At 57.1% G+C, this 48085-nt stretch carries 45 protein-coding genes and 1 tRNA gene; 24 read left to right on the top strand and 22 right to left on the bottom strand.

Features of this window, described 5'->3' with window-relative positions:
- Positions 1–721 (top strand): Mbeg1-like protein (locus SCT_RS09310; RefSeq protein ID WP_237759648.1); only part of this gene is annotated, 721 nt, incomplete at its 5' end.
- A 232-nt stretch (positions 722–953) separates the two neighbouring features.
- Here SCT_RS09310 and SCT_RS09305 read toward each other — a convergent pair.
- On the bottom strand, positions 954–1283 hold the full coding sequence (locus tag SCT_RS09305; protein ID WP_059422051.1) for a BON domain-containing protein: 330 nt from the start codon (positions 1281–1283) through the stop codon (positions 954–956).
- 604 nt (positions 1284–1887) lie between these two features.
- On the opposite strand from SCT_RS09305, the gene SCT_RS09300 reads away from it, so the two are divergent.
- Complete coding sequence (locus SCT_RS09300; RefSeq protein ID WP_059422046.1) at positions 1888–2610, top strand: phosphatase PAP2 family protein; 723 nt, start codon at positions 1888–1890, stop codon at positions 2608–2610.
- Between the two features lie 116 nt (positions 2611–2726).
- Here SCT_RS09300 and SCT_RS09295 read toward each other — a convergent pair whose 3' ends face one another.
- The 8 genes from SCT_RS09295 to SCT_RS09260 form a co-directional block, all read right to left on the bottom strand.
- Positions 2727–3848 (bottom strand): hypothetical protein, encoded by a 1122-nt coding sequence (locus SCT_RS09295; protein WP_059422043.1) that lies wholly within the window; start codon positions 3846–3848, stop codon positions 2727–2729.
- 9 nt (positions 3849–3857) lie between these two features.
- A complete protein-coding gene (locus tag SCT_RS09290) occupies positions 3858–4118 on the bottom strand; it encodes a DUF2249 domain-containing protein (protein ID WP_059422042.1) in 261 nt (86 codons plus the stop codon).
- Positions 4119–4200: 82 nt separating this feature from the next.
- Positions 4201–5058, bottom strand: a complete 858-nt coding sequence (prmC, locus tag SCT_RS09285; protein ID WP_059422039.1) for a peptide chain release factor N(5)-glutamine methyltransferase — start codon at positions 5056–5058, stop codon at positions 4201–4203.
- Positions 5059–5073: 15 nt separating this feature from the next.
- Entirely contained in the window at positions 5074–6156 is a 1083-nt protein-coding gene (prfA, locus tag SCT_RS09280; RefSeq protein WP_059422034.1) for a peptide chain release factor 1, read from the bottom strand.
- 28 nt (positions 6157–6184) lie between these two features.
- The gene (gene hemA / locus SCT_RS09275) at positions 6185–7435 is read right to left on the bottom strand and encodes a glutamyl-tRNA reductase (protein ID WP_059422032.1); all 1251 of its coding nucleotides are present in this window, start codon (positions 7433–7435) and stop codon (positions 6185–6187) included.
- 120 nt (positions 7436–7555) lie between these two features.
- A tRNA-Phe gene (locus tag SCT_RS09270) sits at positions 7556–7631 on the bottom strand.
- A 139-nt stretch (positions 7632–7770) separates the two neighbouring features.
- Entirely contained in the window at positions 7771–9132 is a 1362-nt protein-coding gene (locus tag SCT_RS09265) for an ATP-binding protein (RefSeq protein WP_059422030.1), read from the bottom strand.
- Positions 9129–9788 (bottom strand): response regulator, encoded by a 660-nt coding sequence (locus SCT_RS09260; protein WP_059422029.1) that lies wholly within the window; start codon positions 9786–9788, stop codon positions 9129–9131. Before SCT_RS09260 ends, SCT_RS09265 begins: the two co-directional genes overlap by 4 nt.
- Positions 9789–9910: 122 nt before the next feature.
- Here SCT_RS09260 and SCT_RS09255 point away from each other — a divergent pair, with 122 nt between their 5' ends.
- From SCT_RS09255 to SCT_RS09240, 4 genes are all read left to right on the top strand, one after another.
- A complete protein-coding gene (locus SCT_RS09255; RefSeq protein WP_059422026.1) occupies positions 9911–10330 on the top strand; it encodes a DUF1924 domain-containing protein in 420 nt (139 codons plus the stop codon).
- A complete protein-coding gene (locus tag SCT_RS09250; RefSeq protein WP_059422024.1) occupies positions 10327–10788 on the top strand; it encodes a diheme cytochrome c in 462 nt (153 codons plus the stop codon). The genes SCT_RS09255 and SCT_RS09250 overlap by 4 nt, the downstream gene beginning before the upstream one ends.
- A gap of 12 nt (positions 10789–10800) precedes the next feature.
- Positions 10801–11409, top strand: coding sequence for a cytochrome b/b6 domain-containing protein (locus SCT_RS09245; RefSeq protein WP_059422023.1), 609 nt, complete (start codon positions 10801–10803; stop codon positions 11407–11409).
- Between the two features lie 189 nt (positions 11410–11598).
- Positions 11599–13278 (top strand): bifunctional diguanylate cyclase/phosphodiesterase, encoded by a 1680-nt coding sequence (locus SCT_RS09240; RefSeq protein ID WP_059422021.1) that lies wholly within the window; start codon positions 11599–11601, stop codon positions 13276–13278.
- A gap of 111 nt (positions 13279–13389) precedes the next feature.
- On the opposite strand, the gene SCT_RS09235 is transcribed toward SCT_RS09240, so the two are convergent.
- Positions 13390–13596: a hypothetical protein gene (locus SCT_RS09235; RefSeq protein WP_059422016.1), complete on the bottom strand. Its 207-nt coding sequence runs from the start codon at positions 13594–13596 to the stop codon at positions 13390–13392.
- A 101-nt stretch (positions 13597–13697) separates the two neighbouring features.
- Between SCT_RS09235 and SCT_RS09230 the strand changes: the two genes are divergently transcribed.
- The 4 genes from SCT_RS09230 (at position 13698) to SCT_RS09215 (ending at position 18967) form a co-directional block, all read left to right on the top strand.
- Positions 13698–14612 (top strand): TauD/TfdA family dioxygenase, encoded by a 915-nt coding sequence (locus tag SCT_RS09230; protein ID WP_059422014.1) that lies wholly within the window; start codon positions 13698–13700, stop codon positions 14610–14612.
- A gap of 232 nt (positions 14613–14844) precedes the next feature.
- Positions 14845–16371, top strand: coding sequence for a DUF4118 domain-containing protein (locus SCT_RS09225; RefSeq protein WP_082098268.1), 1527 nt, complete (start codon positions 14845–14847; stop codon positions 16369–16371).
- 2 nt (positions 16372–16373) lie between these two features.
- Positions 16374–17063 carry a two-component system response regulator KdpE gene (gene kdpE, locus SCT_RS09220; RefSeq protein ID WP_059422011.1) on the top strand — a complete coding sequence of 230 codons (690 nt, stop codon included), beginning with the start codon at positions 16374–16376 and terminating at the stop codon, positions 17061–17063.
- Positions 17064–17086: 23 nt separating this feature from the next.
- Positions 17087–18967, top strand: a complete 1881-nt coding sequence (locus SCT_RS09215) for a potassium transporter Kup (protein WP_059422009.1) — start codon at positions 17087–17089, stop codon at positions 18965–18967.
- Positions 18968–19043: 76 nt separating this feature from the next.
- On the opposite strand, the gene SCT_RS09210 is transcribed toward SCT_RS09215, so the two are convergent.
- The 7 genes from SCT_RS09210 to SCT_RS09180 all read right to left on the bottom strand — a co-directional run bounded on the left by SCT_RS09210 (position 19044) and on the right by SCT_RS09180 (position 29560).
- Positions 19044–21779 (bottom strand): cation-transporting P-type ATPase, encoded by a 2736-nt coding sequence (locus tag SCT_RS09210; protein ID WP_059422007.1) that lies wholly within the window; start codon positions 21777–21779, stop codon positions 19044–19046.
- 384 nt (positions 21780–22163) lie between these two features.
- Positions 22164–22868 carry a PolC-type DNA polymerase III gene (locus tag SCT_RS09205; RefSeq protein ID WP_059422005.1) on the bottom strand — a complete coding sequence of 235 codons (705 nt, stop codon included), beginning with the start codon at positions 22866–22868 and terminating at the stop codon, positions 22164–22166.
- A gap of 5 nt (positions 22869–22873) precedes the next feature.
- Positions 22874–24778, bottom strand: a complete 1905-nt coding sequence (locus tag SCT_RS09200; RefSeq protein WP_059422001.1) for a DUF294 nucleotidyltransferase-like domain-containing protein — start codon at positions 24776–24778, stop codon at positions 22874–22876.
- Positions 24779–24781: 3 nt separating this feature from the next.
- On the bottom strand, positions 24782–26833 hold the full coding sequence (locus SCT_RS09195) for a sodium:solute symporter family protein (RefSeq protein ID WP_059421999.1): 2052 nt from the start codon (positions 26831–26833) through the stop codon (positions 24782–24784).
- Positions 26814–27071: a DUF4212 domain-containing protein gene (locus tag SCT_RS09190; RefSeq protein WP_059421997.1), complete on the bottom strand. Its 258-nt coding sequence runs from the start codon at positions 27069–27071 to the stop codon at positions 26814–26816. Before SCT_RS09190 ends, SCT_RS09195 begins: the two co-directional genes overlap by 20 nt.
- Positions 27072–27200: 129 nt before the next feature.
- Complete coding sequence (locus SCT_RS09185) at positions 27201–29237, bottom strand: cation acetate symporter (protein WP_059421995.1); 2037 nt, start codon at positions 29235–29237, stop codon at positions 27201–27203.
- Positions 29238–29239: 2 nt separating this feature from the next.
- Positions 29240–29560, bottom strand: a complete 321-nt coding sequence (locus tag SCT_RS09180; protein ID WP_059421993.1) for a DUF485 domain-containing protein — start codon at positions 29558–29560, stop codon at positions 29240–29242.
- A gap of 119 nt (positions 29561–29679) precedes the next feature.
- Between SCT_RS09180 and SCT_RS09175 the strand changes: the two genes are divergently transcribed.
- Together SCT_RS09175 and SCT_RS09170 are read left to right on the top strand one after the other, a co-directional pair.
- The gene (locus tag SCT_RS09175; protein ID WP_059421991.1) at positions 29680–30345 is read left to right on the top strand and encodes a response regulator; all 666 of its coding nucleotides are present in this window, start codon (positions 29680–29682) and stop codon (positions 30343–30345) included.
- An 80-nt stretch (positions 30346–30425) separates the two neighbouring features.
- Positions 30426–31796 carry a sensor histidine kinase gene (locus SCT_RS09170; RefSeq protein ID WP_059421990.1) on the top strand — a complete coding sequence of 457 codons (1371 nt, stop codon included), beginning with the start codon at positions 30426–30428 and terminating at the stop codon, positions 31794–31796.
- A gap of 5 nt (positions 31797–31801) precedes the next feature.
- Here the strand turns inward: SCT_RS09170 and SCT_RS09165 are convergent, their stop codons facing one another.
- Entirely contained in the window at positions 31802–33712 is a 1911-nt protein-coding gene (locus SCT_RS09165; RefSeq protein ID WP_059421988.1) for a DUF294 nucleotidyltransferase-like domain-containing protein, read from the bottom strand.
- Between the two features lie 159 nt (positions 33713–33871).
- Between SCT_RS09165 and SCT_RS09160 the strand changes: the two genes are divergently transcribed.
- Genes SCT_RS09160 through SCT_RS09150 form a run of 3 tightly spaced genes read left to right on the top strand, consistent with a single transcriptional unit; the run spans position 33872 to position 36272 of the window.
- Entirely contained in the window at positions 33872–35581 is a 1710-nt protein-coding gene (locus tag SCT_RS09160) for a DUF1538 domain-containing protein (protein WP_059421986.1), read from the top strand.
- Positions 35578–35946 carry a P-II family nitrogen regulator gene (locus SCT_RS09155; RefSeq protein WP_059421984.1) on the top strand — a complete coding sequence of 123 codons (369 nt, stop codon included), beginning with the start codon at positions 35578–35580 and terminating at the stop codon, positions 35944–35946. Before SCT_RS09160 ends, SCT_RS09155 begins: the two co-directional genes overlap by 4 nt.
- Positions 35943–36272, top strand: a complete 330-nt coding sequence (locus SCT_RS09150) for a hypothetical protein (protein ID WP_059421982.1) — start codon at positions 35943–35945, stop codon at positions 36270–36272. The genes SCT_RS09155 and SCT_RS09150 overlap by 4 nt, the downstream gene beginning before the upstream one ends.
- A gap of 127 nt (positions 36273–36399) precedes the next feature.
- On the opposite strand, the gene SCT_RS17500 is transcribed toward SCT_RS09150, so the two are convergent.
- A complete protein-coding gene (locus tag SCT_RS17500; protein ID WP_059421981.1) occupies positions 36400–36738 on the bottom strand; it encodes a hypothetical protein in 339 nt (112 codons plus the stop codon).
- Here SCT_RS17500 and SCT_RS16775 point away from each other — a divergent pair.
- From SCT_RS16775 to SCT_RS09110, 7 genes are all read left to right on the top strand, one after another.
- Entirely contained in the window at positions 36727–37596 is an 870-nt protein-coding gene (locus SCT_RS16775; RefSeq protein ID WP_202812139.1) for a sodium:proton antiporter, read from the top strand. The two genes, SCT_RS17500 and SCT_RS16775, sit on opposite strands and share 12 nt — an antisense overlap.
- A gap of 14 nt (positions 37597–37610) precedes the next feature.
- Positions 37611–37955, top strand: coding sequence for a lipopolysaccharide assembly protein LapA domain-containing protein (locus tag SCT_RS09135; RefSeq protein ID WP_059421977.1), 345 nt, complete (start codon positions 37611–37613; stop codon positions 37953–37955).
- 275 nt (positions 37956–38230) lie between these two features.
- Positions 38231–38932, top strand: a complete 702-nt coding sequence (locus tag SCT_RS09130) for a tyrosine-type recombinase/integrase (protein ID WP_082098266.1) — start codon at positions 38231–38233, stop codon at positions 38930–38932.
- 44 nt (positions 38933–38976) lie between these two features.
- Complete coding sequence (locus SCT_RS09125) at positions 38977–39714, top strand: hypothetical protein (RefSeq protein ID WP_059421975.1); 738 nt, start codon at positions 38977–38979, stop codon at positions 39712–39714.
- A gap of 143 nt (positions 39715–39857) precedes the next feature.
- Positions 39858–40247, top strand: a complete 390-nt coding sequence (locus SCT_RS09120) for a hypothetical protein (RefSeq protein ID WP_059421973.1) — start codon at positions 39858–39860, stop codon at positions 40245–40247.
- A gap of 262 nt (positions 40248–40509) precedes the next feature.
- The gene (locus tag SCT_RS09115; RefSeq protein WP_059421972.1) at positions 40510–41349 is read left to right on the top strand and encodes a M48 family metallopeptidase; all 840 of its coding nucleotides are present in this window, start codon (positions 40510–40512) and stop codon (positions 41347–41349) included.
- 117 nt (positions 41350–41466) lie between these two features.
- Positions 41467–42006, top strand: coding sequence for a DUF4337 domain-containing protein (locus SCT_RS09110; RefSeq protein WP_059421969.1), 540 nt, complete (start codon positions 41467–41469; stop codon positions 42004–42006).
- Positions 42007–42163: 157 nt separating this feature from the next.
- On the opposite strand, the gene SCT_RS09105 is transcribed toward SCT_RS09110, so the two are convergent.
- The 3 genes from SCT_RS09105 to SCT_RS09095 form a co-directional block, all read right to left on the bottom strand.
- Positions 42164–42730 (bottom strand): YceI family protein, encoded by a 567-nt coding sequence (locus SCT_RS09105; RefSeq protein WP_059421964.1) that lies wholly within the window; start codon positions 42728–42730, stop codon positions 42164–42166.
- Between the two features lie 61 nt (positions 42731–42791).
- On the bottom strand, positions 42792–43433 hold the full coding sequence (locus tag SCT_RS09100) for a cytochrome c (RefSeq protein WP_059421959.1): 642 nt from the start codon (positions 43431–43433) through the stop codon (positions 42792–42794).
- A 77-nt stretch (positions 43434–43510) separates the two neighbouring features.
- Positions 43511–45007, bottom strand: a complete 1497-nt coding sequence (locus tag SCT_RS09095; protein ID WP_237759647.1) for a cytochrome C — start codon at positions 45005–45007, stop codon at positions 43511–43513.
- Between the two features lie 305 nt (positions 45008–45312).
- On the opposite strand from SCT_RS09095, the gene SCT_RS09090 reads away from it, so the two are divergent.
- Both SCT_RS09090 and SCT_RS09085 read left to right on the top strand, forming a co-directional pair.
- Complete coding sequence (locus SCT_RS09090) at positions 45313–46728, top strand: sensor histidine kinase (protein WP_059421956.1); 1416 nt, start codon at positions 45313–45315, stop codon at positions 46726–46728.
- Positions 46721–47371, top strand: a complete 651-nt coding sequence (locus tag SCT_RS09085; RefSeq protein WP_059421952.1) for a response regulator transcription factor — start codon at positions 46721–46723, stop codon at positions 47369–47371. Before SCT_RS09090 ends, SCT_RS09085 begins: the two co-directional genes overlap by 8 nt.
- Positions 47372–48085 lie beyond the last annotated feature (714 nt).

Here is a 48085-nt window from a genome sequence, read left to right as displayed (position 1 = left end):
CACTCGTTCCCGAGTAGGTCAGTGTATAAACGTGGGTCAAAATTCCATGCAAATCTCTATGGTTAGTGGGTCAGTTTTAAACGCAAATCAACAGAATCCGCCTCCACAGCCAACCCGAACCAGCATTCTGGAGAATATCGGGTTCAAGCAACGAAGATTCTTTGTTTCGCTGGAAACAGGTACTCAAGCCATGTTGGTCGAGTTTGGACGCACATCGCCATTCAGCGTGCTGGTATTTCGAGGCACCGAACAAAACATCAAGGACTACCTCACCGATCTTGAGATCGGTAAATTGTCGTTGGTTAAAAACCAAAAAGATGCGCACGCAGGATTTACGGAAGCGCTCGATTCGGTATGGAGCGAAATTGATGGAGTACTTGCCCAATATAATTGCCCGGTTTTCTATACAGGGCATAGTCTGGGTGCGGCTCTTGCCACGCTGGCAGCAGCACGTCATGCGCCAAGCGCGGTTTACACATTCGGCTCGCCACGGGTTGGCAACCAGGCGTTCATCGCTTCACTCTGCAACGTTCCCATCTATCGGATTGTTGATGATGAAGATGTCGTTACGACAGTCCCTTCAGAATCGCTGGGATTCCGGCATGTCGGGACAGAGTTACTATTGATCGGCCCCAGGCATGAGTTTTCCCTCAATCAAGTTTTCACCCCCCCGAAACCATTAGCCGATCACGCCCCAGTCAACTATGTGGACAGGATATGAAAACCCCTTGAGCGCAATCGATACCGAATCAGCGCCCAGTGCAGAAACGAATAAGTGTTGAACCCAGATAATCCACTGGGAGGCTCTCCAGGCCTACGTGAGCGCTTAGCACCGGGGTATTGCATTTGGAATCGGCAGACATGAAAGGCCAGAGGCACACATCGTCCTCTGGCCATTTTTTCGTAGCGCGAAGCACGCGCCGCGGTCCCTGCATTAGCGTCGATCCGGAACCTTATTTGTCCATCTTGATTTTGAGATCACTCCACACCGATTTCACACCTTCGGTGTTGCGGGCTGTTGCAATCGCCTGGTTAATTTCTTCCTGCGTATTGGCAGTGCCAGTCAACCACACAACACCATCTTTATCAGTATCAACCTGGATATGCTTCATGCTGCCCGGATGATCCGCGGCCAGCTTAGCCTTGATTTTGGCTGTAATTACCGAGTCTTTGACGTACGTCATGGGGTGTGAACGGTCTTTGTCAGAATCGGCGGAATAGGCCGCAATCGGGGCCAGCAAGGTGCCGATGACGAGACATGCTGTTACTAGTTTGGTTTTCATGGTCTGCCTTTTCATTTATTGAGGTGGAGCTACGGATGATCCTGCAATTTTCAGATCTAGTCCGTGCGTTAGCGCACAGAGCACTTTTTAAATAAAGCAGATTGTCGCCAGACGGTTGATATCCATCGATTGAAACTTGATGGGATTAATTGAATTTACATTGCAAGGCCAACTGTAATTCCAAGGAGGTTCATAATTTTACGATCAGTACTTGAGCTTGTTGCATCGCGCTGGCAATGCTCGTTAGGGAAAACCCACCCCACATAAAAACCTGGATCCTCAATATGAGACACAGTCAAAAATGATGGCGCCAAAAATAGGAAATGCATAAGGCGAAGTCTAAAGACAAATGAATATGAGGCATAATAAATTAGAGTAAATGGGATTGGCCACAATTCATCCAGTGGAATTTCCGGGTGAAATCCTTGAAGACAGCTTGCAAGTCGAGTTCACTCGCGTCCCGTTTAATAACTGTTTGGCATTTCACCGACTACCAGGAAGAACAAAAGCTTATGAGTTCCCATCAGTCGCGAGTTGCCCTGAGATTTGATCTTTCAGTTCCCCTGCTCGTTGCTTCATTTGGCAGATATCAAGCGGAGCGCCCATGATTTTCGAGCTGATCGAAGACATCGCGAAGCTGGCTCTTATTGTCGCCTGCCTTTATTTCGTCCTGGGTGCTTATGTGTGCCGCAAGCAACCTTCATGGTACGAACCGCTCGAGAAGCGCCGATTGACCACGATATTGGTGCTAGTCCTCGCGGCATTCGCAGTTAAAGTGAGCGAAGATGTGCTCGGTGGAGAATCAGGTCCGATCGACAAGATTATCTTGCTTTTCATCCATAATCACGTTCCGAGCACACTATCCAGATTCTTCGAAATGGTCACATTTACTGGATCATCATGGGTTCTGTTTCCGCTCGCGGTCGTGACGACAATCGCACTTTTGTGGGCAAGGCATCGCTTCGAAGCGCTACTTGTTGCAGCTTCGGTGATCAGCGCTACGATAGCGATTTACGTTATAAAAATGGTGGTTGGCAGAGCTCGGCCAGCGCTCTGGGACACGGATTGGTATTGGGGCTCCAGCTTTCCCAGCGGACATACCCTAGCCGTCGCCGCGTTCGCTACAGCCGCCGTTCTTTGCGTGAGTCGAATCAGGCCGGCGTCGCGCAACCTCGCGCTGTCACTAGCAATCTTATGGATATCTCTTGTCGCCATTTCGCGTCTGGTACTTGGTGTGCACTGGCCGACTGACGTATTGGTCGCCACGTGCATCGGAGCGTTTCTGCCTCTGGCAATAAGCGTTGTACTTGAGTTACGTTATGCCTGACGACACGCGCCAGAAGATCTTCTCCCACGGCAGTTGAACTTGGACATTGCTGGATTGATCTAAATTTGGCCTTGGTTGATAAGGTTACCTCATCATGAATGCGTGTAATGCTCCAATCAGTCGCCCCGGCTAAGCAGGGTTTTGGCCGCGCCGATCAGCTGTAGCAGGAACAGTGCGAGCGCTGCCACTGCCAGTATCATCCCGGCGCGCCAGCCGCAGGCAAGAATCAGGCCGCCGCCAATAAACATCAGGCCGCGTATCCCGCCGCCCCACTGCAGTCGTTGCCGTATTTGGCTGTGCCAGGCGGTTTGCGGGCCGGGTTTTAGCCATACCGGCAGCAACTGGCTGACTGCGCCGGTCACCAGCGGGAACAGGAAGGCGAGGATGAAGGCATGAGCGCTATCGCTGGGGAGGAGTACACCGGCAGAGTGCAGGATTCCAAACAGCAGGGCGGCGGCAAATCCGGTCAAGGCCGCGGCGAGCGAGGGCACTGCGCCATGCGCATGCAGAATTTCAGCGCGATACAGCGTGAGCCAGGCCATCCCCATCCGCAATACCGGCAGCACCCACAATAGCGTGCCTAGCCATGCCAGCGGCGCGAACCAGGCGGTCCCGACTGCGATCAGCAGGGTGCCGCCCAGCGCCCATTTCAAATCCTGCCGCAACCGGGTTGCGGCTTGCGGATCCAGTCGCCCGACCGCCGTGGGCAGCAGCACCTGCAGGGTGGCGATGGCGGTCAGCCCAATGAAACCCAGGGTGTTGAGATGAAGATGCAGCCGCTTCAGCGCCAGCCGCTGCTCCGGCCAGATTGCCATGGCGGCTACCGCCGCCAGCGCCAGCATCAGGCAGGCGATAGCGGCGAGGTACCAGTACAGGCAGGGATGGGGTTTGCCCAGGGCTGATCGGCCGCGACTGGCGATCCAGCCGGCAAACGCGGCAGCAGCGGCTAGCGCGAGCAGCGCGGCGAAGTAATAAGCCTGACTGGGTGCGATAAAGGAGAAAACGGCAAGCGCCCCTGCCGCCAGCGCCAGCAAGGGGATTGTGTGCACGCCGGCGGCGGGCGCGCCGCTGCGCGTCAGTACCGGCACGAAATGGCTCATTGCACCCAGGATCAGCGGCATGACGCCCGCAGCCAGGGCGAGATGGAGGTGTGCGGCTGGAGGCAGGGGCTGGAACCAGGCCAGGATGACGGCGCCGGCAAAGCTTGCCAGCGCCGTCAGTGCCAGCGTAACCAGCATGCCGGCTCTCTACTTACGGGAGAAATCGATCACGATCTGGCCGGGTTCGCGGGCGACGTACGCAATTTCGATGGCGTCACCGTAGCGCTCCATCAATTGAGCGAGCAGCGGCAGCGGGTCATGGTCGTTGACGAAGCGCATGGTCTCGCCCGGATGCAGCGAATCCAGCGCGCCGAAGATGGCGGCATGGCGGAAGCGCTTGGCAACGCCGCGGGCGTCGAACGGGTAGCGCATGTCAGGGGAAATGATGTTGGCGCAGTTGTGGGACATTTTTGGGTTCCTTATAAAACAGTTAATCGGAGGCTAATGTCCGACTATTTTAATAAGATGTATTAAAAATGCAAGTTACAAATCAAGGCGTCCATAGGCCATAACTCACGCGCTCGATGCCGGCCAGATCGGCGGCCGAGTCAACTCGCTCGAAGCCCGACTGGACCAGCAATTTGCGGCACGCCGCCGCCTGGTCGTAGCCGTGTTCGAACTGCAGCCAGCCGCCGGGCTTGAGGTGGGCGACGGCACCCCGGATGATGGTGCGGATGTCATCCAACCCATCCACGCCTGAGGCCAGCGCGGCGGGGGGTTCGAAGCGCACATCGCCCTGTGTCAGGTGAGGGTCGGCGGCGGCGATGTAAGGCGGGTTGGAAACGATCAAGTCGAATTTCTCTTCATCCAGGGCGCTGTACCAGTCGCTTTGGGTCAGGCGCAGGTTGCCGGCACCCAGTCGTTGCGCATTTTCGCGCGCGACTTCCAGCGCTGCGGCGGATTGATCCACCGCAACCACTTCAGCCTGGGGGCGGTGTCGTGCCAGCGTTACAGCCACCGCGCCACTGCCGGTGCCCAGATCCAGCACTCGGCAGGGGTGGTCGGCAGGCAGGCGTTCCAGTGCCAACTCCACCAGCAGCTCTGTTTCCGGGCGCGGGATCAGCACCGCCGGGGTGACCTTGAAATCAAGGCTGTAGAACTCACGTTCGCCGAGTATGTAAGCGATGGGCTCGCCGCCGAGGCGGCGATGCAGCAGGGCGGCGAAAGCCGCGGTCTGTTCCGGGGTGAGGGGGTCACGGTCATGAGCGACCAGCCAGGAGCGGGGTTGCTGGAGTATATGGCAGAGCAGAATTTGCGTTTCGAGCCGGGACTCGCGCTGGTCGAGATATAGCGCAGCACCAAGCGCATCGGCGCCTTGCCGCAGATTGGTGTCCAGAGTGGCGGGCATAGCGCTGGCGGGTTGCTATTCTTCCCCGCCCAAGGACGCCAGCAGCTCCGCCTGATGTTCAGACATCAGCGCACCGACCAGTTCATCCAGGTCGCCGTCCATGATCTGATCGATCTTGTACAGGGTAAGGTTGATGCGGTGATCGGTGATGCGCCCCTGCGGGAAGTTGTAGGTGCGGATGCGTTCGGAGCGGTCGCCGCTGCCGATCAGCGATTTGCGGGTGGCGGCTTCCTTGGACTGGCGTTCGCGCAGCTGCATATCCATGATGCGCGCCGCCAGCACCGACATCGCCTGCGACTTGTTCTTGTGCTGCGAGCGGTCGTCCTGGCACTCCACCACAATGCCGGTAGGCAGGTGAGTAATGCGTACCGCCGAATCGGTCTTGTTGATGTGCTGGCCGCCCGCGCCCGATGCGCGGTAGGTGTCGATCCTGAGGTCGGCGGGGTTGAGATTAACTTCCGCCAGTTCGTCCGCTTCCGGCATGATGGCGACGGTGCAGGCTGAAGTATGAATACGCCCCTGGGTTTCGGTCGCGGGTACGCGTTGCACGCGGTGGCCGCCGGACTCGAACTTGAGTTTGGAATAGGCGCCCTGGCCAATAATCTTGGCGATGATCTCCTTGTAGCCGCCCATCTCGCCTGGGCTTTCCGACAGGATTTCCACATTCCAGCGCTGCCTTTCGGCGTAGCGCGCATACATGCGGAACAGATCGCCGGAGAACAGGGCCGATTCGTCGCCGCCGGTGCCGGCGCGGATTTCCAGGAAAATATTGCGTTCGTCGTTGGGGTCCTTCGGCAGCAGGAGCTTTTGCAGGTCGATTTCAATCTGCGCGAGTTGCTCCCTGGCGCTATTGGCCTCGTCTTCGGCAAACGACTTCATCTCCGGGTCGGCAAGCATCTCCTGGGCGGTTTTCAGATCCAGTTCGGCTTGCTGGAAGCGCTGATAGAGTTCGACTACCGGCGTGATTTCAGCGTGCTCGCGGGTGAGGCGGCGATAGTTATCCAGGTCCGACGTGGCGTCGTTGCTGCTCAGTCGCTGGGTTAATTCAACCAGGCGCTCTGCAAGCTGATCGAGCTTGGATTGGATGGATGGTTTCAAGGGGAAGTCTTTGGGTTATTCGTGGGGATTATTCGGGGTGAATGTGATACAGACGGCGCAGCAGCGCTTCGAGCTGGGCGCGGTCTTCTCCGCTGGCATGGTTGAGAGCGTGGCTGGAGTCGTGCAGGAATTTGTTGGCGAGTGCACGGCTCATCTGTTCGAGCACTTCGCGCGGGTCTTCTCCCTTGTCGAGCAGGCGCTGGGCGCGTTCCAGCTCGTGGCGGCGCTGCCGTTCGGCGTGGTCGCGCAGGGCGCGGATGGTGGGCACGACGCTGCGCGTATCCATCCAGTGCATGAAATCTTCCACCTGAACCTCGATGATCGCCTCGGCTTCCTCGGCGGCCAGTTGACGATTGCCGAGACCGGCTTCGATCACTTGGGCGAGGTCGTCCACGGTGTAGAGGAACACGTCGTCCAGCTCGCCGACCTCGGCCTCGATGTCGCGCGGCACCGCCAGGTCCACCATGAATATCGGCCGGTGCTTGCGCTGCTTGATGACGCGCTCGACCAGGCCTTTGCCCAGAATCGGCAGGGGGCTGGCGGTGGAGGTGACGATGATGTCGTGGGTGGCGAGGTGATCCGGCAGTTCGTTCAGGGTAATGGCGCTGCCGCCCAGTCGCAGGGCCAGCGCGCTGGCGCGCTCCAGGGTGCGGTTGGCAACGGTGATGTGCTTGGGGTGCTGCGCCGCGAAATGGTTGGCGCACAGCTCAATCATCTCGCCCGCGCCGATGAACAGGACGCGCTGCTCGCTGATTGAGGGGAAGATGCGTTCCGCCAGCCGTACCGCGGCGGCGGCCATGGAAACGCTGTTGGCGCCGATCTCGGTCTGGGTGCGGACTTCCTTGGCAACCGAAAAGGTACGCTGGAACAGTTTGTGCAGCAGTGTGCCCAGGGTGCCGGCTCGTTCGGCGGTGTTCACCGCCTGCTTCAGCTGGCCGAGAATCTGGGTCTCGCCCAGCACCATCGAATCCAGCCCGCTGGCGACACGGAAAGCGTGTTTTACCGCCTCGCTTTGCGGCAGAGTGTAGAGGTGTGGCGCGATCGCCTGCGGCTTGATGTGGTGGTAATCCGCCAGCCATTCGATGGCTTGCTGTGGGCTGTCGGTGTTGCAGTAGATTTCAGTACGGTTGCAGGTGGAAAGAATCGCTGCCTCTTTTACCGGGTGATGGCCGACCAGGTCGTGCAGCGCCTGTTCCAGGGTTTCAGCATGGAAGGCGACCTGTTCGCGAACTGCCAGGGGGGCGGTTTGGTGATTGATTCCGAGGGTGAATAACTGCATGGCTCAATTGTGCCCTTTTCGCCGCAGGCTTGGCAAGGAGCGAGGCCGTTCGATGAGGCAGCCCCCCCATCATGGTGACCAAGGGCAAACCCCCAGGGGGTTTTTATTCACTACAAATTCTGGTGGCCCGGGGCGGAATCGAACCACCGACACAAGGATTTTCAATCCTCTGCTCTACCGACTGAGCTACCGGGCCGTGCTATTTAAGCGGGAACTGATTTTACGTCGGAATGATAGATCAAACCAGCTAAAACCGAAGCGCGCTATTAAAGCGTTAAACCGGGCATTAGTCAAGAACAGATTGGCGCGCGCCTGTCTGCCCAGGTTGCAAAGGGTTAATGGGAAAGGGGCGGGAATTCGGCGCTCACCCTGAGTCCGCCGGCCGCAGTGCCACGGGAAAAGGCAATACGGGCCCGGTGAATTTCCGCAATCCGCAGGGCGATGGATAACCCCAGCCCGACGCCCTCGGCCTGAGTTGGGTTGAAGCGGCTAAAGCGTTGACCCAGCTGGGCGAGTTGCTCGTCTGGCACGCCTGGGCCGCTATCGCAGACTTCAAGTTGCTGCGCTGAATTTTTCAGGATTCTTATCGCCACAATGATATGCCCCCCTACGGGCGTATAACGGATGGCGTTGTCCAGCAGGTTGCGCACCAGCACACGCAGAAGGTCAGGCGAACCTGAAATGGGCGCGGTGTCTTCCCCATTCAATTCCAGCTCGATATTTCTGGCGAGTGCCTCGGGCCCCAGTTCGGCGCAGCATTCGCGGGTCACTGCGGCAAGGTCTACCGGTTCGAGGTGAGTCGAGGCGGAAAGCTCATCAAGCCGGGCCAGTGTCAGCAACTGCCCGACCAGATGGCTCATCCGGTCAGTCCCCTGCAATGCCTTGTGCAGGCTTTCCAGGCGTTCCACCGAATTCTCGGTCAGCATGGCGGCCTGTACTTGCGCCCGTAACGCGGCAAGCGGGGTGCGCAGTTCGTGCGAGGCATCGCTGGTGAAACGCCGCTCGTTCTCCAGGGTTGCGGCGACACGGGCGAACAGGCGGTCGAGCGCTTCGATTACCGGCGCGATTTCGGTCGGGCTGTCTTCCAGGCGAACCGGGTCGAGCCGTTCCGGCGAGCGCTGTTGCAGTTCGTGGGCCAGCTTGCGCAGCGGCTGCAGGCCGAGGCGGATGGCGATCAGCGCCGCGATAGCCAGCAGCGGGAGGCCGAACAGGAAGGGCTGCAGGTTATGCCAGGCGACTTCCCTGGCGAGATCGTTGCGCGCCAGATCGCTTTGGCCGACGATTACTTCCAGTTCGCGGCTGGGGTCGCGCTGCCGGTAGTAGCGCCAGCGTTCCCCCTGCAATTCGCCATGGCTAAAGCCCTCTTCCGGCAACGGGTCGGGCAGCACCGACGTGGATTTGCCGGAATGCAGGAGCAGGCGAGGCTGGTCATGTTCTGTGCTCCAAACCTGGAAGGCCAAACTGCGTTGGTATTTGTGGGCGATCGGTCCGTTGCTTGCGGTTTCGTCGTCGTCGGCATGGATGGCGACGGCTAGCAGGGTCTGGCCAAGTTGGGCGAGCTGGGCATCGAAGATTTCGTCGGCTTCGTGCAGGGCATTGTGGTAGCTCTGGATGCCCGCAGCCAAGCCGAAAATCAGCACAGCGGCCAGCATCAGGCCGATCAGCCGGATTTGCAGGGAATGCTGGCGGAGGCTCATGGCCGCTCCACGCTGTAACCGATGCCGCGCAGGGTGCGGATGAAACCGGCGCCGAGCTTCTTGCGCAGGTGGTGGACGAAGACTTCGACGGTGTTGCTGTCGACGCTGTCACCCCAGCCGTACAGGCTTTCTTCAAGCTGCGCGCGGGTCAGGACGCGGCCGGCGTTCTGCATCAGCTGTTCGAGGATGGCGAATTCCTTTGCCGATAATTCAACCGCCTCGCCTTCCCGCCAGGCCTGGCGCGCGGCCGGGTCGAGCTCTATGGCGCCGATGCGCAGGCGCGGCGCGGCATGGCCGCCGGAACGGCGAATCAGCGCGTGCAGCCGTGCGGCCAGTTCTTCCATGTCGACCGGTTTGATGACGTAATCGTCGGCGCCCAGGCTGAAGCCCTTGAGCTTGTCCGGCTTGGTGTCGCGCGCGGTCAGGATCAGCACCGGGGTGCGCAATCCGGCTTCCCGTGCCGAGTGCAGCACGGCAAGGCCGTCGAGCTGCGGCAATCCGAGGTCAAGCACTACTGCGTCATAAGCCTCGCTGGCCAGGGCGTGCTCCGCCTGTTTGCCGTCGCGCAGCCAGTCGACGGTGAAGCCCAGGTGGCCAAGGCTTTTCCGCATGCCGTCGCCAAGCAGAAGGTCATCCTCGACCAGAAGGACTCTCATCGCAGTGCCTTTACAGCTGTTTTCAGTCCATTAAGCATCGGTTAAGACTCATGGTTCACACTCTGTTCCGAGCCTCAGGAAAAGCACATCGGAAATGTTTGTTGGATAAAGGAGATTGTATTATGACTGCAAAGAAAATAGGCGTCGCCATTCTGTTTATTGTAGGCGCCGGCGGCGCCTACGCGGAAAACCCGTCCAGCCTGATTGCCGGCTACTCGGCAGAGGCTGCACGCGCCACGCCGGGTTTCGCCCCTTCAGCGGAGCGCGGGCAGGGTTTTTTTACGCGCAAATGGGGCGTGTCGCAAACCATGCCGAGTTGCGCAACCTGCCATAGCGACCAGCCTGCGGCGGAAGGAAAGCATGTGGTGACCAGCAAGCGCATCGCCCCGCTTTCTCCCGCCGTAAACCCGCAACGCTTTACCAGTTCGGCCAAGGTCGAAAAATGGTTCAGGCGAAATTGCCAGGAGGTGGTCGGGCGCGAGTGCAGCACTGCGGAAAAAGCCGATTTTATTCAATTTGTCAGTAAGGGAGGTCGGGTATGAAAACGTTCATTGCCATCCTGCTAATTGCGCTTTCATCTTCGGCGCTTGCCGATGGCCACAAGCTTACCGTACCCGGCAACCCACAATGGCAGACCGAGTGCGGCAGCTGTCACATGGCCTATCCTCCCCAATTGCTGACAGCGGCAAACTGGCGGCAGATGATGAAGGAGCTGGATCGCCACTTTGGCGCCAACGCCACACTGGATGCGAAGGAAGGAGTCGAAATACTGGCCTTCCTTGAGCGCTATGCGGCGCGGGATCAGAGGTACAGCGCGAACACGCTGCGCATCACCGACACGGCGTGGTTTCAGCGCGAGCACCGCGAGGTGTCAAATTCAGTCTGGACGCATGCCAAGGTTAAAAGTCGCGCCAACTGCACTGCCTGCCATGTGACCGCCGAGCGCGGCGACTGGTCGGAGCACAGCATCCGCATGCCTGATGGGCGGCGCTGGGAATAAGGAGAAGGCATCATGAACAAGATACTGGTTTGGGATCTGCCGACGCGCGTCGGTCACTGGCTGCTGGTGGCGAGTTTCGCTGTGGCGTGGCTGACCGGCGAGAGTGAAACTTTTCGGCTGGTTCATGTGGCTGCCGGGTATGTGATGGTGGCCGTGCTGGCTTTCCGGATATTCTGGGGAATCGCCGGTACACGTTACGCACGCTTCAGCTCGTTTCTGTTTTCGCCGCGGCAGGCGCTGGATTATCTCGCCGGGTTGTTGCGTGGAGAGAAGAGCCACTGGATCGGCCACAACCCGGCAGGCAGCTATGCAATCTATCTGCTGGTCCTGCTCGGATTCGCCACGGCAGGCAGTGGCTGGTTGGCCTATAATGAACTTGGCGGCGAATGGCTGGAAAAATTCCATGATGTCCTGGCCAGCACCATGCTTGCCGTGGTCGGATTTCACGTGGCTGGTGTAGTGGTGAGCGGATTGCTTCATCGCGAGAACCTGGTGCGCAGCATGATCAATGGGTACAAGAACGGAAACAATGATGAGGCGATTTCTTCACGGCGGGTGCTGTGGGCAGTGTTGCTGATCGGGCTTGCTGGATGGGCTGCAGTGGCGGCTTTTCTGCCCTGAGGGGAAGCTCTGGCGGCGGATACCGCTCAGCATTTGAACCGCCTGGTGCAACAGTTGCAAAGCGAGGTCAGTCGGTTCAAGATGTCGGCGGTACGCGTTGAAGTTCGCCATTGTGCTGGTGCAAGCGATCTTCATTTTGCCTAAGGCCGTGAACTGGCCTAATGTAACTTCTTTCAGGATACGGCTTTAATGTCTGCAAAGATGATTAATCTGCTGATGGCAAGCTCGGCTGAAACGGTCGCTGCCATCAAGCAAGCGCTGCAGCCGCACGATGCCGAGATTTTCGTCCATCGTATCGATAAGCAACAAGACTTGCACCAGGCGCTGGAAAGCCAGGATTGGCACATGGCTTTCAGCGATCTCGAGCTTTCCGACTTTTCCGCCCTTGAGTTTGCAACAACGCTGCGCGAAAAGGGCATTGAAATTCCCATCGTCGTGATCAAGGGCACGGGGGATGAAGAAATCGCAATTCGTTGCCTGGAAGCTGGCGTGTATCAGTTTATCCGGTGCAACGATCAATACCTGGAACGCCTTCCCGACCTGATCGATGCCTTCCTGAAGCATGCAGAGCAAGAGAAGGCCCGGTGCAAGGTCGAGAAGAAACTGGTCGAAAGCGAGGAGCGCCACCTGGATATTTTTGATCACACCAGCGATCTGATCCAGTGCATTGCGCCAGATGGCTCCTTCATCTACACGAATCCCGCATGGCGAACAGCCATGGGGTATACCGAAGAGGAGTTGAAGTCGCTGAACCTTCTGGATGTGTTGCATCCGGATAGCCAGCTCTGTTGCCGGGACCGCTTCAAGCGCCTGCTCAATGGTGAAGCATTGACGTGCATCGAATTCAAGTTCCTGAACAAGTCGGGTGAAACTGTTCATCTGGCCGGTGATTGCGGATCGATCATCAAAGAAGGGGTATCCATATCGACGCGGGGTATCTTCAGAAATATTACGGATACCGTGCGGGCGGAAGAAGCTTTAAAAGCCAGCGAGGCACGTTACCAGGCTTTGTACGAAAATGCCCCGGATATTTATACTTCAATCAATGCAGTGGGCGAGATCCTGTCCATCAATCACACAGGTGCCAGGATGCTCGGCTATGAAGTCGAAGAACTGATAGGCGAGTCTGCGGCAATAGTGATTCACCCCGAAGATCAGCGCGCAGTGTTCGAGTATGTGGGAAAGCATTTCCACAACCCATCCGATGACAATGGTATCGAATACCGGAAAATCAGGAAGGATGGTTCGGTTTTTTGGGTCCATCAGCGCGTCAGCCTGGAACCGGGCGTGCAAGAGCCGCGATTGCTGGTTATCTGCCGGGATGTCACGGAAAAGCGCAAGCTGGAAGAACAACTGGCGCACCAGGCAGCGCATGATGCGCTCACCAACCTGATCAACCGGCGTGAATTCGAGAAGCGGCTGCAGCGGGTTCTGGCTGGCACCGCCACATCTCCAGAACAGCATGTGCTGTGTTTTCTCGATCTCGACAAATTCAAGATCATCAACGACACCTGTGGCCATATTGCCGGAGACGAATTATTGCGGCAGATTGCCACGCTGCTGGAAGGACAAATGCGTTCGCGTGACACGCTGGCCCGGCTGGGTGGTGATGAATTCGGCGTCTTGATGGAACATTGCACCCTGGACCAAGCCGCGAGTTTTGCCGAAAAAATTCGCGTGACGATTGAAAATTTTGTGTTTCATTGGCGTTCCCATCATTTTTCCCTGGGGGTCAGTATCGGGCTGGTTCCCATCCGGAGCGGGCGTTCGATTTCTGATACGCTGAATCTGGCCGACGCTGCGTGTTATGCCGCCAAAAATGAAGGCCGGAACCGTGTCCACATATCCCATGCCGAGGGTGCTGTGTGATTCAATCTGGAAACCTCAGTCGAGTGGTCAACTGAGGGTTTCAGGCTCAAAGCAGCCGCAGTTTAAGCCAAACACTTTCTGCACGCGCCGCCTTGAAAGTGCAGACTACCGTCAGCATTCAAGCCCATAGAGGGTGCAAAGAGAGCACTTGAGAAACACCGCCAGTGCCCGCCATAGCCAGAACAGCAGGAATAAAGCCTGAAAGGGAAGGCGCGGGGCGATGATGAGGCGCGGCGCGATCAATCGCATGGCCGGATGGCCGGGCAGGGCAATATCCGCGACTTCCGCCTGCGTGCGCAGGAGACTGGTTGCCAGCATTCGAATTGAACCTAAATCGCACGCATGGCGCTTCTTTATCGCTCCGGCAAAGGCCGGTATACTCCCCGGCAGACAGGATACACGCCATTTCGAGGTTTTCCATGAGTCATCCCCGCTTCAATCCCTTCGCACTCGACAACGATGCCGATTACCAGAACTGGCGCAGCCGCAAGCTGGAAAACTATCCAGCCAGCTTCGCTGATCTGGTGGTGCAGATCAACGATCCGCGGTACCTGACTCCGTCCGAGCGTGATGCCCTTCTGGCTCTGTGCCGCAAGGCCAACATGGCGCTACACGTCAGCAAGGTGGGTCAGGAAGCCGATAAGGAAATTGCACGCCAGCTGGGCCTGCAGTTCGGCCTGGAGCGACTCGACCGTAATCTGCTTGCCGATGACGATGGCATCACTTCGATCGCCGTGCATGCCAGTGGTGAGCGTCAGCATTACATCCCTTATACCGACCGGCCGATCAAGTGGCACACCGACGGCTATTACAACCCGCCCGAGCGCAAGATCTGGGCGGTGCAGCTGCACTGCGTGTGCAGCGCGGCCAGCGGCGGATCCAATGGTTTGATGGATCATGAAATTGCTTACATTCTGCTGCGCGATGCCAATCCAGACTACATTCGCGCCCTGATGGAGCCGGATGTCATGACCATTCCCGCGCGCATGGATGATGACGGTATTGCACGGCCGGACCAAACCGGCCCGGTGTTTTCCCTGCACCCAGCAAGCGGTGATCTGCACATGCGCTACACCGCCAGAACGCGTAGCATCAGCTGGAAAAGGACGCCCTTGGTGGAAGCTGCCGTCGCCTTTCTCGATCAGTTATTGAACAGTGATTCGCCCTATATTTTCCGTGGCCGCATGGAACCGGGCATGGGCCTGATCTGCAACAACGTGCTACATGACCGCGCCGCATTCAGCGACGATGAGAGCTGTCGACGTCTGCTATACCGTGCTCGCTACTATGACCGCATCAAGGGCACGGAACTGACAGCAGTGTATCCCGCCTAGCAGCTTAAACCGCGCAGGGTGTGCAATGGCGGCTTTCCTGCCGTGAAAATATTGTCCGAGTGCCTTGGTGGTGAAATGCCTTTTTCAGTGGCACTAGCACAGCGGTTGTTCAGCGTAGCGCAATAATGTCAGTTTTTACGGTTTTTTTATGCCGACATGACCATAATTTCCGTGAGTTTTACGTAGTCCCGACTAGACTGCTAATCAAGCAACCTCTTCAGGGAATGCAAGAATGAACGCCGATTCGCCTGTGCCATCACCCCGTTCCGACTCTCCAAAAGGATATGGCTGGACACTGATTGCCTGCGTGATTACGACCCTTGTCGCCACGCCGCTCAGGGAGCATCTAGCCCTCACTAACATCGTCATGCTGTTCCTGCTGACGGTGCTGCTGGTCGCGGTGCGCTTCGGTCGCGGGCCAGCGGTACTGGCGGCATTCCTCAGTGTCGCCCTATTCGACTTCTTCTTTGTGCCGCCGCGGCTTTCATTTACGGTAAATGACGTCCAATACCTGGTGACATTTGCCGTCATGCTCGCGGTCGCCCTGATCACCGGCCAGCTCGCTGCCGGCCTGCGCCGGCAGGCCGACAGCGCCTCTCTCAAGGAGCAGCAAACCCGGGCGCTTTACGAAATGGCGCGGGATCTGGCCGGAGCGCTTACCATCGGGCAGGTGTCCGAGATCGTCCGCCGCTTCCTGCATGATGGGTTCGCTCTCGATGCGGCCCTGCTACTGCCCGATGAACAAGACAACCTGAAACCGATCGCCCAACTGGATAGCCGGCTGCATATCGAGCAGCGCTTCGCGCTGATCGCCTTCGATCAAGGCGAGCCGGTCGAGGACTACTCACTGTCGGGGTATGGCTACGGGGCGGGCTATTTTCCGCTCAAGGCGCCGATGAAGGTACGCGGTGTGATCGTCTTCGCCCCCAACAGCCAGAATCCTCACGCAGTGCGGGAGCAAAAACCGCTGCTGGCGACCCTATCGTCGGTAGTTGCCATTGCCGTAGAGCGTCTGCATTACGTGGAGGTTGCCCAATCCACCCAAGTGCAAATCGTTTCCGAGCGGCTGCGTAGCTCGATTCTCTCCGCCCTGTCCCACGACCTGCGCACGCCGCTCACCGCTCTGGTGGGGCTGGCCGATTCACTGGCGCTGGCCAAGCCGCCGCTTTCCGCCGAGGCCATGGAGACGGCGGAGGCCCTCCGCGAACAGGCGCTGCGCCTCTCCAGCCTGGTCGGAAATCTTTTGGACATGGCCCGCCTCCACGCCGGCCGCGTCACGCTGCGCAAGGAATGGCAATTGATCGAGGAAGTGATTGGGGCAAGTATTCAGATTCTGGGGCGCAGCTTGGCGAACCATCAGATCCGTGTCGCTCTGCCCAAGGACATGCCCCTAGTTGAGTTCGATGCGGTATTGATTGAGCGGGTGTTCTGCAACCTGCTGGAGAATGCGGCCAAATACGCGCCGCCCGACTCTTTGATCGAAATCGCGGGAAACGTGAAAGGGGGATACGTCGAAGTCTCCATTTGCGACCAGGGGCCTGGTTTTCCTCCGGACAAGCAACACGCGCTGTTCGAGATGTTCGTGCGCGGGGTTCCAGAATCAGCGACCCCCGGCGTCGGGTTGGGGCTGGCGATCTGCCGGGCGATTGTCGACGCGCATGGCGGGAAGATTTATGCGGCGAACAGGCCGGAAGGCGGCGCCTGCGTGACGTTCACCCTGCCGAGCGGTACGCCGCCCACGGTTGAAGAGGAGAGCTGAATATGAGCGAAATCTCTCCGAGCGTCGTCATCGTCGAAGACGAGAAGCAGATTCGCCGCTTCGTCCGTTCCGCGCTGGAGGCCGAAGGCTGCCGCGTGTTCGAGGCGGAAAGCGGCAAGCAGGGGCTGGTCGAGGCCGGCACCCGCAAGCCCGACCTGATCGTTCTCGATCTCGGTCTGCCCGATCTGGATGGCGTTGAATTCATCCGCGACCTACGCGGCTGGTCCGCGGTGCCGATCCTGATCCTGTCGGCGCGCTCCACCGAGAACGACAAGATCGTCGCGCTGGACGCCGGGGCAGATGATTACCTGACCAAACCCTTCGGCGTCGGTGAGTTGCTCGCTCGCGTGCGCGCACTCTTGCGGCGGCAAGGCAAAAGCAGCGAGAGCAGCCCCGTAGTCTCTTTTGGCGATGTCCAGGCCGACCTTTCCAAGCGTGTGGTCACACGAAGCGGCGAGCCCGTCCACCTCACGCAAATCGAATACCGCCTGCTCGCCATCCTGATGGCCAATCCGGGCAAGGTCCTGACCCATCGTCATCTGCTGCGCGAGGTCTGGGGGCCGTCTTTCGTCGAGAGCAACCATTATCTGCGGATCTACGTCGGCCATCTTCGCCAGAAACTGGAAGCCGATCCCGCCCAGCCGAAGTACCTCCTGACCGAGACCGGCGTGGGCTACCGTTTCAAGTCTTAATCCATTCGGAATCAGGAGAATTTATGACCCAACAAGAGGCACACCAAGACCACCGCCTGGCCCCACTTTCCTTGGCTGCGCTGGGAATCGTTTACGGCGACATCGGCACCAGCCCGCTCTACGCCATCAAGGAAGTATTCGCCGGTGCGCATCCGGTTCCAGTTACGCCGGATAACGTCCTCGGCATCCTGTCCCTGATCTTCTGGTCGCTGGTGATCGTAGTGTCAATCAAATACGTTGCCTTCATCATGCGCGCCGATAACCGGGGCGAAGGCGGCATCATGGCGCTGATGGCCCTAGCCCTGCATAAGGCCGAGGGCCAACGCGGGCGGGCGGCGATCATGCTGGCGGGCATCGTCGGCGCAGCACTGTTTTACGGGGACGGTGTGATCACCCCAGCCATTTCGGTGCTCTCCGCCGTCGAGGGACTGGAGGTGGCCACTCCGGCGCTCAAGGCTTACGTGATCCCAGTTACCATTGGGGTGCTGGTCGCCCTGTTCTCCTTCCAGCGCAAAGGCACGGCGGGCATCGGCGCCCTGTTCGGCCCGATCATGTGCCTGTGGTTCGGAACTCTGGCGCTGCTGGGGATCGTCAACATCCTGACCGAGCCGAATGTAGTCAAGTCGCTCAACCCAGCCTATGGCTTTGTTTTTCTCGCATCAAACCCCTGGCTTGGATTTCTCGCGCTGGGCGGGGTGGTGCTGGCGCTGACCGGTGCCGAGGCGCTTTATGCCGACATGGGACACTTCGGCCGCAAGCCCATTCAGCTCGCCTGGTTCGGCCTCGTTCTGCCCGCTCTGGTGCTCAATTATTTCGGCCAGGGCGCGCTATTGCTGCATAACTCGGCTGCGATCCAGAACCCGTTTTACCTGCTGGCCCCGAACTGGGCGCTCTATCCCTTGGTTGCCCTGGCCACGGCGGCCACGGTGATCGCCTCGCAGGCAGTGATCTCCGGGGCATTTTCGATAACCCGGCAGGCGATCCAATTGGGTTATTCGCCGCGCATGGAGGTGCAGCAAACATCGGAGCGGGAGATCGGGCAAATCTATCTGCCTGGAATCAACTGGGCGCTGCTGCTCGCGGTGATTGCCCTGGTTCTGGGGTTCCGCAGCTCTACCAATCTGGGGGCGGCTTACGGTATCGCCGTGACTGGCACGATGACCATCACCTCTATCCTCGCTTTCATCGTCGTGCGCCATCTGTGGGGGTGGGGATGGATTCGGAGCGGGCTGCTGATCTCATTCTTTCTGGCGATCGATCTTGCCTTCTTCGCCGCCAACGCCATCAAAATCGAGGATGGCGGCTGGTTCCCACTGGTATTCGGCCTGGGCGTGTTCACCCTGATGAGCACCTGGAAACAGGGACGTAAACTCTTGCGTACCCGCATGGAGAGCGAAGCGATCGCTATTGAACCGTTTATCCGGGGGTTGGATTCTGGCTCGTTAACGCGGGTGCCGCGCACGGCGGTGTTTCTGTCGGGCAATCCCGACGCCGTGCCCCATGCACTGTTGCACAACCTGAAACACAATATGGTGCTGCATGAGCGTATCGCCATTGTGACCGTGCTAGTGGAAGACGTACCCCATGTCCCGGAGATTGACTGGGTCGAGGTGCAGGTACTGCCGAACAATTTCTACCGTGTGATCGTTCGCTACGGTTTCAAGGATGATCCCGACATACCCAAGGCCCTGGAACTCTGTGAGCGATATGGCCTGTCTTTCGATATGATGACCACCTCTTACTTCCTCGGCAGGGAAACGCTGATTCCCCGGCTGGGCTCGGAAATGGCGATGTGGCGCGAGAAGTTGTTTATTGCCATGTTCCGTAATGCAGGTAGTGCGGCCAGCTTTTTCAAAATCCCTCCCAACCGGGTAGTCGAGGTTGGTACTCAGGTGGTGCTTTGAAATGGTGATGAAGGCGGGCTACTGGATAAGCGGCAGCTAAGAGGCAAGGTTCAGGGGTACTTCACTACAGTGCATTCTACGGCCGGCTGCCGAGGCTGACCTTGATGAGACTGCATATTGAACCCCAAACGCGATTGAACAGTCTCACCCGGACGCTCCACTTCCGAAATTCTTCCAGGATCAGAAGGCCGACTGCGAAAGGAAGAACAAAAAGCCAAACTTTCCCCACAATCGGCGCCGTTCCCAAGATGACATTGCCCCAGGGGGTATAGTCGATGAGCAGAATCAGCGCAATCTCCAGTATGACGCCCCAAACAATCAACCGGTTGCTGAAGAGGCCGGTGGAAACTACAGACCTGATGTCACTCCGACACAGGAATACGTTCACGATTTGCATCACAACAATGGCGCTCAGGCAGGCGGTGGTGGCTTGTAGGTAAAGCGGATCGTTGGTTGCCAGATTATGGCCGTATTTCCAGCCTCCTCCGTTGAGGACGAAAAAGAAAGCCGCCATGCTTGCGACAGCTTCGATCAGGCCCAGGAACAGGTAGGCACGCAGCGCCAGAGACCAATCGAACAGCCGCTCGCGCTGCGAGCGGGGAGGTCGCTGCATGACCTGCGGGTCGGGCTTTTCGATACCAAGTCCGAGGGCGGTGAGCGAATCGGTTGCCATGTCGATGGATAGAATCTGGACGGGTGTCAATGGGAGCGGAATATTAAACAGCGCAAAGCCGAGATATGGAATCAATTCCGGAACATTGTGCGCCAGGATATAGGTGAGGAACTTGCGGATATTTTCGAAGACGGCACGCCCTTCCTCGATGGCGTTCACGATGCTGGCGAAATTGTCGTCCAGCAAGACCATGTCGGCTGCTTCTTTAGCCACGTCGGTGCCGGTAATCCCCATGGCGATGCCAATGTGCGCGCTTTTCAGGGCCGGAGCGTCGTTTACACCATCGCCCGTCACTGCCACCACATGCTGCTTTTGTTTCAGTGCGTCCACAATGCGCATTTTCTGGTCCGCGCCGACCCGGGCAAAGATAAGCTCTGGCGTATCCAGGACGAGCCGAAGTTGCGTAACAGAGAAACCGCGTAGTTGTTCCCCAGTGATCACGAGCGGGTCGTCTGACTGGACGAGTCCTATTTCCCGGGCGATCGCCCGGGCAGTGTGAGGGTGATCGCCGGTAACCATGATCACCCTGATGCCCGCCCCGTGGCATTTGCGGATCGCCTCCGGCACCTCCGGGCGCGGCGGGTCTTCCAGGCCGGCAAGTCCCGTGAAAACGAGTTCCTCCTCCAGGTGCTGATGTTGTCCTGGGTGTTCCACTTGACGGTACGCAAAGGCGAGGACACGCAACCCTTGCCGGGCCATGGCATCCTGGGATTCGCGGGCCTTCTCGCGCAGTTCTGGGGTGAACGGGTGCATCTCCCCCTCCACCAGGATGCGGTTGCACAGAAGCAAGACGGTTTCCGGCGCGCCTTTGCAGAACAGCGTAGGGCCATCCGGCATTTCATGCACCGTGCTGAGTCTCATGCGGTCAGCGTCGAAAGGGATTTCGTCCAGCCTCCGGTACGTAGGGGGCGTAGGCAGGACTTGCTGCGCCATTTTGACCAATGCGATCTCCATGGGATCCCCGAAAAGAACTTTTTCGCCACGCTGCTCGCCTTCCTTGAGATCGTGGCATAGATGCGCCGCCAGGAAGAAAGGCAGATAGTGATCCGCGAACTGCCGCACTTGTTTGGCTGCAACCGGCAAAACGAACGTTCCTCCCAGGAAAAGCTGCTTTACCGCCATCCGGTTCTGGGTCAGCGTACCGGTCTTATCCGTACAAATTACCGTGACGGCTCCCAGCGTTTCGACCGAAGGCAGGTAACGGATAAGGACATTTCGTTTTGCCATGCGCTGGGTGGCGAGAACGAGTGCCAAGGTCAAGGTCGGGAGCAGCCCTTCCGGCACCATGGCGACAATGATGCCGATGGCAAAAATGAAGTCTTGCCAGAAAGGCACGTTGATTGCCCAGCCGATCGCGAAGAATACCAACCCGATCAGGACGGCCAGGGCTGCAATCAGCCGACTGAGGTGCGCGACCTCCTTTTGCAAAGGAGAAATCGTTTCCCCACTCACCTGGGTGAGACGGGCAATTTTGCCGAGTTCAGTATGCATACCGGTAGCGAAGACAACCGCCTTGGCCTGCCCGGATACCATCGAGGTGCCGGCAAGCAATATGTTTTTGCCGTGGATCAATTCACTTTCTTCGGAGGGTGAAATATCTCGCGCTTTGGGGAGTGATTCCCCGGTTACCGTCGCGTTATTGACCCTGACGCCGAAAGCCTCAATCAGGCGGCAGTCTGCTGGAATGTAGTCGCCTTGTTCCAGGAGGACGATATCTCCCGGCACCAGTTGCTCCACGTCGATCTGGTCCACCTTGTCTTCCCGTGACACCTTGACCTGCTGCGGCAGCAGCTTGCGCAATGCGACCAGGGTTTGTTCGACACGGTATTCCTGCCAGAAAGAGAACAGGCCGCTAACCAGGATCACCGCGATGATGGCGTAGCCCACCTTTGCCATGCCCTGCACGGGAGCGCTCCATTCGGCGAGAAAGGCCAGGCCGGCGGCAATCCACAAGATCAGGGAGAAGAATTGGGTAAATTGCTTGAGAAAGCGCAGTATCAATGACTCGCGGGTAACTTTCTGGACGCGGTTGGGCCCGAATTCGAGGAGCCGGCGTGTCGCCTCGACTGACAACAACCCCTGCGGCGTGCTGCGCAGGCTCGCGATCGCTTCATCGGCGGAAAGTTGATGAATCTTCATGGGAGATCCTTTTGACGCTGCCGGAGCCGTTCGCCTCTGGCGATCTTCATTGGCTGATGCAGCTCAGAATTAAATCTTAGCTCAATTGCGCCCGCGCGAAGACTCTGTCTATGATTGGCCAAGATGGTTGGATCTGCCAAAAAGCCCCGCCAAGTCGGCGTCAAAGACGGCGCCGGCAACACGACAGAACCGTATATTTCTATCGACGACTCAAAGCTCGGGAACAATCAGCATCTCCTTGCTTGCTCTGCAAGGTTAGGCGTGAAACTAAGGAGGGTAGTCTGGAGACTGGCCATGGTTGAGAAGTGCCAGTCAGGCACCTGAATGACTGTTTTATGCTGGATAAATCGGCTCACTATGACAAGTCTGAAAGGGAGTTTTGAATCAGCCGATTCGATCCACCCAGCGCTGGGCTTTATCCAGTTCTTGCAGTTCTTTGTAGCGCTCGATAGACTTTTCCGCCATGCGTTCGCTCAAGGCAAGAAACAATTGTGCGGTGGATAGCGCGTCTGCCAAGGCATTATGGCGGGCATAGTTGCGAATGCCGAAGTAATTTGTCCAGTCGTCCAGTGCGCGGAATTGGCGTGCCAAATCCGGGTAAAGGGCGGGTGCGATATAGGCCAGATCTACCCAGGGGTGTTTGAAGTCCATCCCGATTTTACTTTTCAGCGCACGCCTGACCATGGTTTCGTCGAACTCGACATGAAAGGCAATGAGCGGCGACTTGCCCAGATACTCCAGGAACAACAGTAACGCCTCCACTGGTTGCACCCCTTCTTCCTGCGCCGTGCCGCCTATGCCGTGAATGAGGATGTTGTCTTTGTTGCTGGCGTGTCTTTGTTGCAACACGATTTCAAGACTGTCTGCGAGATTGATTTTCCCTCCTTGTACCGCTACGGCACCGATTGCGATCAGGTGATCCTTGGCGAGATTCAGGCCGCTGGTTTCTACGTCTACCACTACATAGCGGCTTAAGGAAAAAGACTGCCGCAAGTCGGCTGCCGGCAGGGCCTGCCAGGCCGCCAGACGCTGGGCCTGTTCCGGCGTGAGCTCGGGGTGGGCGGTAAAAAAACGGGATAGCCAGCTCATAGATCTCATAGATTGTAATTCAGCGCCAGCCGGGCTTGAAGCTTGCGCGCCTGGCGAAACGCTTCTTTCAGGATGCGCCGGTCGAGGTTGTTGAGATGATCGGGATCCACCCGGTTGCTCAGCGGTTGTGCGGCTTCAATCTGCTCGTGATGCAGGCGCAAGCGCAACAACTGAATGAAAAGGAAGGCTTCCACCCAGGCTTCTGCCTCCTTGGGGGGTACGTGCAATGGCTCTGCGGCTTGGCGCAGGCGTTGCAAGGTGCCTGCTTGCAGTCCGCCGGTAGCCAGGCTGAAGATGCGGGCAGCATCCACAAACGGCGATATCCCATTCAGCTTGAGGTCCAGAGTATGATCCTCGCCCATTGAAAAATCCCTCACCAGCCCTAGTGGAGGCCGGTTGCGCAGCGCATTTGTCGCCATTTGGTGGAGAAAGCGGGGGTTGCTCTCGACCTGTTTGGCCAGCCAGAGGCGCAGTTTTTCGGCCAGCTCGGACTGTCCGAAAAGGGGTCGAAAATCAAAGAATATCGTTGCGTTGAGCAATGCTTGTGGGTCGCCGTGGTCGATCAATTTTGAAAATTTCTCTTTCCACTCGTCCAGGGAGAGGCACAGCTCAGGGTTGGATGCCATGATGTTGCCCGTGCATAATGGAAAGCCGCAGGCGTCAAGCGCCTCGTTGATGTGGCGTGCGATGGAGAGCAGAGTCTGGCGCATCTGGTCTGCGCTTGATTCCTCGGGTACCAGAAAGATGATCCCGTTATCCTGGTCGGTGTTGAGCGTCTGTTCGTATCGCCCCTCCGATCCCAGCGCAATCCAGCAAAAGCCCGCGTATAGTGGACTTTCCATGATGCCCGCCGCCATGCACTCCAGCTCGATGATACGGGCAGTGAGCAGATCGTTCAGGGTGGAGATGAACTGCGTCATCTGTTCTGCCGCCACGCCCTGAGCCATCATGTTGTGGGCCAGTTGACGGATATCGTGGGCAGACCGTGTTAACGCCTCGAGCGTGTCGGCATTACGAATTGCTGAGCTGATCTGGCGCAAGCCCACCCGCTGCAGCGAAAACAGATCCTTCTCGGAAATAATCCCAACCAGCCGTTCGCTTTCTGTCACCAGTATATGGCGAAAGCCGTGAGTCGCCATTTCCAGTGCCGCTTCATAAGCGTGTGCCTGGGGCGGCAACGTCTTGGGATCGGTACTCATCACCGAGGAAATGGACAGGCTCAGATCGAGTTGAGCCAGTGCCACACGGTTCAAAACATCGTGCAGGGTAAAGATGCCGACCGGCTTGTTATCCGGATCTGTCGCCACCATAGCGCCGATGCCCAAAGCATGCATGGTTTCCAGTACTTCTCGCACCGGTGTTTCTGGAGAGCAGGTCACCGGCTCGCGGCGGATGATGGCGGACAGAGGACTGGACATGGATTGCTGTTCGGCACTGAAGTGGGAGTATTGCGCCTGAATGACGTGTTTTGATTGCTCCAGCAGATTGGCGATACGGCGGGTACAGAAGTCGTGGAAGGCGATACTCAGGTGGGTGAGCTGGAGAAAATTTTCTGCCGAGAGTTCGTAGCAGAAGACGTTTTCCCGTGCACGGTAGGTGCTGGTGACGGGGCGCTTCGATAGCAAGGCGCCAAGGGGAAAGCATTCGCCTTCATGCAGTTCGAGCCAGGCGGTACCTTCCTGTGCACGCGCCACGGCTTGCTCCCCCTGAACCACGCCTTGCTTGATGACATAGAACTTGATGTTCGACCCTTGTTCGGGAGAGAGTATGACTCCGTCCTTGGCGTAGTAACCCAATTCCAGCCGCTGTGCCATCCACAACACATGCTCACGTTCCATTTGGTCGAACGGGGCGTGGCGACCCAAATGGTCCACAGTGGCGTAAATCAGTGAATTGGCGGCAGTTGCCATGAATCAGGCGGATCTGCCGTCGGCATCGGCTTTCAGGTGCGGGTAGCGACAATGTTCCACCAGATTCTGAGCCGCTGTGTCGGGTGACGGTGTCAGCAGGCTGACCACGACCAGGGTGAGCATGCCGGCGGGCACGCCGAAGGCTCCGGCGGCGATATCCTTGATGCCGAACCAGGGTGCCATGCCGTAAAACTTGACGCTGACCAGATAGAACAAACACAGGCCCAACCCCACCGCCATGCCCGCGACCGCGCCCCACTTGTTGGCGCGTTTCCAAAAAATTCCGAGCACCAGCGCGGGGAAAAAGGCCGAGGCAGCAATCGAAAAGGCCCAGGCTACCATGGAGAGGATGTGGTCGGGTTTGAGGGAAGCGAAATAAGCGGCGATCAGTGCCACCAGCAAGAGCAGAATTTTGGAAATAATCATGCGCCGCGGGGTCGAGGCATAGGGGTCGATCATCTTGTAGTAGACGTCATGCGACAAGGCGTTGGCGATGGTCAGCAACAGCGCATCCGCGGTCGACAGCGCTGCCGCCAAACCGCCCGCCGCCACCAGGCCGGATACGACGTAGGGCAGGCCCGCGATCTCGGGCGTGGCGAGCAGGATTACGTCCGGGTTGAGGGTGAGTTCGGCCAACTGCAGGATGCCATCCTGGTTGATGTCGTCGATCTTGACCAGGCCGATTTTGCCCCAGGCCGCGACCCAGGCAGGCAGGTCGGCGATACTGCTGCCGATCAGCTTGGTGTAGATTTCGAATTTGACCAGGATCGCGAGCGCGGGCGCAGAGAAATACAGCAGGAAAATGAAGAACAGCGACCAGAACACCGACTGACGCGCTTCCTTCACGCTGGGCGTGGTGTAATAGCGCATCAGGATATGCGGCAGCGCAGCGGTACCGATCATCAGGCAGGCGGCCAAAGCCATGAAGTTGAGCCGGGCGGTGTCCCGCTCTTTTTCGTTCTCGCCGGGGAACGGCTCGGCATGGGGGTGGGGCGCCTTGGCGCTGGCGCGCAGCTTTTCCGTTTCTCGTCCCCAGGTTTCCCTGGCTTCAATCTCGTTCCGGGGCAAATTCTGGAGAGTCTGTTCGGCATCCCGGATGGCGCTAGCGTCAGGTGCAGACGCTGCTTTCATGTGGGCCAGGCCGCGCTCTGCATTGTGCCGTTCGGTGGTCAGGGAGCCGGGCAGCCCTTTAATTCTGGCATCGGTTTCGTCAGCCTTGTGCCTGAACATCTCACGCGCCTTCAGCTGCTGAGGGTCGTTGAAGATGTCCTTTTCGCGTTCGGTGACCTTTTGCAGCACCTGGCCCGACATCAGCTGGGGTATGGGAACGTCGGTAATGCGTTGCGACAGCATCACTACCGGTACCAGGTAAGCGATGATCAGGATGACGTACTGTGCCACTTGCGTCCAGGTAATCGCTTTCATGCCGCCCAGCATCGAGCAGACCAGGATGCCGGCGATGCCGACAAAAATGCCGGTGGTGAAGTCGATGGCAAGAAAGCGGCTGCTGATCAGGCCGACGCCGTAAATTTGCGCGACCACGTAGGTGAAGGAGGCGAGGATGGCGGCAAAGACACCGACGGTGCGCACCACGTTGCCACCGTAACGGGCACCGAGAAAGTCGGGGATGGTGAACTGGCCGAACTTGCGCAGATAGGGGGCAATGAACAGCGCCACCAGGACGAATCCGCCGGTCCAGCCCATGATGAAGGCCAGGCCGTCGTAACCGGACAGATACAAGGTGCCCGCCATGCCGATAAAGGAGGCGGCGCTCAGCCAGTCGGCGCCGGTGGCCATGCCGTTGAACACGGCGGGTACGCGCCGCCCGGCAACGTAATATTCGGAGATGTCGGCGGTGCGGCTCATTACGCCGATGCCGGCATAGAGCCCGAAAGTGGCGGCCATGAAGATATAGCCGATCCAGGCGTTGGGCATTCCCATCTGCTCGGCAATCGCCAACAGGATGACGAAACCGATGAAGCCGCCGGTATAAAACCCGTAATAGCGGGACAGGCTCAGGAAAAATATTTTGTGTTTATTCTTCTGCGACGCCATATTTTTTATCGAGTTTGTGCATATAGCGGGCATAGAACCATACCACCACTACGTAGATAATCAGCGACCCCTGGGCCGCCATGTAAAAGCCGAGCGGAAAGCCAAGGAAGGAAAGGGTGTTAAGGTCGCGGACAAACCAGATGACCGGGAAGGTGGCCAGAAACCAGATCAGCAGCAAGGCCGCTGTCATGCGCAGATTCTTGTTCCAGTATTCCTGGTGTGTTTTGGATAGAGGCATGATGATCGTAACGAGAGCGCTGAAACCCGGTGTTGATCATAGCGCCGCCAGTTTGAATTCGCAAAGAAAAACCGCAATAAAAAGCCCCGGCCGCAAGGCCGGGGCTGGTAAGGGACAGCAGGGTAGCGCTTAGTGTGCGCTGGCGGCCTCTGCGTTGATACCGGTGTTCTGGCGCACATAGAGCTCGTCCCACATGTCTTCGGCGCGTTGGTCGCGGTACAGCAGCGAACCGATGATTACGGCCAGGAAGCCGAGCGGGATAGAGATCAGACCGGGGTTTTTGAGCAGGAAGAAAGGCTTCTCCAGGCCCACCATGCTGGTGGTCTGCCCATCGAACTTCTTCAGGTCGCCTTCGGCTTTGTCGTGGGCTTTCTTCACCTTGTCGAGGTCGGCCTGGACTTTCTTCTTGTCGGCCTCGTCCGTCGCGGCATCCAGCTTGGCCTGGAGCGTCACCAGTTTTTCCCTGGTGCCGGGCTTGGCAGGTTTGGCGTCCTCGGCTGCTTTCGCAGGTTCTGCCTTTTTGCACGTCGCGAACAACTCGCAGCTAAAGCCTTCGCCAGACTTGGCTTCCACCGCAGGTTTGGCCTCAGAGGCAGGGTCGCCATCAATGACTTTGTGCGCGGCCTTGATGACGGCTTGCGGGTAGGTCATGTTGGGGGAAATCATCACCAGCGCGATGGCGGTGATTGCACCGATCAGCATACCGGCGATGATGCCGCCGGTGTTGCACTTCTTCCAGTACAGCGTGAGCATCACAGCCGGCAAGTTGCTCGAGGCAGCCACGGCGAAAGCCAGTGCTACCAAGTGAGCCACGTTCTGACCCTTGGCCATGATGCCGACAGTAATCGCCATGATGCCGACGATCACCGAGGCGACGCGGGCCGCTACCACTTGTTCCTGTGGCGTGGCATGGTCGCCGCGGATGACACCGACGTAGATGTCATGCGCCATGGCGGAAGCCGCTGCCAGTACCAGGCCGGCCACCACTGCAACGATGGTGGCAAAGGCTACGGCCGCGACGAAGGCGAGGAAGAAGTTGCCGAGCAGGGAGTCTGCGCCGCCACCCAGGTATTGCGCCAGGAGCGGGCCGGCCATGTTGCCGCCGGGGTCGATCGAGGCGATCTTGGCCGGGCCGACCAGCATCGCGGCACCGGTGCCGAGGAACAGGGTCAGCACGTAGAAGCCGCCGATGATGCCCATTGCCCAGATTACGGACAGTCGTGCTGCCTTGGCCGTCGGCACGGTGAAGAAACGCATCAGGATGTGCGGCATTCCGGCGGTGCCGAGCACCAGTGCCATGCCCAGGGAGATCTGGTCGATCGGGCTCTTCAGGAACAGGCCGGGTTCAAGGAAGCGCTGGCCGAGTTCAGCCGCCGTCATGGTGGTGGCCTTGTCGCCCAGCAGCTTGGCGACCTGCGCCTGTACCTTGGTGTCGCCGACTACCGCTTGCAGGTAATCCGGCAGGCTGAAACCGTAGGGCATCCACACGAAGAACACCAGCAGAAGCGAGGCGCACACGAGCAGGCCGGCCTTGATGATTTGCACCCAGGTGGTGGCTTTCATGCCGCCAAACACGACATAGACCAGCATCAGGATGCCAACGCCGACGATGGAGGTTTCATAGTCGATCCCGATCAGGGTTTTGATCAGCACGCCGCCACCGACCATTTGCGCGGTCAGGTAGAAGGTGGACACGGTGATGGTGGACAGCGCCGCCACGGTCTTGACTTTCTTCGGCTCATTGCGGAAGGCCAGGATGTCGCCCATAGTGTACTTGCCGATGTTGCGGCAGGGTTCGGCGATCACCAGCAGCACGGTGATGTAAGCGACCAGCCAGCCCACCGAGTACATGAAGCCATCGTAGCCATAGAGTGAGATCAGGCCGGCGATACCGAGGAAGGATGCGGCGGACAGATAGTCGCCGGCAATCGCCCAGCCGTTCTGGATTCCGCTCACCGAACGTCCGGCGGCATAGAACTCGGAGGTGGTGTGGGTGTGCTTTGCCGCCCAGTAAGTCACGCCCATGGTGATGGCGATGATGACGCCGAACACCGCGAAGGTCATCCACTTGAACTCGTCGGCAACTGCGCCGGTAGCTGCCAGGGCGGAGCCGCTGGCGAGCAGCGCTGAGGTGGATAAGGCGAGCTTGTTAAATATTTTTGTCATGTTCAGGCTCCCATCTTGTGCGCATCGTTGATGATTTCCTGCGCCATGGCGTCGAATTCGGCATTGGCCTTTTTCGAGTAGATGAAGGCGATGGCCCAGGCTACAATGAATTCCGACAGCGCAAACAGGATGCCGACGTTGACTACGCCCCACACCTTGATCTTGAACAGATCCTGGTAATAGGCTGCCCCGATCGGCAACAGGAAGTAATACACCGTCGAGATAAACATCAGTCCCCAGAGAAAAGTGGTCTTCTTGCGATGCAAGGCCTGGAACCGAGGGTCCGCATCGATCGCGGCCCAATTCATACTAGGTTTTGACATTTCAACGCCTCCTATTAAAATTGATTATCCGTAGGTGCCTGTAGCCCACTCCATGCAGGCCATCATTTCATGGTATACCAGCATACTTACACAGAACTTACAGCCGGATAAAAAGTGATATGAGAATCCTGATTGCTGAAGATGACGAAGTTCTGCGTGACGGATTGTGCCGTTCCATGCGCCAGTCCGGCTATGCGGTGGACTGCGCCGGCAACGGCAAAGAGGCTGTCCAGATGCTGCTGGGTGAATTGTACGACCTGGTTATCCTTGATCTGGGGCTGCCCAAGCTCGACGGCCTGAGCGTGCTGAAGCAATTGCGCGTGCACAACCAGCATGTGCCGGTGATCATCCTGACCGCCCGCGACGGGGTGGAAGACCGCGTCAAGGGCCTGGACTTGGGCGCTGACGATTACCTCACCAAGCCATTCAACCTGCCCGAGCTCGAAGCCCGTGTGCGCGCATTGTTGCGTCGCGGGCAGTGCGGCGCCAGTCCGATGATGGTGTACGGGGCGCTCGCATTCGACAGCGTCGGGAGGCGTGTGGCGATCAACGACGAACCTGTCGAACTTTCCCCGCGCGAACTGGGTGTGCTGGAAATTCTGCTGTCACGGGTGGGCAAGGTGGCGAGCAAGGAACTGTTGCTGGAACATCTTTACAGTCACGACGAGGAAGCCAGCAGCAATGCCATCGAGGTTTACGTCCACCGCCTGCGTAAAAAAATCGAAGAGGCCGGCATTACCATCCGCACCATACGCGGGCTGGGTTATTTGCTGGATAAGATTTAATAGTTTGTCAGCTATCAGCTATCAGTGAACGGCTGGCATCTAAAACTGACAACTGACAACTGATGACTGAAAGCTGCCCTATGGACAATGACATCCTTTCGCTGCGCAACCATCTGATGAACTGGCTGTTCACCCCCCTGTTCGTATTGTGGATTTTCAGTACGGCAGCGGGTTACATGGCGACCCTGAATTACGCCAATCAGCCTTACGATCTTGCTTTGAAAGAGCGGGCACTATCCTTGGCCGGGCAGATGAATCTGGGCGGGCAGACGTATCCTGACCAAGCATCCGCATCCGGCGACCGCACGTTTTACGCCATCACCACGGGGGAGGGGCGCGTTATCGCCGGCAATGCAGCGCTACCTCATCGCCCCGTGTTCCAGGCCAACAGGAATGAGCCAGTGTTCAGCGATGGTGAATTCAAAGGGCAGAAAATTCGCATGGTCAGTTTGCGCTACCAGACCAATCCGGCGGATTCAAACAGTTATGCGCTGTTGCAGATGGCTGAAACCATCGGCAAGCGTCAGGCATTGACACGGGGTATTCTGGGCAACATCGTGATTCCCCAATTGCTGCTTATCATCATGGCGGGTGGCGCGGTGTGGTATGCTTTGAAGCGTGGACTCATGCCACTGGAACACTTGCGCCAGGAAGTGGCGCGGCGCTCGCGTGACGACCTGAGCCTGCTGGATGAAAAAAAGGCGCCGGTGGAAGTGCAGCCGCTGATCGAGGCGGTCAACGATCTGCTGCAGCGATTGAAGCACGTCATGGAGTCGCAGAAGCGCTTCATCGCCGATGCCGCACACCAGCTGCGTACCCCTTTTGCCGGGCTGAAAACGCAGGCGGAACTTGCATTACGCGAGGCCGATCCCGCGCTGTTACGCCATGCGCTGCATCAGATTCTCGCCAGTGCCGAACGTTGCAGTCACCTTGTGAACCAGTTGCTGTCACTGGCGCGCAACGAGCCGGGTGGTCATACTTACAGCTCTTTCGCGATGTTGAACCTGAACCGGGTGGCGAAGGAAACCACCATGTTGTGGGTACCGGAGGCGCTCAAGAAAAATATCGATCTGGGCTTCGAAGGTTCAAGGCAGGTGTTACCGGTGCGTGGGGACGCCATCGGCTTGCAGGAAATGATCGGCAATCTGCTCGACAACGCCATCCGCTATACCCCGCCCGGCGGCACGGTGACGCTACGTGCCGGCTATGAAGAGGGCGGGGCTGTGCTGCGGATCGAAGACAACGGACCAGGTATTTCCGAGGAACATCGCGGGCAGGTATTCGAGCGCTTCTACCGCATCCTCGGTAGCGGCCAGGTTGGCAGCGGCCTGGGGCTGGCGATCGTGCGTGAAGTGATCAATCTGCACGAAGCGCGGATCAGCATCGGGGCGGGGACGGATGGCAAGGGCACCTTGGTGACGGTGAATTTTCCGCACCACAGCGGGATTTAAAGCTCTTAAAACTGGAAGTATTTCTCAAGTGTTGCCTGCAGCTTGCGTGCCTGGCGGAAAGCTTCTTTCAGGATGCGGCGGTCGAGGTCGTTGAGGCTGTCAGGGTCGATCTTGTTGGATAGCGGCACGTTTCTTTCGTCCTGATCGTGCTGTGTCCGCAGGCGCAGCAACTGGATAAACAGGAAGGCGTCAATCCAGGCTTCCATCGTGGCAGGGTCGATATGCCATTGCGCGCCGGATGCGCGTAGCCGTCGAATAGTGCTGGTTTCTCCGGCTCCGGCATACAGGCTGAATATCCGCGCCGCATCGACGAACGGGGTGATGCCTTTGAGCTTGAGGTCGAGGGTATGTTCCTCGCCCACCACAAAATCGCGCACCAGTCCGAGAGGGGGCTGATTGGCCAGTGCGTTGGCTGCCATGTGCTTGAGAAACAGCCGATTTTCCTTGATCGTTGAATGCAGCCAGATACGAAGTTTCTCAGCCAGTTCGTGCTTGCCGAACAGTGGTCTGAAATCAAAGAAAATCGTCGCGTTGAGCAGGACTGGCGCATCGCCACGCTGTATCCAGCCTGCGAATCTGTCCTTCCATTCACCCAGGGAAAGGCACCACTGCGGGTTGCTCGCCATGATGTTGCCCTTGCATAGCGGGAAACCGCAGGCATCAAGCGCCTCGTTGATGCGTCTGGCGATCGGCAGGAGTTGAATGCGGACCTGCTCGGCGGTCGTCCCTTCCGGCTCCTGGAAAATAATCCCGTTATCCTGATCGGTATTCAGTGTCTGCTCGTATCGCCCCTCCGAACCGAGCGCGATCCAGCAGAATCCCGTATGGCACAGCGCACTGTCTAACAGTCCCGCTGCCAAGCACTCCATCTCGATAATTCGCACTGTCAACAAATCGTTCAAGGTAGAGATGAACTGGGTCAGTTGCTCCGCCGCCACCCCTTGCGCCATCATGTTGTGGGCGAGCTGGCGGATGTCGCCGGCGGCATGCTGCAATGCGGTGATATCGTTTGCCCCGCGGATGGCCGCGCTGATCTGGCGCAGGCCCACCCGCTGCAGCGTAAACAAATCCTTCTCCGAAATCACCCCGACCAGCTTTCCATTCTGCGTCACCAGCACATGGCGGAAACCATGCTTAGCCATTTCCAGCGCCGCCTCGTAGGCGAATGCCTGGGGTGGCAGGGCGGTGAGGCTGCTACTCATCACGGAAGAGATCGGCTGGTCCAGGTCGAGTTGCGCCAGGGCGACCCGGTTGAGTACGTCGTGCAGGGTGAAGATGCCGATCGGTTTCTGCGTGTTATCGACTGCGACCATTGAACCGATTCCCAGGGCATGCATCGTTTCCAGCACCAACCTCACCGGCGTTTCAGGTGCGCACGTCACCGGATCCCGGCGAATGATCGCCGACAGGGGGCTGGACAGCGACTGCTGCTCCGAACTCGAATGCGCATACTGCGCCTGGATGATCTGCTTCGACTGCTCGAGCAGGGAAGCGATGCGACGTGTACAAAAATCCTGAAAGGGCGGCGACAAATGGATCAGCTCATGGAAATCCGCCGCAGCGAGCTCGTAGCAGAACACATCCTGCTTAGCGCGATAGGTGCTGGTGACACCGCGTTTGGACAGCAGTGCGCCCAAGGGGAAGCACTCGCCCTCGTGCAGCTCCAGCCAGGCGGCATCTTCCTGGGCCCGGACCACATCCTGCTCGCCCTGAACCACGCCCTGCTTGATCACCAGGAAGCGGGACGCCACCCCCTGCTCGGGCGAGGCGATCACCTCGCCCTTGGCGTAATAGCCCAGGGAAAGCCGCTGCGCCAGCCACACCAGATGATCGTGCTCCATCCGGTCGAATGGGGCGAAGCGGCGAAGGTGGTCCATGGTCGCATGGATCAGGGAGTTGGACGGTGCGCTGGCCATATCGGAATCCTTATTAACTTTAAAACCGCAGATGCAAGCCATAGAGTTCGCGGCTGGAATGATCATAGCCCCGGCAGGCGGATTTCGTCAAAAGGCATTCTTTGTTGCCATGCCGGAGTGTGCGATACTTTCACCATCTGTCTCAATCCCGAACCAGCGATGAATACCCGCATCCGTTACGGAGACTATCTCGGCGCCGTCCGGCACCGGCAGCATGCCATCAGCTACAATGTGGTGACGGCACATGCGCCGTTGCGGCGTCGCCTGCGTCTGCGTGCAGTGGATATGTATCGCCTGATCGCACCTTATATCGGTTTGCGTTTTCTGGATCAGATTCAAGCGGTAGTGCCACTGGCCGTGTTCATGGTGCTGTTCCTGCTGGCGGTGCTGAACGTTCAGGTTCAGCAGCCTGCGATAGTGGCCATGGGCCTGTTGTCCATCATGACTGGTTTGATGCTGTTTATGGAAGGGGTGAAGCATGGCCTGATGCCGTTCAGCGAGAACATCGGCTATACCATGCCGGGCCGCTCTTCCCTTCTGACAGTGATGCTGGTGGCTTTTGTGCTGGGTGCCGCGGTAACGCTGGCCGAGCCGGCTATCGGGGCGCTCAAGGCGGCCGGCAGCCTGACCAGCGCGGAAACCGCACCTCATCTTTATAGCCTTCTGCATGACCGGGTGCATTGGCTGGTATTCGCCGTAGCTGTCGGGGTCGGACTCGCCGTGCTGGTCGGCATTCTGCGCTTCTATTTCAACTGGCGCCTGAAAACTATTCTGCTTATCACAGTGCCTCCGTGCCTGATGCTGACGGCATACCTGGCATCCGATCCCAGGCTTGCCCCGATACTCGGATTGGCTTGGGATTGCGGTGCGATCACCGCCGGGCCGGTAACGGTTCCGCTGGTTCTGGCAGTCGGTATCGGTGTTTCCGCGGCAACCGGCCAGGAGGACAACCCGCTTTCGGGCTTTGGCATCGTTACATTGGCCTCCTTGTTCCCGGTGATGGCGGTGATGCTGCTGGGTCTGTTTGTGGAATGGGGGTGGATGGCAAACATCCCACTCGAAGGCCTGATGACAAACGCACCCAGCGAGCATGGACAGCACATGACGCCGTTTGCCCATATTTCCATGGCGTTGCGCGCGATCCTGCCGCTGGTACTGTTCCTGTGGGTGGTGCAGCGTTTCCTGCTGAAGGAAAAGCAGCAGAACCTCAACATTATCGTGTATGGCGTTTCGCTGGCCATTCTCGGCATGGCCCTGTTCTCCATCGGCCAGGATTACGGCCTGACCGCGCTCGGCGCACAGGCCGGTGAACTCTTTCCGGCTTCATTCGCCCGTTTTGAATCCGTACCGGGTTCGCCTTTGTATTCTCATGGTGTCGGCATAGCCCTGACCTTGCTGTTCGCCCTGTTGATGGGTTTTGGCGCAACGCTGGCCGAGCCTGCCCTGAACGCCATGGGCATGAAGGTACAGGAATTGACCGATGGCGCTTTCACCAAAAATACCCTGATCAGGGCAGTCGCCTTCGGGGTAGGTGTCGGTACCGCGATCGGCGTTGCCAAGATCATTTTCGATTTGCCGATTGCCTGGCTATTGTTGCCCGGCTATGTGCTCGCGCTGTTTATGACTCTTCTTTCCGGCGAGGAGCACGTCAACCTTGCCTGGGATAGCGCGGGTGTCACTACCGGGCCAGTGACAGTGCCCCTGGTGCTCGCGCTGGGTGTGGGGCTGGGCAAAGCTGTCGGAGTGCAGGATGGATTTGGTGTCCTAGCGATGGCGTCGATAGGCCCGATCGTCAGCGTGCTGGCGGTAGGATTGTGGATACGCATGAGAACCGCCCTGAACCGGCGGGCCAGGGTGGTGATCGAATGAGCGACGAAATTATAGTATTGACGGATGCCGTGCTGATTACGGCGATTGTTCAGCGCGGCGTGGCCGATGAAGTGGTGCGTGCCGCCCGCAGAGCCGGTGCGCAGGGCGCGACGGTGTTTTATGCCCGCGGCATGGGTGTGCGCCAGCGCCACATGGGCGTTCTCGGCGTGACGGTCAATGCGGAAAAGGAGGTCATCTACATCGTTGCCTCCACCGACCAGGCCGACCACATCTTCGAGCGAATCTTCACCACTGCCAAGCTCGACACCCCCGGCATGGGGATGGCCTACATTACGCCGCTGGAAAAAATGGCCACCCACATCCCGGCCGAACTCATCGAAAAGTTCACCGATTCAGAATCATGAAACCGGGCGCAACCCCTTACAAGGCTATCACCTGTTTCTGCCCGGCCGGGCGTGGGCAGCGCGTGCTTGAGGAACTGCACAAGGAGATGGGCATCAACTGCGCGTTCGTGCATCATGCGCGCGGGATCGGAGTCGGTAATGTCCAGAAAAAGAAGCTTTTCTATATCGAGCGGGAAATCTTCACGGTACTGGTGCCAGTTGATCGCGCAGATGAAATTTTTCGTTTCCTGTATTTCGCCACCGGGATCGATGAGCCCCATGCGGGCATGATCGTCATGGAAAAAACCACTCGGTTGATGCCTATCGTCGAGCCAGTCGAGTTGTAGCAAGAGAAAACCATCAGCCGGTGTGTTTGTTCCTCCACCAGAAAGTCTGGCTTGGTAGTTGTGGCCTGTTCCATAACTTCATACTGACTGGCTCACGCTAAAATAACTCTATAAGGGGATCGATGATTTATTCCGCCATTCTGGTCGCTTCGGTCGTGTCGCTGATCGCTTTTGCTATTGAGCGGTTTAGCCGGGTATCTGGCGTCCCTTCAGTGATCGTCATGATCGCTACCGGGCTTGCTAGCAGGCCTCTGCTCAAGGCTACCGGTCTAGCGCTGGATGGACTCGAATCATTGTTCCTGTCGTTGGTGCCATTGGCCTGGTCCTGATCGTTCTGGAAGGCGCTCTTGATATCGAGTTGCGTCGGGATCGCCTGAGGGCGGCTGCTGGCGCCCACATAATGGTAGGCGCGGGTTTTTTTCTTTGTCTTGCCGTGTTTGCGTCTGTCGCGGTCATGACACTTCATCTGACTCTATTACAGGCTCTGATCCTCGCGGTGCCCTTCGCCGTTATCAGCAGCGCTATCGCTATACCGAGCAGTGATTTTCTTCCTGTTCACGGACGTGAGTTCGTTGTGTATGAAAGTTCGGCATCGGACATCCTGGGGGTGCTGGTGTTCTTTGCCCTGATTAATTCCGATGGCTCGGCTGGCGGCATCCTGCTGGGGCTTGTGGGAGGCGGCGTGATGTCCCTGCTGCTGGCATTGGTCAGCGCAGTTGCGCTGGCTCTCCTGCTGATGCGTATCGATGGCCATATTCGATTTATTCCACTGCTCGCGGGTCTCTTCGGTCTGTATGCCGCAGGCAATTTGCAGCATTTATCTCCGCTCATTCTGGTACTGCTCTTCGGGTTGGCGCTTAACAACCCTACGCTGATTACACGCTTCCGCCCTCTGCAGAGCTGGATGGACCATACCTATGGTGCCACGCTCAAGGAGTTCAAGGTTCTGGTACAGGAACTCACTTTTGCGGTACGCGGGTTCTTTTTTATCCTCCTGGGTTATTGGACCGAATTGTCCGACCTGGCTTCCCTTCGTGCCTGGCTGGCGGCAGCGCTTGTGCTGCTGGTTGTCTACGGTTGGCGTTACGGCATGCTGCGGGTGAGCCGACATTCTCTAGCCAGCTCCCTGACCTGGATTGCTCCTCGCGGCCTGATCACCGTGCTACTATCCCTGCATGCCAAGGAGGTGTTGCCGTTGCCCAGTTTCCTTGGTGGAACCGTCATGCTGGTGGTGCTGGCCTCGTCGGCCTTGGTAGCGGTGGCCCGTTTGCGGCCCGAGAGTGAAAAGACAGCGCTCATGGAAGAACGCGCCAATCAAGTCTGAGATCAGGAGGTGCCATGCAACTAAAGATTATAGCTGCCATATTCGTCGCCATAGCCGGCGTCGTCTTCGCCATGCAAAACAACGTACCGGTGACAGTCAATTTCCTGTTATGGCGTTTCGACAGTTCCCTGGCATTGGTTCTGTTGCTGGCGCTCGCATTGGGAGCGATCATCGTTGCCCTGGTTACGACGCCAGCCACAGTTCGTTTGCAGTGGCAGCTGGGTCGCCAGAAGCGGCGTATCGAAGAGCTTGAACGCACTTGCAGCGATCAGAAAGAGAAACTGTCAGAATCGACGCGACAGCAGAATTTCGTCACTATCGAGCACGAAAAAGAGCCTCCTGCCATCAAGCTTCAGTAAATGGTTTCAGATGCAATTCGGCTAGAAAAGCGCCACTCGAAATGATGCATACGCAACCAGCTGATTGCTTGGTCCAATGATCGGCTAGTATCAGATTGTGAGTGGCCGTAGAGGCGGGAATGTGCCAGGAAAAGTCATTAGCGAATCGTAAACCACGGTCCGTTTACGGCACTTCAGCAGACCTTAATAAAGAGGGTAAATCGGCTAATGGCGCCGTGTAACGACTGCCCAACCCCTGTAAATGAAGTTCCTTTCCAACTTGAAGGAGCTTCATCATGGACGTTAATTCAAACACCACACATGCCCATATTCCCTGGGACAAGGGCAAACTCACCGGCCAAAAACCACCGCTAAAATTAAAGGAGATCTGGGCTATCCGAATCCGCCTTCAATTAACCCGGCAAACACGGGAGTTAGCGTTGTTCAACCTAGCCCTTGATAGCAAGTTGCGTGGATGTGATCTGGTTGCACTTCGGGTGCTGGATATCACCCATGGCAACCAAATCGCACCACGAGCAATTGTCATGCAACGCAAGACTCAGCGACCGGTGCAATTCGAGATCACGGACCAAACACGTGATTCACTATCCTCCTGGATTGCCAAGGCCCAGCTTAAGCCGGATCAGTATCTTTTTTCGAGCCGGGTACATGCCTCGCCACACATCACCACACGGCAATATGCCAGACTAGTCAACAAATGGGTTACCTCGATTGGCTTGGACCCATCGGCGTATGGTACTCACACCATGCGCAGAACAAAAGCGACATTGATTTACCGACGCACCAAGAACCTGCGTGCTGTTCAACTGCTGCTCGGGCATACCAAACTGGAGAGCACCGTTCGGTATCTTGGCATCGAGGTCGATGATGCCTTGGAGATTGCCGAGCAGACGGAAGTATATATTCTTGCTCTAACCAGCGGCCATCTGGATAGGTGGTCGCTAAGGTATCAGAAACGAATCGTCCCCAGTGTATAGAGAGACTTGAATATGCCCAGAAGAGTTCGTGGCACAATAGAACAATGATTCCTTCATCCCCTCGGCGCACTTGGATATTCCTGCTGGTCAGTTCCCTGGCCTTTTATGGACCGGGCCTTTTCGCGCCTGCGGCCTGGGACAAGAACGCGACCTATTTGCTGCTTTACAATCTTTATCAGGGGACACTGGTGATGGCGTGGTTCTGGTACGGGCCAGCTATCTGCCGGGCACTCGTTGTGAAGAAGGTGGTTGTCGGGCCGTTACGTCAAGCTGTGGACTGGGCTCTGTCAGAGCTGCACAAGAGCAAAGGGCATGTCCAACTGGCCGAGATACCAGTCATTCTGGCGGAATATTCAGCCCCGTTCATCGTCACTGCCGGATTGTTGCCTGGACAAAGCCAGGTTTTTATCTCTTCCGCCTTGGCGGAGCAACTTGGGATAAACGGGCTACGCTTTCTCTTGGCGCGTGCCTTGGTGCATAGCCGCTTGGCCCAGCGCCTGGCTGCTCTATTGCCGGTACTGGTGTTGACGGTGGCGTTTCCCGATACGCCCTGGGACGCGATGACTTGGCTCGGCTCGGCTGGATTTCTCGTGTGCTGGCTGGCCATACATTGGTTTTTTGAACTGCGAGCTGATCGTCAAGCTGCTCAAGCCTTGGGGCTCGGGGCAGAAGAGGGGCTGCGGGAAGTTTTGGTGGCCAATGCTTCGCCCGTCGGCTGGCTTTCCTTGCAACCTCCCATCCGCTGGCGTTTGCACATGGTGGCTGTGACCTGCTCCCACTAAACAATGCCACCTGAAATCCAACTGTCCTTGTTACATTTTGTTTCACTTTTCCGCGTTAACCAAAATTTGTATCGGTCGTTAATTGACCTAGCCAATAAGAATTGGTGACAACCACAAATTTCAACCAAACCTGGAGATTCAAAATGCTGAAAAAGTCCTTTTACGCCGCGACGGCATTAGTTGCTTTTGCATTCATGGTTCCCGTTCACGCAGACGATATCAAGCAAGACCGTGCAGACATTCAGAAAGACACCCGAGATATCCGCCAAGATAAGAGTGATTTGGTGAAGGATAAAGCCGATCTACGGAAGGATCTGAAAACTCGTAATGCGGACCGCCAGGAACTAAAGCAGGATTTCAAAGCTGGCGATAAGGCTGACGCCCAAAAAGAGCGGGCGGAATTAAGAAAAGATAATAAAGACATTCAGGCCGATCGCAAAGATCTTCGTAAAGATCGTAAAGAGTTGCATTCGGACAAAATGGATCGCCATCAAGACCGCCGCGAGTTACGTCACGATAAACATCGCAGCTAATCAACGCATGAGTTTCTTCGTCATTATGACGCAAATTTAGCTATCCCCCGGCATGCCGGGGGATTTGGCTTTGAGCCGCTTAAAATTGTTATATGGAGTCATTAACGCCGTCCACCATTCCCTCGAGTACAGCGGTTGCGTCCCGGGCCAGGGAACTCGATGCGCTTTGCCTTGGTTAGTGACCTCAGAAAGCGCGCAAACAAAGCGCTTCCACAAAATGTTCATATAGACATGAGACTTTAGATTTATCAGGAGATAGTAAATGTTAAGCAAAACAATACATGGATTATTATTGGGCTCGATGTTTTTAATGAATGGACTCGCTTTTGCCGATGGTGATCCAACACTCCATCAGGTCTATCAGGCAACTCAGGCGGGCAAGCTGAACGAGGCTCAGGGGATGATGGAAAAGGTCCTGAAGGATCACCCCAATAGCGGCAAGGCACATTTTGTGGAAGCCGAAATTTTGGCAAAACAAGGACGATTAGGGAATGCTGAAGAGGAACTTAACACCGCCGAACGACTCGATCCCGGGCTTTCTTTTGCCAAACCACAGTCTGTACAAGAACTAAAATCAAGAATTGCTGTTTCTCATCAGAGACCGCAGATGATGACCCGCGTTAATGCAGAAACCGCCAGCGGATTCCCGTGGGGTATGCTACTGCTGGGCATCGGTTCTATAGTGGTGATCACCATGGTGATGCGAGCCATAACGTCCCGCAATGCAGTGCAGTCCGTGGGTAACTATCAAATGGGACCGACCGGAGGAACAGGGCAACACTATGCAGGTCAGCCTAATGCAGCCGGTGGCGTCACGTCAATGGCACCCACAGGCGGTGGAATTGGATCAAGCATTGTCTCCGGCCTTGCAACGGGTGTTGCCGTCGGTGCGGGCGTGGTCGCTGGCGAAGCGCTTGCCCATCACTTCATGGACGGGAATCGGAATGGGAATAATGCGCCCATGCCTGTTGCGGATAATTGGGATTCGTCTTCCAATAACATGGGTGGTGCCGATTTTGGCATTGCCGACAACTCCTCTTGGGACGACAACGCAAGCGTTGCCGATAGTATAGATGTTGGTGGTGGGGACGATTGGAGCTAGATATAACAATCCAAGCTCGCGAATTAGCCCTCAGGAAATTGAACCCGGGGTTGCAGTCGAGCCGCCCCATTTTGAGTCGATCGAATATAAACAAGATATGAATCCGAGGGAAATTCCATGGCACAGGAAAAGAAAGAAGCGTGGCTAAACTACTTGGCGCTGACGACTGTGATATTTGCGGTTTGCGCTACGCTCTCCACATTCAAAGGCGGCGGTTTCTCTACCCGTTCTGTGATGAGCCAATCACAAGCCTCCGATCAGTGGGCGTACTATCAAGCAAAGAGCATCAAATCTTACCTCTATCAAATGCAAGCAGATAAGCTGGCCATAGAACAGCTTGCGCTACCGACCTCCGCTCCTGAGAGCGTGGTAACTGCTTATAGGGAAAAAATCGCCGATTACAAAAAGAAGACGGATAAATACGAAATAGAGAAATCCGAAATTCAGGAAAAAGCGAAACAACTCGAAGGCATTCGAGACGAAGCTCAAATACATTCCAGGGCATTTGGTGTGGCAGTCATCTACCTGCAAATTGCCATATTGCTTTCATCAATTGCCGGTCTGTTGAAAAAGAAAGTAGTCTGGTATGGCGGGATTGCAGCCGGCCTGGTCGGGCTGGTGTACTTTGCGGACGGATTTTTTGTTTTCTTGTCATAGGTCATACTGAAAGCGTGACCCAGGTGTAGGGTTCACCCATTGATTTAGTGAAAGGGCCTGATTTTTTGAATTTCCACTCTGGATCTTCGAGGGGCGAAGCAGGCGCGGACAACGCGCCTGTTTCAAATAAAGGTAGTCTCCATGAATCTTGAAGCGCTCAGTTCTTGTAGGCTTCGACCGGGACGTTGATTTTTACTTCGTCGCTAACCGCCGGTATGTATTTGGTCAACCCGAAATCAGAGCGCCTGAGGGTCGCCGTGACATCTCCGGCACACATCGGTTTCTTGCTCACCGGGTTGCTGCCACACTGGAAACCGTTCACCGTAACCCTGAGGGGTTTGGTCACGCCGATCATGGTGAATTGTCCTTCCGCCGCGACAACTTTGTTGCCATCAAAAATCAGTTTGTCTGATTTGAAAGTCATGGTCGGAAATTTCTTCACATTGAACAAACCCTCGCTGGTTAAATGTTTCGCCCAAGCCCCCCAGCCCATATCGAGTGACTCGGTGTAGACCGTAAAGTCGACGCTACCCGTCTTGGCCGTGAAGTCGATCATGACTTTGCCGCTCGTCTTGTTAAAACGGCCGTGTTGCGTCGTGAAACCCAGATGAGTGATTTCGAAAACCGGGGCGGTAAACTCTGAGTCGGTGGTGTAGCTATCGGCAGCGTGAGCTGGCGCGACCAGAGCGGTCATTACTGCGAAAGCGGTTAAATATCTTTTCATGAAAACCTCCGTTGAGGACATCTGTCTTTACCGGCGAGCCGCCGGTAAAGACAGAATCCCGTTATTTGTCGTTGGGAAACGCCTGCAAATAGCTGGCCACGGACTCCATTTCCTCGTGGGAAAGCAGGTGCGCGATTTGTGTCATCGGCGTATTCGGCCTTTCATCCGTTCTCTGAAAAACTTGCAGCTGCTTCACCAGGTAGTCCCGGTGCTGATTCGCCAATCGGGGGAAACTCGCGAGTCCTTCCCCTTTAGGTCCATGGCAAGCCATGCAGGGTGGTGCCTCTTTGGCCGGCAACCCTTTCTCGAATATCTCCTTGCCGGCAGCCATTTGCTGCACGTCGGCGGGAGCGTTGGGCTGCGCAACCTGCTTGGCGAAGTAGTCGGCGAGTCCCTTGATTTGATCGTCGGTGAGATGGTGGCTTAAGCCCCACATATATTCAAAGCCGGCCGGGTCGGAGCGGTGCTGGCTTCTGAAGTTCTGCATCTGTTCGATGATGTAGGCTGGCTGTTGCCCGGCGAGTCGAGGGAAATTCGGCGACACGGAATTGCCGTCAACACCATGACAGTTCGAACAAACCTGGACAGCGGTCACCGCCGGGGGAACATTCGGGTTGGCGAGATCACGCGAGCGCTCGAGGTTGGAGCAGCCAGAACTGGCTGCGGCTAGTCCGACAGCCAATGTTAAAATGATTTTTTTCATCTCGAATCTCCGAAGATTCCGACGTTCATGTCGGGTATGCGGCATAACGATTTCGGGTAATAACTTCAGCAGGGATTTCAATACGCACCCCACACATAGAAAAAGAGCGAATTGTTGTCACTCGCGTTTCTGCCCAAACCATCGTAATTGTCGGTGGCTCCGTTGAATTTGCTATAGGCGGTGTATTGCACGCCGACGCGAGCATATTGCACGGGCATCCAAAACGCTTCATAGGTCAAGCCGCGAGTGGCGGGGTTGCCTGAGAGGTTGGCGTTCACGCGAGAGACAGCGGGGTCGACAACAATCGTCGACGTGGCGTCGTAACCCGAGGTCTGGAGCGCGGTGTTAGTCGTGCCGGTTAGATTGAAGTAGGCCAAACTGCCGCCATATTTCGCCTGATAAACATAAGTTAATTTGCCCCGGAACGTGTTGGTCGTGTCGGAATCGTTGGGATCTGCCAAGAGCGTACTTCCGTCGGCGGCAAAAAAGCCAGAAGGTGACCCAGCTCCGACATTGGCAGCAACAGTATTTGCCGAATAGTTTGTTCTCTGCCTCATATAGGCAACCTGCGCCGTGATCGTATGAGGATCGAGGATATACTGGTATTGAGCATCGAGTCCGGTATTCAATACACGGTAAACGCTGTTTGGATCCGATGTATTTGTGTTGTCGTCGTAGAGGTGTGCGATCATGCCGGAGGTGCCGACCATGATGTTATGTGGGCCCCATTCGTGTGTTAGCGCCAGTCGCCAATAGGGATTGTTGACGCCCTTTAGTTTTGTCCTGCTCGCATCGGTCAAGCCCGCACTCATGGGTGAGAAAATCCCATTTGCCGTCTGGTAAGTGCCTAGTTCCGCATAGACCAACTTGTTCAAATACATATACAGGTTAACGCCAGCGAGATTGCCGCCTGAACCGAAGCCGGGGTATGGGGCGGCCCCATCGATGAACTGGCTGCTGGTTGGGCTGGGCACGGGAACATATTGCATCCAGGCGGCGGCAGTATTCCATGGATCGGAAATAGACGGATTGTTGTTCAGACTCACGCCGAAGATCAGATCTCTGTTCGTATCGATGAACCGATCGGCATAGCGGATGTCAACGTTGTCGGTTCCGGAGTGCCCTGAGTAACCGCCATCTGCATTCTGGACGGCGAAGTTGTCGTAGGTCCACTGTACGAACGCGCCTATGTTGTCGGTGATCTTGCCGCCGAGGAAGAGACTCCCGCCCGAGGCAAGGGCAGTCCCGTTTTTAGAGAAATCCCCTGCCGGATTGTCGCTTTTGGAAGTGTCACGAACCTTCGTGTAAGTGGCGAGCCCCATTACCGACAACGGTACTGAGACGCGGTCGCCGATGGTGTAGCCGGTCAGCTTGAACGACCGACCGTAGGGCGTCAGTTCGGGAAATTGTCCGCCGGCGTGGCAAGCCACGCAGTTCTGCCCGGTTTGTCGCGCGAAAAGCGGGAGCGCCTGCGAATCCACCGGGAATAGCGCCGCCGTTATTCCCAGCAGGCCAAAGACAAGAGCCGCCTTGCGCAAGACGCTACGTTGTATCGTCTTTGTGAATTTATTCATTATCCGCCCTTTCATAAAACAACCATTTCCAACTCAGACCGGTTCACCATCGTTAGAATCAATATGTACGGCCACTACAAATAGTTTGGTATTACTTTGTGGGTGTTGCTATTTTATAGTCACCACTCCAATTCCTTAGGATACAAGTATCCGAAATACTAGACAGCCCCGCAACGGACTATCAGCCTTGATTGAGTCAGACTAAAGTCTTATTTTTATCAGACCATTGGGATAATCGCGATGACGTTCGTCGCGTGTTAAAATGATTTATTCAAGCATTCTCGATTACATACAGAGGGTTTCCGATGTCGTTAGCCACAAAGAAACCCTTCAGCCGCCTGAGTTTTTCGCGCCAGTTCATGCTGGCGATCATCGCGGTCCTCTTGATCGGCATGGCAGTCATCGGAACCTGGCTGGGGCGACAGATCGAAAACAGCGAGGTGGACCGCGCTGCGGCAATCTCGGCGATTTACCTGGAGAGTATCTTCGCGGCGCAACTGCATGACTGGCCAGGCGGGGGAATAGTGGACAACGAGACGCATGCCGTGCTCGACCGGATTTTCGTAAAAGGACCGTTACACCGCGAGGTGCTTCGCTTCAAACTCTGGGACGCAGACGGGCGTATCGTCTACAGCAGCGACGATGCACAAATTGGACTTCGCTTCCCGGTCGGGAAGCAACTTGCCACAGCCTTCGCAGGTACAGTGCAGGCCCGGATCAGCGATCTCGATGAAGCCGACAACCTGCCCGAGCATGTGCGCTGGCCACAACTGCTCGAGGTCTATGTGCCGATCCGTTCTGGCACCCAGGGAGAGATTATTGCGGTCGCCGAGTTCTATCACTCGATGGAGAGCCTGGGGCGCGACATCCGCACCGCCCAGCATCGCAGCTGGCTGCTTGTCACGGTCATCACTCTCGCGATCTACCTGTTGCTGTTCGGTCTGGTGCGTCGCGCCAACGATACCATCCGCGACCAGCAGCGCGACCTGCACCACCAGATACAACAACTGCACTCCTCTCTCGACGAGAACGATCACATGCGCGAACGGTTGCGCGAGGCAGGCGTTAGCACGACCACGCTCAACGAGGAGTTTCTTTTCCGGATCGCCGCCGACCTGCACGACGGACCGGCGCAAGCTATTGCCTTCGCCCTGATGCGCTTCGACGAATTTGCTGCCGCGTGCCGTAGCTGTGGATTGTCACCGGGTGGCGTTAAGCAAGACCTTCACAGCATCCACGGTGCCCTGCAATCCTCGCTTCGGGATGTGCGAAGAATTTCTTCCGGACTGGCGATGCCTGGCATAGCCGATCTCTCGCTCGCCGACACCGCTCGACACGCTGTGCGCAATTTCGAGCACGTGTCCGGGCAAACGGTCAAGACTGAGATCGATGAAGCCCTTGATAAGGCGCCACTTGCAGTCAAGATCACGGTATACCGCCTACTCCAGGAATCGCTTACAAACTGCTGGCGGCACGCGCCCGGAGGCGCACCTCAGGTGCATGTGCAACAGGCTGTGGGACAGGTACTGGTTACGATCACAGACCAGGGTGCCGGTTTCGATCCTCAGGCGGCCGCCACAGCGGGGCGGCTCGGACTGACATTCATGCGCGAGCGCGTCCGGCTGCTCGGGGGTATCTTTGAAATCGATTCCGCTCCCGGACGCGGCACCTGTATCAGCGCCCGGCTCCCTCTATCAACCGATGAAATGATCCATGCCTAGCCCGATCCGTATTCTGCTCGCCGACGACCATCCCCTGTTTCGCGAGGGAGTCGCCCACTCGCTTGGCACAGAACCGGATTTCGAGGTGATCGCCCAGGCAGGCAGCGGTGAGGAGGCGGTGGAACTGGCGAATCGCTTGCATCCCGACATGGTGCTGCTGGATGTCACGATGACCGGAATGGGGGGTATCGCGGCTGCCGGAATGATCGCCACCAGTTTACTGGGAGTGCGCATCATGATGCTCACCGTCTCCGAAAACCGGGAAAATCTAATGGCAGCACTCAAAGCCGGGGCGCATGGCTACGTATTAAAAGGTGTGTCCGCAAGCGAGTTGCGCGCCATCACGCGCCGCGTGGCCAATGGTGAGGCTTACGTCACCCCCGCCCTGGCGGCAGATATGCTAACCGAGTTCTCACGCCCGCTCCCCCTTGCTTCGCATTCCGAACTGACAGAGCGCGAGACCAAAATCCTCAAGCTCCTTAGCCAGGGACTCACCAACAGGGAAATCGGTGAGGCCATGTGCCTTGCGGAAAAGACGGTCAAGCATTACATGACGAGTATCTTGCAAAAACTGCATGTGCGCTCACGCACCGAGGCTGCGTTAATCGCCATGCGGCACGGCGTGTCTGGATGTGGTCAGTAGATATCTGCTGTGTTCCCCGGAATGAGGAAAGAAGATTCACTGAAAACAAATGGCCTTTCACAAGGCATGGAGTAACGTCGCCCCATTTTTTAGCTTACAGAAAATTGTTTAAGGGACCTTGTGTGTATGCTAGTGCGGCACCGGTTACCGGGGGCCTCACTAGCGTCCAGGGGCGCCAGTTGGTCACCCGGCTATGATTGCTTGCTGCCGGTGTTTAAGATAAGTGGCTCGAAGCAGATGACTGCTTTCTCTGAGAACGGGCCATCCATATAGACCGGCCGTTGCGTGCCATGACAATCAAGCCTTCACTCCAAAGCCGCCATTAGTGCGCACCATTCCGTAGGCCGATGGCGTGATGCAACCCTGAAAAGAATGATTCTGAGTCCATTTCGGGATCGGATACCAGTCAGTCTACGCAACTGGGTGGCAACATGTCTTTGCGTTTCTCTGCCAATTCGGCGATTGCACTGAATCTGTCAATTAGGCCGTTTTTTGCAAAATGATCAATGATAGACAAAGGAATCAGGGTGTCCGGTTCCCACAATCCCTTAAACTTGATCGTGCTGCCATGTTGATTCGGTTCGATATCCCAGGTTCCCTGAAATGTCTTCGAATCACCCTGAATCGCCCCGCTCCACTAGACACTTTCGAGCCGGTTGAAATACTTCTTTTCGAACTCTACCGGAGAATCGCCATCGGTGTAACTGTGACGGC

Source organism: Sulfuricella sp. T08 (assembly GCF_000971475.1).
GTDB lineage: Bacteria > Pseudomonadota > Gammaproteobacteria > Burkholderiales > Sulfuricellaceae > Sulfuricella.
This window is presented reverse-complemented; position numbering and strand designations above follow the sequence as displayed.

Excerpts from the sequence above, each read along its gene's own strand:
- SCT_RS09305 (WP_059422051.1), bottom strand. The coding sequence starts at position 1,283 with ATGAAAACCAAACTAGTAACAGCATGTCTCGTCATCGGCACCTTGCTG.
- SCT_RS09300 (WP_059422046.1), top strand. The coding sequence starts at position 1,888 with ATGATTTTCGAGCTGATCGAAGACATCGCGAAGCTGGCTCTTATTGTC.
- SCT_RS09295 (WP_059422043.1), bottom strand. The coding sequence starts at position 3,848 with ATGCTGGTTACGCTGGCACTGACGGCGCTGGCAAGCTTTGCCGGCGCC.
- SCT_RS09290 (WP_059422042.1), bottom strand. The coding sequence starts at position 4,118 with ATGTCCCACAACTGCGCCAACATCATTTCCCCTGACATGCGCTACCCG.
- prmC (WP_059422039.1), bottom strand. The coding sequence starts at position 5,058 with ATGCCCGCCACTCTGGACACCAATCTGCGGCAAGGCGCCGATGCGCTT.
- hemA (WP_059422032.1), bottom strand. The coding sequence starts at position 7,435 with ATGCAGTTATTCACCCTCGGAATCAATCACCAAACCGCCCCCCTGGCA.
- SCT_RS09265 (WP_059422030.1), bottom strand. The coding sequence starts at position 9,132 with ATGAGCCTCCGCCAGCATTCCCTGCAAATCCGGCTGATCGGCCTGATG.
- SCT_RS09260 (WP_059422029.1), bottom strand. The coding sequence starts at position 9,788 with ATGAGAGTCCTTCTGGTCGAGGATGACCTTCTGCTTGGCGACGGCATG.
- SCT_RS09255 (WP_059422026.1), top strand. The coding sequence starts at position 9,911 with ATGACTGCAAAGAAAATAGGCGTCGCCATTCTGTTTATTGTAGGCGCC.
- SCT_RS09250 (WP_059422024.1), top strand. The coding sequence starts at position 10,327 with ATGAAAACGTTCATTGCCATCCTGCTAATTGCGCTTTCATCTTCGGCG.
- SCT_RS09245 (WP_059422023.1), top strand. The coding sequence starts at position 10,801 with ATGAACAAGATACTGGTTTGGGATCTGCCGACGCGCGTCGGTCACTGG.
- SCT_RS09240 (WP_059422021.1), top strand. The coding sequence starts at position 11,599 with ATGTCTGCAAAGATGATTAATCTGCTGATGGCAAGCTCGGCTGAAACG.
- SCT_RS09235 (WP_059422016.1), bottom strand. The coding sequence starts at position 13,596 with ATGCTGGCAACCAGTCTCCTGCGCACGCAGGCGGAAGTCGCGGATATT.
- SCT_RS09230 (WP_059422014.1), top strand. The coding sequence starts at position 13,698 with ATGAGTCATCCCCGCTTCAATCCCTTCGCACTCGACAACGATGCCGAT.
- SCT_RS09225 (WP_082098268.1), top strand. The coding sequence starts at position 14,845 with ATGAACGCCGATTCGCCTGTGCCATCACCCCGTTCCGACTCTCCAAAA.
- kdpE (WP_059422011.1), top strand. The coding sequence starts at position 16,374 with ATGAGCGAAATCTCTCCGAGCGTCGTCATCGTCGAAGACGAGAAGCAG.
- SCT_RS09215 (WP_059422009.1), top strand. The coding sequence starts at position 17,087 with ATGACCCAACAAGAGGCACACCAAGACCACCGCCTGGCCCCACTTTCC.
- SCT_RS09210 (WP_059422007.1), bottom strand. The coding sequence starts at position 21,779 with ATGAAGATTCATCAACTTTCCGCCGATGAAGCGATCGCGAGCCTGCGC.
- SCT_RS09205 (WP_059422005.1), bottom strand. The coding sequence starts at position 22,868 with ATGAGCTGGCTATCCCGTTTTTTTACCGCCCACCCCGAGCTCACGCCG.
- SCT_RS09200 (WP_059422001.1), bottom strand. The coding sequence starts at position 24,778 with ATGGCAACTGCCGCCAATTCACTGATTTACGCCACTGTGGACCATTTG.
- SCT_RS09195 (WP_059421999.1), bottom strand. The coding sequence starts at position 26,833 with ATGGCGTCGCAGAAGAATAAACACAAAATATTTTTCCTGAGCCTGTCC.
- SCT_RS09190 (WP_059421997.1), bottom strand. The coding sequence starts at position 27,071 with ATGCCTCTATCCAAAACACACCAGGAATACTGGAACAAGAATCTGCGC.
- SCT_RS09185 (WP_059421995.1), bottom strand. The coding sequence starts at position 29,237 with ATGACAAAAATATTTAACAAGCTCGCCTTATCCACCTCAGCGCTGCTC.
- SCT_RS09180 (WP_059421993.1), bottom strand. The coding sequence starts at position 29,560 with ATGTCAAAACCTAGTATGAATTGGGCCGCGATCGATGCGGACCCTCGG.
- SCT_RS09175 (WP_059421991.1), top strand. The coding sequence starts at position 29,680 with ATGAGAATCCTGATTGCTGAAGATGACGAAGTTCTGCGTGACGGATTG.
- SCT_RS09170 (WP_059421990.1), top strand. The coding sequence starts at position 30,426 with ATGGACAATGACATCCTTTCGCTGCGCAACCATCTGATGAACTGGCTG.
- SCT_RS09165 (WP_059421988.1), bottom strand. The coding sequence starts at position 33,712 with ATGGCCAGCGCACCGTCCAACTCCCTGATCCATGCGACCATGGACCAC.
- SCT_RS09160 (WP_059421986.1), top strand. The coding sequence starts at position 33,872 with ATGAATACCCGCATCCGTTACGGAGACTATCTCGGCGCCGTCCGGCAC.
- SCT_RS09155 (WP_059421984.1), top strand. The coding sequence starts at position 35,578 with ATGAGCGACGAAATTATAGTATTGACGGATGCCGTGCTGATTACGGCG.
- SCT_RS09150 (WP_059421982.1), top strand. The coding sequence starts at position 35,943 with ATGAAACCGGGCGCAACCCCTTACAAGGCTATCACCTGTTTCTGCCCG.
- SCT_RS16775 (WP_202812139.1), top strand. The coding sequence starts at position 36,727 with ATGACACTTCATCTGACTCTATTACAGGCTCTGATCCTCGCGGTGCCC.
- SCT_RS17500 (WP_059421981.1), bottom strand. The coding sequence starts at position 36,738 with ATGAAGTGTCATGACCGCGACAGACGCAAACACGGCAAGACAAAGAAA.
- SCT_RS09135 (WP_059421977.1), top strand. The coding sequence starts at position 37,611 with ATGCAACTAAAGATTATAGCTGCCATATTCGTCGCCATAGCCGGCGTC.
- SCT_RS09130 (WP_082098266.1), top strand. The coding sequence starts at position 38,231 with ATGGACGTTAATTCAAACACCACACATGCCCATATTCCCTGGGACAAG.
- SCT_RS09125 (WP_059421975.1), top strand. The coding sequence starts at position 38,977 with ATGATTCCTTCATCCCCTCGGCGCACTTGGATATTCCTGCTGGTCAGT.
- SCT_RS09120 (WP_059421973.1), top strand. The coding sequence starts at position 39,858 with ATGCTGAAAAAGTCCTTTTACGCCGCGACGGCATTAGTTGCTTTTGCA.
- SCT_RS09115 (WP_059421972.1), top strand. The coding sequence starts at position 40,510 with ATGTTAAGCAAAACAATACATGGATTATTATTGGGCTCGATGTTTTTA.
- SCT_RS09110 (WP_059421969.1), top strand. The coding sequence starts at position 41,467 with ATGGCACAGGAAAAGAAAGAAGCGTGGCTAAACTACTTGGCGCTGACG.
- SCT_RS09105 (WP_059421964.1), bottom strand. The coding sequence starts at position 42,730 with ATGAAAAGATATTTAACCGCTTTCGCAGTAATGACCGCTCTGGTCGCG.
- SCT_RS09100 (WP_059421959.1), bottom strand. The coding sequence starts at position 43,433 with ATGAAAAAAATCATTTTAACATTGGCTGTCGGACTAGCCGCAGCCAGT.
- SCT_RS09095 (WP_237759647.1), bottom strand. The coding sequence starts at position 45,007 with ATGAATAAATTCACAAAGACGATACAACGTAGCGTCTTGCGCAAGGCG.
- SCT_RS09090 (WP_059421956.1), top strand. The coding sequence starts at position 45,313 with ATGTCGTTAGCCACAAAGAAACCCTTCAGCCGCCTGAGTTTTTCGCGC.
- SCT_RS09085 (WP_059421952.1), top strand. The coding sequence starts at position 46,721 with ATGCCTAGCCCGATCCGTATTCTGCTCGCCGACGACCATCCCCTGTTT.